Source organism: Niveispirillum fermenti, from assembly GCF_048066175.1.
Classification (GTDB): domain Bacteria; phylum Pseudomonadota; class Alphaproteobacteria; order Azospirillales; family Azospirillaceae; genus Niveispirillum; species Niveispirillum fermenti.
Genome location: NZ_JBLTXA010000004.1, coordinates 225573 through 282483 on the forward strand (window position 1 = coordinate 225573; position 56911 = coordinate 282483).

Here is a 56911-nt window from a genome sequence, read left to right on the forward strand (position 1 = left end):
TCTTTCAAATCGCCCAACTGGCCTGTCATCGCGTCAAAGAAGCCGCGCTCCTGCTCCCCGCTGGAGATATGGGCGAAATGTAACCCCCCGGACATGGGGGCGATGATAATCGCGTGGGCCAGAACGGCCCGGCATCCCGCAGCCCGAGGGGGGCGGCATCCGGCGATGACGGCGGCCAGGATGGCAGCGGCCATTGCCGTGATCATGAGCCATAGGGCAATGGGTGCAAGCAGGGTCAAGGCATCAGCGATCAGGCCCAGCAATGTGGCGAAGGCGGCCACTTGCTTCCATCGCTCCTGAAGCGCCTTGACTATAAGGGGAAACTCGCTGTTTGCCACCTTCCACATGTGCAGAATGCCCGCATCAGGTGATCATCTTTTAAAGAATGACTCTCCTGGGTTGACGATGGCAAGTGTGTGATTGGATGAAATTTATATTTCAGTATCCTCCTGCAATTCCGCTCCGAAACCGCTCCGCCTGCTGGCGGATGGCATCGCGCCGGGCCGGGGCCATGGCGTCCAGGCCCTTGTAGGCCAGGCCCATGCGCGGGTTGGCGCGCAGCAGGGCTGCGTTCTCCATCAGGAAATTCCAGTAGAGGAAATTGAACGGGCAGGCGCGTTCCCCCTCTGCGGTGGTGACATCGAAGTGGCAATGGCTGCAATAGTCGGACATGCGCTGGATGTAGCGGCCGCTGGCGGCATAGGGTTTCGACCCCAGCAGGCCGCCATCGGCATGCATCACCATGCCATGAACGTTGGGCAGTTCGACCCAATCATAGGCATCGGCATAGACCGCCAGATACCATTGCTCGATCTGTGCCGGCTCTACCCCCAGCAGCAGGGCGAAATTGCCGGTCACCATCAGGCGCTGGATATGGTGGGCATAGGCGTGGCGCCGGGTCTGGCCGATCACCTGTGCCATGCAATTCATGGATGTCCGCCCCGTCCAGTAGAAATCCGGCAGGGCCCGCTGCGCCCCGAGCGCGTTGGTGTCGGCATAGGCCGGCATTTTCAGCCAATAGATGCCGCGGACATATTCGCGCCAGCCCAGGATCTGCCGGATGAAGCCTTCCGCGGCGTTCAGGGGGGCGTGGCCGCGATGAAAGGCGTCGGCCGCCGCCGCCACGACCGCGCGCGGGTCCAGCAGGCCGGCATTGATGTAGGGTGACAGGACGGAATGGAACAGCGTTTCCTGCCCCGTCGCCATCGCGTCCTGATAGTCACCGAACCATGGCAGGGCATGAAGGATGAAATGGTTCAGCGCCTGCCGGGCCCCTTCCGCCGTGACGGCATAGGCGAAGCTCTCCAGCGTGCCGAAATGCCCGCCGAACCGGTCGGCCACCAGGGCCAGAACGTCGCGCGTGATGGTGTCGGGCGGTTCGCGGAATGGTTCGGGGATGCGCAGGCCCTTAGGCAGCGGCTTGCGGTTCTGCGCGTCGAAATTCCATTGCCCGCCCAAAGGCTTTCCGTCCGGGTCCATCAGGATGGCATGGGTGCGCCGCATCTCCCGATAAAAGAACTCCATCCGCAATTGCCGGCGACCCTCGGCCCAGGCACGGAACCGGGCGATGGGGCAGAAGAACCTGTCATCTTCCCGCACCTCCACGGGCACGGGCAGTTCGCGCTGCCATTGCCGCATCTGCTTCCAGACCCGCCACTCGCCCGGAAAGGTGACGATCACCCGCTCCGGTTGCCAGCGGTCCACAGCGCGGGCCAATTCACCGCCCAGCGTGCCGGTATTGTCCGGATCGTCCAGGCGGACATAATCGACGGCGATGCCGCGGGCGGCCAGATCGGCCGCGAAATGGCGCATGGCGCTGAACAGAAAGGCGATCTTCTGCGGGTGGTGCGGAACATAGGTGGCTTCCGCCATCACTTCCGCCATCAGCACGCGGTCGCAGGCGGGGTCCAGCCCGCGCAGGCCGGCCAGCGAGGCGGAAAGCTGATCTCCCAGCGCCAGGCGCAGGCAACCTGTCATGACCGGTCGGCGGCGGGGGTGCCGCCATCGGCGCTGTCCAGAATATAATGGATATTCTGGCCCTTCGCCTCGAACCCCAGTGCCACCCAGCGGTCATTGATATCATACCAAAGGTCGATCCGGTCCGTGCTTCCGGGCGGATTGGACAGGATGTTGATACTGTGGTGGCGTGCCATCAGGGAGCCATCCGCCGTTTCCACATCCGTCTTTCCATGATTGTCGATGCGGACATCCATGACCAGCCCGCGCTGTGTATCCAGCAGCCGTGTCGCGCCTATTGTGGCGATGTTCCAATAGCTGGTGGGGATGATGTCGGCGGGGGCCGTGAAGCGGCCACGGCTGCCTTCCACCTGGAACCCCTCGGGGTTGGCCCGGCCATACACCTGATATTCCTCGCCATCATCGTCGGTCCGGGTATCGATCTCCACCAGCCGGCCCTGTTGCCAGACCTCCCGGTTCACATGCCGGTAGCGGTAGGCGGTGATGAAGGCGAGGCGGACTTCCAGGCGGATTTCCTTTTCCATGATCAGCCGGTCGCCATCCCGCGTGAAGCGCAGGCGATGGCTGCCCATCGGGCTGGCCTTTTTCCGGAATACGGAAAAATCCAGCCGGTCGCCGGCCGGTACAGCGGCCGCAGGCGCAGGCATGCGGAATGCCAGGGCCGCGGCGGCACCGGCAAGGACAAGACGGCGTGTCGGCATCGCGTGTTCCTCCCTGAACGCCTCGGGGGCTGGTCTCTGGCCTGGACGCCCGCTCCCGGCACCTCCCCTCTGGGAACTAGGGCGCGCGATGCCCATGTCGAGGGGGCTGACAGCAAACTGTCGATTTCCATTCCGCCGGGCCTTACACTCCGCCTGTTCCGCCGCCCTCTTCGTGAAATTATCCATGGCCCCCCACGCGCACGACCACGACGATATGTCCCGCCACGACCATGGTGCGACCCCGCGCCACGACCATGGTGCTTGTGTGAAGGATGCGCTGGCCCGGGCCGATGCGCTGTGCAACGACCGCGGCGTGCGGTTGACGCCGCAGCGCGCCCGCGTGCTGGAACTGGTCTGGTCCAGCCACAAGCCGCGCGGCGCCTATGCCATCCTGGAAGACATGTCGGCCGATGGGAAGCGGGTGGCGCCGCTGACCGTCTATCGCGCGCTGGATTTCCTGCTGGAGCAGGGGCTGATCCACCGGATCGAAAGCCAGAACGCCTTTGTCGGCTGTCCCGACCCCGGCACGGCCCATATGGGGCAGTTCCTGGTCTGCACCTGCTGCGGTGAGGCCACGGAACTGACCGATCCCCGCATCGCTGCCACCATCGCCGAAAGTGCTGCTGCCCAGGGCTTCGCCATCCAGCGCCAGACCGTGGAGGTATCGGGGATCTGCCCCGCCTGCCGCGACCATTGACGAAACCGCCCCCGGCGTCCCACATCTGTTGCATGAAAGGCCGGACGACCGGCCCGACCCCTTGCCCCTGTTGCCAGGAATAACGCCTTGTCCACGACCCAGACCCCGCCCAGCCCGCCGCCCCGCCTGCCCATTTCCGTCCTGACCGGGTTTCTGGGCAGCGGCAAGACGACGCTTCTGTCCCGCCTGATCCGCGATCCGGCCATGGTGCGCACCGCCGTGGTGATCAACGAGTTCGGGGAAGTGGGGCTGGACCATCTGCTGGTGGAACAGGCCGACGAGAATACGGTGCTGATGGATAGCGGCTGCCTGTGCTGCACCATCCGGTCGGATCTGGCCGAGACGCTGCGCGACCTTTACATGCGGCGCATGCGCGGCGACATCCCTGAATTCGACCGGGTGGTGATCGAGACGACGGGACTGGCGGACCCCGCCCCCATCCTGCACACGCTGATGACCGATCCGTTGATCGCCTCGCGCTTCCGGCTGGACGGGGTGGTGACCACCATCGACAGCGTCCACGGCATGAAGCAGTTGGACGAGCATGAGGAAAGCCTGAAGCAGGCGGCCGTGGCCGACCGCGTCGTGCTGACCAAGACCGACATCGCCGAGCCCGCCGCCGTGGACGCGCTGCGCCGTCGCCTGCACGACCTGAATTCCGGTGCCGTGCATGTCGATGCGCAAAAGGACCAGCACCTGCCCGTGCTGCTGTTCGATGCGGGCCTGTACAACCCGGCCACCAAGTCGATGGACGTGCAGCGCTGGCTGAAGGCGGAGGCTTATGAAGGCGGGCACGGCCACGACCATCAGCACGATCACCACCACAGTCATGACCATTGCGACCATGATCACGGCCATTGCCATCACGACCATGGTGACGCCGGCCACGAACACGGCCATGGCCACCATCATGACCATGGCCATCATGACCATGACCACGCGCATTGCGACCATGACCATGGTCATTGCACCCACGATCATGGCCATGGGCACCATCATCACGACGTCAACCGCCATAACGACAAGATCTCGTCCTTCGTGATCCGTGCCGAAAAGCCCCTGCCCTGGGACGCCCTGGTGACGTTCTTTGAAACGGTGGCCAAGGCGCAGGGCGACAATATCCTGCGCGTGAAGGGCCTGCTGAATGTCGAGGAGGCGGAGCGCCCCATCGTCATCCACGGGGTGCAGCACCTGTTCCATCCGCCCGTGCAACTGGATGCCTGGCCGACACAGGATCACAGCACCCGCATCGTGTTCATCGTGAAGGAACTGAGCCGCGAGACGGTGCAGGACCTGTTCGACAGCGTCGTGAACACCAAGGCGGCCTGACCGGACCCATGCCGCGGTAGGGCCGGATGGCTCCGGCCCCATTGGCGGTCCCTCACAGCAGCCAGCGCCCTTCTGCCCAGCGCAGGGCCCACAGTGCCATGCGCCCGAGGGTCCAATGCCGGCCCCGCCAGGCCAAGGCCTGTCCGCCCCCAAGGTCGATGAATTGCGGCGGCCGGCGGGTCGGGGCGGGGCGGGGTGACTGGCCCTGGGCCAGGGCTTCGATATTGCCGGCCAGGCTGGCCCAGCCGGGATGCCGGCCATCGGCCACCCGCACGGCCTCACCGCCGGCCAGCATCAGCGGCCGCCCCGCGACCTGCTGGAAATTGTCGGTCATCAGCAGGCCCGACGCATCAACCGTCAATCCGCTGCCCCGCAGCCAGTCGGGCCCGGCAGCACCTGTGGCATTGACGAACAGATCGAAGGCGATGCGGTCGCCGGTGGCCAGCACCGCCTCGTTTCCATCGACCCTGGCCACGGGGGCCATTTCCTGCAGGATGGCCCCGTGCGCGGCCAGCCTTTCCAGCACGCGCACCCCGGCCCGTTCGGGCAGGCCGGTCAGCAGCCGGCCGCGGGTCAGGATGGTGATGCCGACATGCCCGCCCAGCCGGTCGGCCAGGGCAATGACAGCCAGGGCCAGCGTGATGGCCGTGACGCCGCCCCCGGCAATGGTCAGTGCAATGACCCGGCCCGGATGCTGTTCGAACCGGGTCTCCAGCGCCGTGCGCAAGGCCAGGATTTGTGAAAGGGGGCGGGTGTCGTAACAGCGCGCATGGCCCTCCGTGCCGGGCAGGGGGCGCGTACCGGCCGGCGGGGCGATTGACACGATATCGAAATAAAGCGGGTCGCCCTCATGCCGGTGGACCATCCCGGCCTTCACGTCGATGCCCATGACATCGTCATCGATGCCGATCATGTCCGCGGCCCGGGCCATGTCCATGGCGTTCAGCAATGCCGCACCGGATGCGATGCGGCCCGACAGCATGGCGGGCACGGCCTCGGGCCAGACCATGCCGGCGGGAGAGAGCAGGGCGAGGTCGTGGCCACGCCGTTTCAGGTGAGACAGACGGGCCAGCAGCGGCGGCCTTGCATGGCCGCACCCCAGCAACAGGATACGGCTCACCCCGCGGCCTTCGCCGCGGCCGCCCCTTCCTGCGGGTCACGCAGCACATAGCCGCGGCCCCAGACCGTCTCGATGTAATTCTCGCCTTCGGTGGCGGTCGTCAGCTTCTTGCGCAGCTTGCAGACGAAGACGTCGATGATCTTCAGCTCCGGTTCGTCCATACCGCCATAGAGGTGGTTCAGGAACATCTCCTTGGTCAGCGTCGTGCCCTTGCGCAGGGACAGCAGCTCCAGAATGCCATATTCCTTGCCCGTCAGGTGCAGCGGCTGGCCTTCCACGGCCGCCGTCTTGGCATCCAGGTTGACGCTCAGCTTGCCTGTGCGGATGACGCTGTCGGAATGTCCCTTGGACCGGCGGATGATGGCCTGGACGCGCGCGATAAGCTCGCGCTTGTCGAAAGGCTTGGTCAGGTAATCGTCTGCCCCGAAACCCAGCCCCTTGATCTTGTTGTCCAGGTCCGACAGCCCCGACAGGATCAGAATGGGTGTGTTGACGCGCGCCTGACGAAGCCGGCGCAGCACCTCGTACCCGTCCATGTCAGGCAGCATCAGGTCCAGGATGATGATGTCATAATCGTAGAGCTTGCCAATCTCCAGCCCGTCCTCCCCCAGGCTGGTGGCGTCCACGATGTACCCGCCTTCGGCGGACAACATGAGCTGGATGCTTTTCTGCATCGCGGCATCGTCTTCGACCAGCAGGACACGCATGACAAGTTCCTCGGCATTCCGTGGGGCAGAAACCCATCTACGGCAGATAGGTTAACAGAGGCTCTACAGATATGCTATCGGACCAAAGGAATGGCCAGGGGGGTAGGTATATTCATTGGTATGTGCAACCCCCCGGCTTTGCGATTTTGTGGTAGGGTGCCTGTCGCCATGCTTGACCACGATCAGTTGCTGCAAGAGATCAACGCCCTGCCATCCTATGCCGTCTTCGGCCGGGTCACCTCCGTCCTGGGGATGATGGTGGAGGTGGGCGGGGTGGAACGCCGGCTTTCCATCGGCGGGCGCTGCCGCGTGATCACGCGCGGCGGCCGGCCGGTCCCGTGCGAGGTGGTGGGCTTCCGCAGCGGCCGCGCGTTGTTGATGCCGTTCGGCACGCTGGACGATATCGGCCTTGGCTGCCGGGCGGAGGTGGCGGAGGGGCAGGCATCGATCTATCCCACCCCGGCCTGGCTGGGCCGCGTCATCAATGCGCTGGGCCAGCCCATCGACGGCAAGGGTCCGCTGCCCCAGGGCGAGGTGCCCTTCCTGATCAAGGCCAGCCCGCCGCCGGCCCATGCCCGCAAGCGGGTGGGGGGAAAGATGGATCTGGGGGTGAAATCCATCAACACCTTCCTGTCCTGCTGCCGTGGCCAGCGTATGGGTATCTTCGCCGGGTCCGGCGTGGGCAAGTCCGTGCTGATGTCCATGCTGGCCAAATATACCGAGGCCAATATCAGCGTCATCGGCCTGATCGGTGAGCGCGGGCGCGAGGTGCAGGAGTTCCTGGAGCATGACCTGGGCGAGGAGGGACTGGCCCGCAGCGTCGTGATCGTCGCCACTTCCGACGAGCCGCCGCTGATGCGCCGGCAGGCGGCCTACATGACCTTCGCCGTGGCCGAATATTTCCGTGACCAGGAACAGGATGTGCTGTGCCTGATGGACAGCGTCACCCGTTTCGCCATGGCCCAGCGCGAGATCGGCCTGTCGGCGGGGGAGCCACCGACGACCAAGGGCTATCCGCCGACCGTGTTCGCCGAGCTGCCGCGCCTGCTGGAAAGGGCCGGTCCGGGCACGGGCAAAGGCACGATCAGCGGCCTGTTCACGGTGCTGGTCGAAGGGGGCGACATGGAGGAACCCATCGCCGACGCCGTGCGCGGCATCCTGGACGGCCATATCGTCATGGAACGCCGTATCGGGGAGCGCGGGCGCTATCCCGCCATCAACATCCTGCGCTCGGTCAGCCGTACCATGCCGGGGTGCAACACGCCGGAGCAGAACGCCCTGGTCGGCAAGGCGCGCCGCCTGATGTCTGCCTATTCCGACATGGAGGAGATGATCCGGCTGGGTGCCTATCGCCGGGGTTCCGACCCGCAGGTGGACGAGGCGATCCATTTCAACCCGGCGCTGGAGGCGTTCCTGCGCCAGGGCAAGGGGGAGCGCTGCACGCTGGACCAGGGGTATGAGGAACTGGCGGCCATCCTGGGCGGAGCCGGCTGATGAAGGACCTGAAACCCCTGATCCGCCTGAACCAGCGGGAGGTCGACGAACGCCGCCGCGTGCTGGTTCATTTGCAGGAGGCCGCACAGCGGCTGGCCGAGGAGCGGGAGGCGTTCGAGCGGCAGGTGGTGGAGGAACGGCAACTGGCCGCCACCGATCTTATGCTGGCCCGCGCCTATCCTCCCTTTGCCAAACAGGCCCTGATCCGGCGCGAAGCCTACGAGCATCGCGCCATCCTGCTGCTGCGGGAGATCGAAAAGGCCGAGGAGAGCGTGGCCGAGGCCTTTCGTGAATTGAAGAAGTTCGAGCAGGTGCAGGAGCAGCGCGACCTGGCCGCCAAGGAGGCCCGTCGCTATCGCGAAACCCAGATGTTCGACGAGGTCGCCTCCGTCCGCTTCGCCCGCCAGCAGGATGCGGCGGGGGAGGGGGAAGAGGCCTGACCCCTGACCCCTGACCCCCTGGGCCCGGTCTTTCAGTCGGGCGGCGGCGCGGCTGCTTCACAGGCCGGAACCGTGATCCGGCCGAAGGCGCGGGCAGTGTCGCGGGCCCGGATCTCCAGTCCCTGCCGATGGGCGACCAGATCACGGATATGCAGCAGCGGCACCATGGGCAGATCCGTTTCCAGAATGGCGGTGGCCTGCGCTGCCAGAGCCGGGATGCTGGCGGCCGTCGCCCCGCGGGACCGTAGCAGCAGGGTCTGCAATTCCTCGTTCCGGTACCCGCTGGGATTGATGGTGCTGTCCCTTTCCGGCGTGCCGGCAATGGCGGCATAGCCTTCCATGGCCGACCCCGCCGTCAGGCCCAGCCCGGCGAACATCATCTGGAAATCGCCGTCAATGATCCGCTGGCGCATCTCGCCCGCGGCAATGGATTGCACGGTCACCTGGATGCCCACGGCCCGCAGCAGACCTGCCAGGGCGTCGGCGACGCGCGGCCGGTCGGTGATCCGGGTCAGCGGCAACAGCAATTCCAGGGTCAGCCCGTCCGCATGTCCCGATCGCACCAGCAATTCGCGCGCGATGTCCGGTCGGGGCGGGCGGGTTAGTGGCCGGTCGGGCTGGTAACCTTCCATCCCGGGCTGTGCCAGTTGCCAGGCTGGCCCGGCCAATGTCTCCAGCCCGCGTTCCACCAGAAGGTGCCGGTCCACGGCCAGGGACACGGCGCGTCGGACATGCGGATCGGCCAGGGGATTGGCGCTGCCGTCCGGCAGGGCCGGGCGCAGATTGAAGGTCAGCAGCAATGTGCGGTCGGTGGGCAGTTCCGACAGGGCGAGATTGTGCAATCCCCGCAGATAGCGCTCATGGACCGGGGCGACATCCTCCATGATATCCACCTCGCCCGTCACCAGCAGCCGCAGCCGCTCGCGCGCGTCCGGTTCCTCCACCAGCACCAGACGCTGCCATGGCGGGCAGGCGGTCCAGCAAAGGGGTGACAGGGTCAGCAGGTGGCGGTCCTGCCGGCCGTCCGACCCCGCCGCCGGGATGAAGGGACCGCTGCCCGTCAGGTGACGGCCCAGTCCGGCCCGCACCCGATCCGGGTCGCAGCCCTGCGGCCCGCCTGCCGAGCCATCATCCGGGGCTTGCATGATGAAGGCCAGCGACAGGGCCGCCGGCAACAGACGGTAGGGTGCGGCAAGCACCAAGGTGATCTGCCCTGGCCTGCCGGCCGCCACGCTGACAAGGCCCAGCGGCTCGCGTCCGACATCGCGCGATACTTCCTGGAAACGGCAAAGGCTGTACGCCACGTCGCGCGGCGTCACGGGCTGGCCGTCGGCGAAGCGTGCGGCCGGGTCCAGCAGGAAGGTCCAGGTCAGATGGTCGTCACTGCGCCAGCTTGTGGCCAGACGGGGGGCCGTGGCGAACCCGTCGCGGGTGACCAGTGTATCGAAAACATGTTCATAATACTGGAAATCGGCGCCCGTGCGGGCCAGGTGGGGATCGGTGGCCGTCACCCCGCCGGACAGGGCGACGACCAGATCACGGCCGGCACCGGATGGTGGAGTTGCACCCGCCGGCCTGCCATCGGCCATCGCCACGGGAGGTGCGGGCACCGCCAGCAGCGCTGCAACAAACAGTCCGACCCTGGCAGCAGCGCACCCCAGCAAAACGGACCATCCGCGCCCATCTGGAAAACGCGAAATCATGCCCTTGCCGCCGGGGCGGGGCAAGCGCTGTTGTCCCGTCCCCGCGCGAAGGATTCAGTTCACTGTTACCGGCTTGTCCGCAGGCTTGCGCTTGGAGGGCACGGGCAGTTCGACATTCACTTCCAGCATGGAACAGCCGCTTTCGCGTTCCAGCTTCACGGCGACCTTGTCCTCGTCCACGCTGACATACTTCTTGATGACAGCCAGCAGTTCCTGCTGCAGTGCGGGCAGGAAATCGGGGCTGTCCCGGCCGGACCGTTCGTGCGCCAGCACGATCTGCAGCCGCTCCTTGGCCTGGGCCGCCACAGTCGGCGGCTTGGACCGGCGGAAAATATCCAGCAGGCTCATGCGCTCCTCCGCAACAGGCGATCCAGGAAGCCCTTCTTTTCGGGCTTGATGAAGCGGTGTTCCAGCGTCTCGCCCAGGAAACGGCCCACGGCATCGCCATAGGCAAGGCCGGCATTGGACTTGTCGTCCAGCACGACGGGCATGCCGACATTGGACGCCTTCAGCACCGCAGGGCTTTCCGGGATGATGCCCAGAAGCGGGATGGCCAGGATTTCCAGGACATCCTCTACCTTCAGCATCTCTCCCTTCTCCACCCGCTCCGGATCATAGCGGGTGACCAGCAGATGTTCCTGCACGGGTTCCAGCCCCTGTTCGGCCCGGCGCGACTTGGCCTGGATCACGCCCAGGATACGGTCGCTGTCGCGGACCGACGAGACTTCCGGGTTGGTCACGATGATGGCATGGTCGGCCCAATAGAGCGCCATGAGCGCGCCCTTCTCGATGCCGGCCGGGCTGTCGCAGAGGATATAGTCGAATTCCTTCTTCAACTCCTCCAGGATCTTGCCCACGCCTTCCAGCGTCAGCGCATCCTTGTCGCGGGTCTGGCTGGTCGGCAGGATGTACAGGTTCTCAACCCGCTTGTCCTTGATCAACGCCTGACTCAGCCGTGCCTCGCCATTGATCACGTTGATGAAGTCGAACACCACGCGGCGTTCGCACCCCATGATCAGGTCCAGATTGCGCAAGCCCACATCGAAATCGATGATGCAGGTCTTGAAACCGCGCAGGGCAAGGCCGGTGCCGAAAGCGGCGCTCGATGTGGTCTTGCCCACGCCGCCCTTGCCGGAGGTCATCGTAATGATCTTGGCCAAGAGGCGTCTCCCAAGGTCAAAGGTTGATCAACAGGTCCCTTACGCCGCGGCCGGCGAAAGCGGGTCGATGTGCAGATAGCCATTGTTCAGGTGAATTTGGACCTGACGACGGCGGATATCCGCACCGATATCTTCGGATACGCGGTAAAGCCCGGCGATGGATACCAGTTCGGCATCCAGGCTCTGGCAGAAGATGCGGGCCGTCTGGTCGCCGCTGACCCCGGCCAGGGCACGGCCGCGCAGCGCACCATACACATGGATGGAGCCGTCGGCCAGCAGTTCGGCGCCGGGGCTGACCGCCCCGATCACGACCAGGTCCCCGCCTGCGGCATAGACCTGCCGGCCGGAGCGGACCGGCTCGGCGATCACCATCGTGCTGCGTTGCGGCGGCGCCTCGGGCATCGCGACCACGGTGGCCGGGGCCGGAGCGGCCGGGGCGACCGGCGCCTGCGGCCGGCCCTGGACATTGCCCAGGCCCTGGGCCGGGCTGCGTCCCGTGCCGGCCAGCGGATCAAAGGTTTCCACCTTGCCGCGCGGGGCGGCCAGCAGGGCCATGCCCCGTGCCAGCGCCGCATCCTGCTGTTCCTTCGTGCCGCCCTGCAGCCCCACGGCCATCAGGCCCAGGTTCCGCAGCAGCCGGCAGAAAGCCTCCATATCGAAAGGTGTGCCGGCCGGCAGGTCATCCAGATCCAGCACGACGCCGGCATGGCGGAAGAAATTGGGGGCCTGCGCGATCTTGCCCGACAGGACGGGGAAGAAGTTGGGATTGTGCGGGTCGCTGACCTTCAGCACCATCATCGTGAAGGTGCTGCCGCGCAGTTGGAAAGGCGCGTCCCTGTAAGCGACCTGCGTGCTCATATCCTGTTCCGACCCCACGATTGATCCCCGGAATTCGTTCCCGGAACGCACGATATTATGGCCGCCGCCACCGACGCGCCATCAATTGCCCAACGATCTTGCACCATGACGCCGTTCAAGCCCGAATCGCTGGGCGGCGTCAAGGCTTTCCTTTGGCACATTTTGCGACAAGGGGGCTTTGTTCCACAATATCTATTCCGGCTATGCGACCATGATTTAAACGGGCGGGCGCCGGCGCGCCCGCTGGCGCCTTTGGCGGGTTCGCGGTTGATGACCGCGTCTTCGCAGGTGCGGCGACACGGCTGGGCGGGTCGAATCGGGCGTTCGACCCGAAAGGCGTACCCCGCCAGATGTTGTATGATGATTTGGTGTCGGCCGCAAAGTCTGGTGACGCCGCGGAATCATTGCGTTAGAATCCCCCCTGTTGGCCCAGACCAGGGGACTGATTTGATCGTGACACTGGCAAACCGCCCGGCACCATCATACCGCAGCGCAACGGCGACATGCCGTGCAGCACCCTGCGCCCCGCCCCGTCCGGGGCCGACCGTCGATGGCGACACTTCTTCCAACCGCACCACTCGGCCCGAGGGTGCGGTTTTTTGTTGTCCGCGTCGCCGCCAGCCGCGTTCCCGCTTCAACAGGACATCCGTCCTTCGCAGACAGTGAGGAGATGCACATATGGCCAAGCGCCAGCCCAAGCCCGCGTCCAGCAGCGAAACCAAGGTCCACGCCCTGTTTCCCCGCCCTTCCGGGGGCTGGGACCCGCTGGGCGGCGAGGAACGGCGGGAGCAATCCTATGTCCGCACCGTGAAGCCCATGAGCCCCGGCCAGGGGCTGCTGATGCAGGCCATCAAGGACCATAATCTGACCCTGGCCCTGGGTCCGGCCGGGACGGGCAAGACCTATCTGGCCATCTCCTCCGCCGTGGCGGCCCTGGAGAAGGGGGAGGTGGACCGTATCGTGCTGTCACGCCCCGCCATCGAGGCGGGGGAAAGCATCGGCTATCTGCCCGGTGACATGAACGAGAAGATGGCCCCTTTCCTGCGCCCGCTCTATGACGCGCTGTCGGACCGGCTGGGGGCCAAGCGGTTGAAGGCGCTGATGGCCGACGGGTCGATCGAGATCGCGCCCGTGGGCTATATGCGCGGCCGCACGCTGAACAATGCCTTTGTCGTCATTGATGAGGCGCAGAACTGCACCTATGCCCAGATCAAGATGCTGCTGACCCGCCTGGGCTGGCATTCCACGATGATCCTGACGGGCGATCCCGACCAGTCCGATCTGCTGAACGGCCTGTCGGGCCTGGCGGAAATCGCCCGCCGGCTGGAGGTGGTGGAAGGCATTGCCGTGGTACGGCTGGCCGATGCCGATATCGTCCGTCATCCGCTGGTGGCCAGCATGCTGACCGTACTTTGACAGCCGCTCCCCTTCCTTCCGCCGGTCCCCACGCCGGCGGAATGTCAGGCGGGAAGAATCCGGGCCAGGAAATCATCGATGGCGGCCAGGACGCGGTTGCGGATGGGGTCTGCCTCCATCAGCAGTTCATGGCGGCCTTCGGGAAAGCTGGCCAGGGTGCAGCGGGGCAGGCGCCGGGCGGCCAGATCATGGCGATCCGTGCGCACGATGCGGTCGGCCCGGCCCGACAGCAGCAGGATGGGCAGGTCCACCTGCTCCAGCCGGTCCTGGTCGAAATAGTGCCGGATGGAGGCAAGGGCTGCGTCCAGCCAGCCCCAGCTCGCGCCGCCGAGTGCCAGTGCCGGGTCTTCCAGGCAGAACCGGTGGTTGCGGGCGAACCGGTCCGGGTCGCTGGTCAGCCGGTTGCCGGCAAAGGCCGGCGGCGGGTCGGCCGCGAAGGGCAACTGGCCCAGCGCATAACGCTGCCCATGTCCCATCCGGACGGCCAGCCGCGCCAGTTGCCGGGCCGCCCCTTCCGGCAGGGGGGCGGTATTGATGCCGAGCATGGGGGCGCTGGCAATGATCCCATGGAACGGATGGGTGCGTTCGGCCACGAACCGCAACAGGATGTGCCCGCCCATCGAATGGCCAAGTGCCAGGGCGGGGCCGGCCGTGCCATCCAGCAGCCGGGGCAGGGCGGCGGCCATATCATCCAGGAAAATGTCGAACGATTCGACATGGCCCATGCTCTGGTCGGGCAGCAGGCGTGAGGCGCCGCCCTGGCCGCGCCAGTCCATCGCCACGACATGCAGGCCGCGCCGGGTGAAATCGCCTGCCAGCTCGGCATATTTCTCCACATATTCCGCACGGCCGGGCAGGATCAGCAGGGTGGCGGCATCCGGCGGCGGTGCGGGGCTGGCCGGGTTCCAGCGCGACAGCCGCAGGAAGGCACCATCGGGCCGTTCCATGCGATGGTGCGTCCAATGCCCATCCGATATCTGCGCCCCGTCCCGCATCCCCACCATATCCGTTGCCGTTGCATCCCGTTCCGACCATCGCCGGTTTGACCGCCCGTCCCCGCCAGGCCTATATGAGCGGTGCCAAGCAACATAGGTGCCGGTGGACCGGCCGCCAAGCGGGAGAGCACCATCCGATGGATCATGTCGCACGCCGTTCCGGTCTGGACCCGGCCGATCTGACCGGCTTCTATTTCGAGGATATGTTCATCGGGATGAAAGGCGTTTACGCCCGCACCATCACCGAGACGGACATCGTGATGTTCGCGGGCATCTCCGGCGACACGAACCCCATGCACCTGAACGAGGAATATGCCAGGGCGACCCCGTTCGGCGGGCGCATCGCGCATGGCATGCTGTCGGCCTGCTTCATCACCACGGTGCTGGGCACGCGCCTGCCGGGACCGGGTTGCATCTACATGTCCCAGAACCTGCGTTTCCGCTCACCCGTGCGGATCGGGGAGACGGTGACGACCACCGTGACGGTGACGGGCCTGGTGCCGGACAAGCGGCGGGTGCTGCTGTCCACCAACTGCACGGTCGGTGACAGGATTGTGATCGATGGTGATGCCATGGTGATGGTGCCGGCCAGGGCCATCGCCAGCGAGGCGGCGGAATAGGGGCCTATCCGACGCGGACCTCCCGCGCCAGGAAATCGATCACGGCCCGGATCCGGGGCGGCATGACGGGCCCGCCCAGGAAGACGGCATGCACCATCTCCGTGTCGCCCGTATTGTATTCCTCCAGCAGGGGGACCAGCCGGCCCGACCGTACATCGGGGCCGACATGGAACATCGCGTGCCGGGCCAGCCCGTGACCCGCCAGCGCCAGATGGCGCATGCTTTCCCCGTCCCCCAGGATGGCATTGCCGCGCACGGGCACCTCCACCCGCGTGCCATCCGGCAGGCGGAAGGGCCAGGGTCCGACACTGCGCGCAAAGCCGAAGGCCATCAGGTTGTGATGCGCCAGATCGGCCGGTGTGCGCGGCGTGCCCCGGTGGGCCAGATAGTCGGGGGAGGCGACCACCACCACGCGGCCTTCCCCCAGCTTGCGTGCCATCAGGTTGGCACCCTTCAACGGGCCGATGCGGATGGCGATGTCGGCCCGTTCCTGCATCAGGTCCACCACCATGTCGGTCAGGGTGATGTCCAACTGGATTTCCGGGTACAGCGCCGACAGCCGTGGCACCAGAGGCAGCAGATGAAGCATGCCGAACGGTACCGAACTGTTGATGCGGACCGGTCCGCGCGGCATGGCCCCCGCTGACACCGACTGCTCGGCTTCCGCCATGTCGGCCAGGATGCACCGGCAACGGTCGTGGAACAGCGCGCCTTCCGGCGTCAGCCCCAATTGTCGGGTGGTGCGGTTCAGCAGCCGGGCCCCCAGCCGCGTCTCCATGCGGGCCACCAGCTTGCTGACGGCCGACGGGGTCATGTCCAGCGCGCGGGCAGCCCCGGAGAAGGTGCCCGTTTCCACGACGCGGACGAAGACCTCCATCTCCCCGGCGCGGTTGATGTCCAGTCGGGACATGTGACCTGATCTCACAAATCATGTGCCTACAGGCAATCTAGTTCACGGATGGGGCCTCGTCCATCTTCGCGGCATGTCATGTTCATTCGGGAACGGATCATGCCTATCGGATTGTTCGCCCTGACGGCCGGTGCCTTTGGTATCGGCACGACGGAATTTGTCATCATGGGCCTGCTGCTGCAGGTTGCCGCCGACCTGGACGTTTCGGTTTCCATGGCGGGGCTGCTGATCAGCGGCTATGCGCTGGGGGTTTTCGTGGGCGCGCCCGTTCTGACGCTCTCCACGGGCCGGCTGCCGCGCAAGACGCTGCTGGTGGCGCTGATGGTGGTCTTCACCATCGGCAACATCGCCTGTGCGCTGGCACCGGACTATGGCTGGCTGATGGCGGCCCGTGTCGTCACCTCGCTGGCGCATGGCACCTTCTTCGGCGTCGGCTCCATCGTGGCCACCGGGCTCGTGGCGCCCGACCGCAAGGCATCGGCCATTGCCATCATGTTCACGGGACTGACCATGGCCACGCTGCTGGGCGTGCCCTTCGGGGCCTGGCTGGGCCTGACCCATGGCTGGCGCGCCACCTTCTGGGCCGTGGCCCTGATCGGCGTCATGGCGACCCTTGTGCTGGCCCTTTTCGTGCCGGCCGACAAGGTTGCGCCGCAGCCCCTGTCCCTTCGCCGGGAATTGTCGGTCCTGGCCCGGCCGCAGGTCTGGCTGGGTCTGGCCATCACGGCGCTGGGCTTCGCCGGGGTCTTCGCCGTCTTCACCTATATCCAGCCCTTGCTGACACAGGTCACGGGCTTTTCCGATGCGGCCGTGTCGCCGATCCTGCTGGTGTTCGGTGGCGGGCTGGCGGCCGGCAACCTGCTGGGCGGGCGGCTGGCCGACCGCCGGCTGATGCCGACCCTGCTGGGCACGCTGGCGGCCCTGATGGTTGTGCTGGGCCTGATGACATTCGCTCTGCATGACCGGATCGCCACGGTCTTCTTTGTCGCCCTGTTGGGTGTGGCCGCCTTCGCCACCGTGGCGCCCATGCAGATGCGGGTGCTGGAAAAGGCCGAAGGGGCGGGGCAGGGACTGGCCAGCAGCCTGAACATCGCCGCCTTCAACCTGGGCAATGCCCTGGGTGCCTGGGTCGGCGGGGCGACCATCGACCATGGGCCGGGCCTGCCGGCCGTGACCTGGGTGGCGGCGCTGGTCACGCTGACAGGACTGGCTGTGGCACTGTGGAGCCGGGCGCTGGACCGGGGCGTGCCATCCCGCCCCGTGGTGGCGGCGCCGCTGCATTGACCGGTTCGGGGGTGGCTGGCGGTCCGGTCGACAGGGTGGGTTGCGCCCCCAGGGACTGGACCGCTGCCGCGCTTCCCGACTATATGCATGGCGGAACCTGTAACGACCCGCGCGGCGCCATGCTGATCTTCCGCCACACTACCGATCTTCCGGCCGCCGTCCGCGGCTGCGCCGTGGCGCTGGGCAATTTTGACGGCGTGCATCTGGGCCACCGCGCCGTGATCCAGACCGCGCAGGATGCCGCCCGGCAATTGGGGGTGCCGTCGGCCGTGCTGACCTTCGAGCCGCACCCCAGAAGCCTGTTCCGCCCCGACGATCCCCCCTTCCGCCTGACCCCCTGGCGCATCAAGGCGCGCCTGATCGAGGCGCTGGGGGTCGATGCACTGTTCGATGTGCATTTCGACGAGGCCTTTTCCCGACTGACCGCGGATGATTTCGTGCAGAAGGTGCTGGTGGACGGGCTGGCGGCCCGCCATGTCGTCGCCGGCTATGATTTCGTCTTCGGCCACCGGCGCGGCGGCGATATGGGTTTCCTGCGCGATGCCGGTGCGCGGCACGGCTTCGCGGTGACGGAAGTGCGGCCTGTGGCGGCACCCGATGCCACCGTCTATTCCTCCACCCGCGTGCGCCGGCACCTGGAAGCGGGGGAGGTGGCGGCGGCGACCGCCATCCTTGGCCATGACTGGGAGATCGAGGGCAGGGTCGAGCATGGCGACAAGCGGGGCCGCACCATCGGTTTCCCCACGGCCAACGTCGAACTGGGCGCTTATCTGCGGCCGCGCCTGGGCGTCTATGCCATCCTGGCCGGTATCGACGAGGGGTCGGCCACCGTCTGGCACAAGGGTGTCGCCAATATCGGCCGGCGCCCCACGGTGGGCGGCATGACCGAACGGCTTGAGGCGCACCTGTTCGATTTCAATGGCGACCTTTACGGCCGCCATCTGCGGGTGCGCCTGCGCCATTTCATCCGGCCGGAAATGAAGTTCGACAGTTTCCAGGCCCTGAAGGACCAGATCACCGCCGACAGCGACAGGGCGCGGGCGCTGCTGGGCTGACCGGCGGCGATGACGGCCAGCCCGGCCCGGCCTTGATGCCGGATCACTCCGCCGCGGCCAGGAACCCGCCGGATTGCCGGTGCCAGAGCTGGGCATAGCGGCCGCCCATGGCCAGCAACTCGCTGTGGGACCCTTCCTCCACCACCTTGCCGCCTTCCAGATAGAGGATGCGGTCCATGCCTGTGATGGTGGACAGGCGATGGGCGATGGCCAGCACCGTGCGTCCCTCCATCAGGTTCCACAACGCCTCCTGGATCAGATGCTCGGACTCGCTGTCCAGCGCGCTGGTCGCCTCGTCCAGGATCAGGATGCGGCTGTCCTTCAAAAGGGCGCGGGCGATGGCGACGCGCTGGCGCTCCCCGCCCGACAGCTTCACTCCCTGTTCGCCCACGACCGTGTCATAGCCCGTGGGACGCTTCATGATGAACTCGTCGGCATGGGCCTGTCTGGCTGCCGCCCGGACCTCCTCCAGCCCCGCATCCGGCCGGCCATAGGCGATGTTCTCTCCCACGGTGCGGTGAAAGACGCCGGGCTGCTGCGGCACCTCCGCGATGGCCTGGTTCAGGCTTTCCAGCGTCACATGGGCGATATCCTGCCCATCGATCAGCACGCGGCCATATTGCGGGTCGTACTGCCGGCGCAGCAGCTTGACCAGCGTGCTTTTTCCGGCGCCCGACCGGCCCACCAGCCCGACCTTCTCGCCCGGCCGGATGGTCAGGTTCAGCCCGTTGAACACCCGCGTGCCGTCGGCGAAGCTGAAATGCACCTCCCGCAGTTCGATCCCGCCTGCCTGCACGCGCAGGGCCGGGGCGCCCGTCGTGTCCGTGATCTCGTGCGGGGCCGACACCAGGTCCAGCGCTTCCGACAGCGTTCCCAGTTCCTCGAAGAAGGAGAGCAGGCGATCGGACAGGTGCCAGACCGTGTTGGAAATCTGGAAGGCCAGCGTGAAGACCAGGGTGAACTCACCCACGCTCATGCCGCCGGCCAGGGTGCGGGCGATGGCCACCCATACCAGAACACCCAGCAGGGCGATGATCGACAGCATCTGGAATACCCGGACGGCCACCAGGAACCAGCGCAGCCGGCGCGAGTGGAACCGCTCGTCATTCAGGTAATGGCCAAGGAAACGGCGTTCGAACGCCGTCCGGGCGAACCCCCGGATCAGGTCGGCATTGGTGATGGCATCGATGATCCGGCCGGACGAGCTGGACACCGCATCGCTCATCTTCTCCGACAGGGTGAAACAATGGCGGGCCAGCCAGGCCGACATGGCCACATAGACCACCATCCAGACGGCCAGCACGGCCGAGAACAGCGGCGAGGCCGTCCACAGCAATACCAGCGCCACAGCCAGCAGCACCAGGACGCGCACCACGTCCCATGTCAGAATCTCGATCACGCCCAGCACCGCGTTGGCGCCCTGCTTGATCTTCTGCCCCAGCTTGCCGGCGAAATTGTCCTGGAAATAACGGGGGCTGTGCCCCAGAAGCCAGGAGAACATGCGTTTTTGCGCCAGCGCCCGGATGGACGGGGATGTATAGACATCGATGATCTGGTGGACACGGTACATGCCCATGCTGCCCAGCCAGATGGCCAGCAGCAGCACAAACCAGCCGAACACGCCCAGCCCGTGGATCTGGGTGTCCCCCCCGCCCGTTTCCCCCGTCAGCGCGTCCACGACGGCCTTCAGGGCATAGGGCTCGAACGCCTCGATCCCCTGGCCGATCACGACGGCCAGCAGCAGCAGCGTCATGCGGCCGGCGAATTTTTCCCGCACCAGACCCCAGATGAAGGGGAAAGGCCTGGCCGGCAGCGGCCTGGCCGGCTCCGCATCCTCCCAGGCGAAATCCCGGTTCTGACGGTTCAGGTCATCGATACGCACCGCGCGCATCCCCGCGCGCAACATGGCGGCAAACATCTTCCACCCCGATCTCCGGCGCCTGTTTCCAACCTGCGCCGCACAATACATCCGATGTCGGAAGTGATGTAGGATGGTTAGAATTCTGTCAACGGTGAAAAATCTTGTTCCATCCATCAAATCCGCTTGGGCATATGCCGGCCATGGCCTGGGCGGAAGAGGATGCAGCGGTCCTATGCCGCATCCGCGCAACAAGGATGCAGGTTTCTGTTGCATAGCGGTGCAGGCCGGGCCAAACATGACGAGATTGACTAAAGGGGTCCGCTACCCGGACCCGATAGGTGGTCTTGGTCGATGAATCGCAGGGATCTGATCCGTTTCGCCTTGGGTGTGCCCGTTCTTGCCCCGATGGCCTCGGTCACCCTTTTGCATGCCCCCGCCATGGCCCAGGCACAGGACGGGGGCAAGCCCAAGCCGCCGGGCCGCAAGCCGCGCCCGCCGCGCCTTGTCATGATCGATCCCGGCCATGGCGGCCGCGATCCCGGCGCCATCGGCGCCCGCGGCACCTATGAGAAGAACGTCGTCCTGGACATTGCCAAGGAAATGGCCCGCATCGCCTCGCGGACCACGGGGTGGCAGGTGGAACTGACGCGCGACGGCGACAGTTTCATCGACCTGAAGGAACGGGTGCGCATCGCGCAGAAGGCCCGCGCCGACCTTTTCATCTCCGTCCACGCCGACAGTGCCCCGAACAAGGGCGCGCGTGGCCTGTCCGCCTATACGTTGTCGGAAAAGGCGAGCGATGATTTCGCAGCCGCCATCGCCCGGCAGGAGAATATCGCCGGCGGCGGGCTGGGCGTGGATGTCTCCGGTCTGGACGAGAATGTGGCCGCCATCCTGGTTGATCTGGCGGCCCGCCATACGGTGACGGCGGCGCTGCACGCCAAACAATCGATCATCCAGGGGGCGGGGAAGGATGTCCGGCTGCTGGAAAACCCGATGCGATCGGCGAATTTCGCCGTGCTGAAGGCGCCCGATATCCCCTCGCTGCTGATCGAGACCGGCTTCCTCTCCAATCCGCAGGACGAGGCGCTGCTGCGCGACGCGGCGGCCCGACGGCGCATCGCCGGCATCCTGGCCCGTGAACTTTCAGCGGTAATGGGTGCCGCTCCCTTCGCCTGAGGCGCGCAAGACGGACCCCGCCGGGACAGAACAGCATTCCCCGGCCCGGTTCTTACCACATTTCGTCTTTAAATTCGGGCCTTCCGATAGAGCAGGAACGGCCGCGGGAGGCATGAGCGATGGGGAACATGCGCCTTATGGCGCCCAAGGGCGTGGGGATTCTGATGGCCGCGGCGCTGGCGCTGACCGCGGGATGCGCCACAACCGGCGGCAGCGCCGGTGCCGGCGACGCGCCGCCGGCCGCCGATGCGGCTCCCCGCAAGGTGAGTGACCGGGATCTGAAGGCCGCCATCGAGAAGCTGTGGGATTCGGCCGACGATCTGGATTCGCGCGTCCGGGTGGAGGTGCGCGACGGCCGGGCGCTACTGACCGGCCGCGCGGCCAATGCCGACGAGCGTTTGCTGGCCGTGCGTCTTGCCTGGCAGGTGGATGGCGTGGCCGAAGTGATCAATGAGATCGGCATCGGCGATGAAAGCAGCCTGTCCGACAAGGCCACCGACGCCTGGATCACGGCACAGTTGCGCACCAGGCTGATGACCGACGCGGAGATCAGTTCGCGCAACTATACGATTGAAACCGTGAACCAGACGATCTACCTGATGGGTCGGGGACGATCCTCGGTGGAATTGGAGCGGGTACGCAACCATGCGCGGAACATCGCGCGGGTCCGGCAGGTGGTCAGTCATGTCCAAGTCCCATACTGAAACCGGTTTGAGTTGGGCCGGTTTCTGCCTGACGGCGGCATTGTCCGTCATGCTGTTACTGGTGCCGGCCACCGCCTGGGCGCAATCGGTCGATCAGAATGCGCAGGCCAACCGCCAGTTCGTGGAGGCGATGCAGGCCATCCGCCAGGCCGACCAGGCCTATGACGAGGCGGAGCAGGCCCGTCTTCTCCAGCAGGCCGACACGCTGCTGTCCGATATCATCGCGCGCCTGCCGGAAAGCACGCTCGCCGTGCAACTGATGACCAACCAGTTCATCGGCGATTTCGATTATGTAGAGTTCAAGAACAGGTTGCGGGGGCTGGCCTGCGTCGACCCGAAATCCAATGCCTGCCTGCTGCATCGGATCGAGGCGCTGGTGACGCCGCTTGAACAGCCGATCGTGGCCCCGCGCTGGGACTGGCTGTCACTCGCCGTCGCCCATTACCATATCGGCAGCAAGGAACGGGTGCGCCCCATCGTGGCGCCCTTTCTGCAGGCGGTCCGCACGGGCAGTGCCAAGAGCGATATCAGCCAGGATCTTTTCGTCAGCCGCACCCTGGCCCTGACGGGCGAGGTGGATCGGGCGCTGGCCGTCACACGCCAGTTCAATGATTGTTCGACCCGTGTCTATAACCTGGCGGACATTGTGGAGGCGCTGGTCTGGCAGGGGGACATGCCGCGGGCGGTCCAGATTGCCGAGGAAGTGACGGAATTCGCCCGTACCCAGGGCTGCGCGTGGGAACTGGGCCTGGTGGCGCAATCGCTGCTGCATGTCGGGCTGGAAGCGCGGGCCCGGACCCTGTTCCTGAACACCGTGGAGGAGCAGTTCAGCCGCTTCAAGGAACAGCGCGGCAATTGCTGTCCGCCGGAACTGGCTGTGGCTGCGGGCGACCTGGGCGACACCAATCTGGCGCTGGGACTGCTGCGCACCGTGCAGGATGAAAGCCCCTGGACCATCCCCGTCGTGCTGGGCAAGCTGGAACAACGGGGCGAGAAGGTGCTGACCCTGACCTATGCAGACCAGCTTCAGGACACCGATCTACGGGCGGAAACCTATGTGCAACTGATCGGCGGCGCGCTGCGGGCCAGGGACCGGTCGCAGGCCGACCTGTTATCCGCGCGGCTGGACAAGACCGTCACCGACACGCGCACGCCCATGGCCCTGGTCCAGCGCGCGCGTGCCGACAAGCTGCTGTTTCAGGACAATCGCTGGCGCGGCACGTTTCAGTCGGCCCTGTCGGAGGCGGAACGGGGAACGGGCCAGCGGCGCGACATGGCGGTGCCCCTGCTGGCGGCCCTGGTTCAGATCGAGACCGGGCTGCCCATGCTGGAATAGGCGCGCCTCACCAGCCCAGGCCCGGATCCTCCACCCTGTGCAGGCGGGCCATCGCGACCTGGGCGACGCGCAATGTCAGGGCCTTGCGCCGCGCACCGGCCAGCCGGGCCAGGGGCGCCGGGCGCAGCACCTCCGCCCCGAAGGCATCGGCCACGATCAGGCCGCAGCCGGCCGGAATCAGCTCCTGCGGGAAGTGCGGATCGACCGCGAAATAGAAGCGGTCGCAGAATTCAAGGTATTCCGGCCATTTCTGGTCGGTCCTGAAATCCACGACGCTGCTTTTCACTTCCACGATGGACACCTCGCCGTCATCGGCCAGGGCCAGGATGTCGGCGCGTCGGCCATTGGCCAGGGGGAATTCGACAAGCCCGCGGATGCCGCGCTCGGCCAGCATGCGCCGCACGCCGCGCGTGATGGCGGCGGCAGGGTCGGACGCGGGACGCGGCAAGGCCACGCCGGGCAGGAGGGCAGGCCCACCCATGCCATCTGGTGCCGCGCCGTCCGGCACTGGCGCAGGTGGCCGTGCTATCACGGCTTGGCCGGCGGGAACATCCGCAGGTTCATCGGCAGGGCCATCCCCGATACAGCATGGGGCGAATGTGTTGTTCATGGGTACGTATCATGAACAAATCCATCCGCGCCGGCAAGCCCTGTCGGGGCCGGTCACTGGTTTCGCGGCGGCTGGTCCGGTTGCCGATCAGCAGCGCAGGCTGAGCACCGACTGCCCGCCCACCGAAGAGGCGCGGACAACAGGCGCCAAACCGGCCATCAGAAGCCGGTTGCGCACACCTTCCACCGTCTCTGTCGGACGGGTGAGGGTGATGCGCGTGCCACGATGTCCCAGCTTTTGGCTGCGGGCCACGGCGGTCAGTATCTGGTCGGTCAATACCTCCACACTGTCGAACGCGGCATCATTGGCCGGGGGCAGTGTGGCGATGCTGGACGGGTCATACGTTGTGGTGGGCATCACGGCAGCCACCATGCCGTCGGCCGGATTAAGGGCTCCGGTCGCCACTGCGGGATACATGCAAGGTCCCTGGGTTCGATGCGGCCGACGACTTCGCCGTCAGCAGGCCCTTTATTACGCCTGAAATTGTTAAAAATCAGGCAATGGATTGCTGCTGATTTGCGCAGCCGGCCCGCAAATTATGCATGCATGTGCCGCCACCGCAGGCTGTGGAGCGCAACCGGCACAGGCTTGGGATGTATCACAGGACGGGTCCAGGGTTTCTGCGGTTTCCAGTCCCGGGGCTGTGACCTTATTCCATCCTTTTGCGACGGTGGTGGTATTGATTCGGCGTGCTATTGAATAGTGCGGCTGTTGATGATTACCTTTGTCCCGTGACCGGGCATGGAAGGATGGCGGCGTGGTAGCTTGGTGGATGCGGTCGCGTCAGGCGGCCCTGAATGGTGTGTTGCTGGCCCTGGCCCTTGCCGCCTCGCCAGCGTTGGCTCAATCACAGAATGATGGTTCCCCGGCCGGCAGCGCCGTTGCCCGATACCTGGCAGGCCGCATCGCGCAGAATGCGGGCGACTGGGACGTCGCGTCGGCCAACCTTGCCGTGGCACTGCGGCAGGACCCGGAAAATGTGTCGCTGCTGCGCCGCACCTTCCTGCTTTCCCTGGGCGAGGGCAAACAGACGGAATCCGTGGCGTTGGGCCGGCGGTTGGCCGAAACGGGCCAGGGCAGCTTCGTCGCCCATGCGCTGCTGGTGGCCGACGCCCTGCGCAACGGCCGCACGGACGAGGCGCAGGCGCACATGGACCGGTTGCCGGCCGATGGCATGGCGCCCTATATCAGCCCGCTCCTGTCGGCCTGGATCGCCGTGGAGGGAAAGCGCTTCGACGATGCCGTCAAGGCGCTGGAGCCATTGGCCAGCCACCAGGGCTTCGATGGCATCCGTGCCCTTCAGCTTGCCCTGATAGAGGATCTCCGTGGCGACAATGAGGCAGCGTTCCGCCATTACGCGGAGGCGGCCAAGCATGGCGGTGCGCTGCGCGTCACCCTGCTGATCGGCAATTTCCAGGAACGGGCGGGCGCCATCCAGGCTGCCCGGACCCTTTACCAATCCTATCTGGCTGCCAATCCCGGCTCCATGATGGTGGAGGATGCGCTGGCCCGGCTGGAGGAAAAGCCGGGGCGTGAGATCAAGGCGCCGGCACGGCTGGTCGGCGATGCCCGGCAGGGGCTGAGCGAGGCGCTGTTCGGTCTGGCCGCCGCATTGCAGCAGGAGGGCGCGCTGGAGATGGCGCTGCTTTATGGCCGTGTCGCCCTGCACCTGGATGGCGGGCAACCGTTGGCGCGCCTGCTGGTCGGCGATCTGCTGAACAGCCGCAACCGGGAGGAAACGGCGCTTGAGGAATATCAGGCCGTCAAGGCCGGGCAGGGGGCCGCCGCCCACTGGATGGCCCGCATGCGCCAGGCGGAGGTCCTGACCAGACTGGACCGGCCGGCGGATGCGGTGGCTTTGCTGGAACGGCTGGCGGCGGAGCGGCCGGACCGTACCGACGCCCTGCTGCGGCAGGGCGACATCCACCGTATCGCCAAGCGTGGCGATGCCGCGCTGGCCGCCTATGACAGGGCGCTGGCGCGCGTGAAGACGCCGGGTCCTGCGGATTGGCCGCTGGTCTATGCCCGCGCCATGGTGCTGGATGCGCAGGGCGACTGGCCCGCGGCGGAAAAGGGCCTGCGCCATGCGCTGGAACTGCGCCCGGACCAGCCCAGCGTGCTGAACTATCTCGGCTATTCCTACATAGACCGGGAAGAACGGCTGGAGGAAGGCAAGGCCCTGATCGAGAAGGCGTTGAGCCTTCGCCCACAGGACGGCTTCATCACCGACAGCCTGGGCTGGGCCTTGTTCCGGATGGGCCGTGTGGAGGAGGCGGTCGAACTGCTGGAAAAGGCGGTCGAACTGGAGCCGGGCGATCCGGAGATCAACGACCATCTGGGCGATGCCTATTGGGCCGTCGGCCGTCTGGACGAGGCCCGGTTCCAATGGACCCGCGCTGCACATCAGGCGGATAGCGATGGTTTGCGCCGATCCGCCCAGTCCAAGCTGCGCAACGGGCTGGTCAATACCGTGAAGGCCGACAATACCGGCCCCTAGAGCGGTTTTCCTTTGACTGGAAAACCGTTTCGGCGGTCGCCGCCGGACCAGCTTGCGATGAGTTCTAATCATCGCAAGCTGGTACAAGTCACATCGGGGGAATCCGTGACACGGGTCCCGCTTGTGGCGGGCCCGCGCCGGAAAGGAAGAGGCGCTGTGCTGGCAACGCGGGAGGGGGCTCCCCCTCTCCCTCCCCGGCACGGGGGCCACCCGGTCCCGCCTTTCCAGCCATGGGGCGGGGGAGGGACCGGATCAGGAGCCCGCCATTGCGGCGGCTCCGGATCAGCGGAACAGCAGCGGCAGGAACTTTCCGAGATAGTCGCGCCAGTTGGTCCAGGTATGGCCGCCGTCCGTCTCCTCATAGGTGTATTTGATCCCGCTATCGTCCATGACCCGGCGCAGCGGCGGGACCATGTTGATGACGAAATCCTCCTTGCCGACGGCTAGATAGACGGGGCCCCCGGCCTTGGCCCGTGCCTTCAGGGCGTCGGCATTAGTATCCCGGTATTTCTGTTCCTGCTCGCCGAACAGGCCGATGCTGAAGATGCCGATGGCGCCGAACAGGTCGGGGCGGGGCAGGCCGAACTGGATCGTATGCGCGCCGCCCATCGACAGGCCGGCCATGGCCCGTTTTCCGGGACCGGCCTGGGTGCGGAAATGCTTGTCGATATAGGGGATCAGGTCCTTGTGCAGGTCGGTCCCGAAATCGGTATTCTCCATTCCCGCCACGCCGTCGCGTTCCGGCGTGTGGCCGTGCGGCATGACCACGATCATCGGCTTGATCCTGCCGGCCGCGATCAGATTGTCCAGAATGGCGTTGGCATTGCCCTTCTGCACCCAGGCATCGTCGGCATCGCTGTACCCATGGACCAGGTACAGCACGGGGTACCGTTCCTTGCCCCCCGCCTCGTAGCCTGGTGGGGTATAGACATGGGCGCGGCGCGTGATGCCCAGGCTGGCCGACGGGTATTCCAGAATCGAAACAAGGCCGTGCGGCACCTGGGCATTGTAGAACTGGTCGGCGATGGCCGGGCCCCGGATTTCGAAGATGGATTGCGGCCCCCCGAACCCTTCGGAGAAGCGTTTGGCCTGCGGATCGGGGATGCGCAGGCCGTCCGCTCGGAAGGCATAGGTGTAGATGCCGGGGTCGACGGCGGCCGTCGTCGTCGCCTGCCAGTAGCCCTTGTCGTCCAGGCTCATGGGCAGGCCGGGCGGTGTCCCGTCCAGCCCGTTGGGCACGCCGTTCACCTCGCCGGCCATGACCCGCGCCTCGCGCACGGTCTTGGCACACAGCCGGAAGGTCACGCGGCCATCGGGCTGCGGCTCAACGGACGGATAGAACAAGGGGGGCTGCATAAAGCTCCGCTCCTCGCAGGCAGGCAGGTCCGCGGCAGCGGCGGCCTGCACACCCAGCAGCAGAGGCAGGGTGGCAAGAAGGGGAAGGAAAAGCTGGCGCATGGTCGCTCCTGATTGGCGTTGGCGCTGTCCTGGGGGCTGCGCCACCGGCGGGGCAAGGGCCGGGCGGCACCATGCCCATGGGGACAAGGCTGTCCCCATGGGCATGGTTTCACGGTCAGAACTTGTACTTGGCCTGGATGCCCAGGGTGCGGCCGTCGCGCAGGCCGACATTCACCGTGGAATAGGTGAAGGACGGTGCCGGCGTGAACAGGATGTTGTTATTGACGGTCGTATAGCGGCGGCTGTCGAACAGGTTGTTGGCGAACACATCGAACGACACTGCCCCGATGGTGGCACCGGCACGGGCGTTGAAGATGTGTGTCTCACGGGTCTTCAGCACATTGGCCACGTCCGCCCAGACGCCGGACTTGTAGTTATAGTCGATGCGGGCAAACCAGCTTGCATCCTGCCGGAAGGCGAAATCGCCATTGAACATCACGCCGCCGGCGGCCGAGTATTTGGAGGTGGCCGGCAGCTCATTGCCCGAGAAATCCGTGCTGCCGACCAGGAAAGTGACCAGCGGGGCGCTGTAATCCTTGATCTTGCTGTCATTCAGCGCACCGGCCGCCGTCAGCGTGATCATGCTGGTCAGGCGGAAGCTGCTGTCGAATTCCAGGCCCTTCATGTCCGTATTGCCGCTATTGACGGTGCCGAACAGGCTGCCGAAACCGCCGGTTTCCGTGACATAGGTCTGCAGCAACTGGTTCAACTGGTCGCGCCACTGCGAATAGTAGGCGGCAACGCTGTAGCGCAGGCGATTGTCGACCGCGGTACCTTTCAGGCCCAGTTCATAGGTCGTGACCTTCTCCGGCTTCACGAACAGTTCGATACCCAGGCTCTTGGCGATGGTTGCCGCCTGTCCGGTATAGGTGACGACGCCGGAATTCAGCGACGCCGGGTTCACGCCCCTGGCCACCGACGCATAGGTCATCACGTCGTCGGTCCATTCGTACTGGGCGATCAGGCGGGGCAGGAAATTCTTGTATGTCTGTTCGGCCAGCTTCGATCCGGCGGCATAGGTGCCGGCCGGCACGAAGGTGCTGTCGGTCACCACCACATCGGCCAGCGGCGAGATGTAGGCATACAGCTTGTCGATCTGATAGCGGCCCTCGACGCTGGCGGTCAGCTTGTCGGTGATGTCGTAGGTGACGCCGAAGAAGCCGCCATAGGTCTTGGATTCCGTCTTGCCCGACGGTGTGACCTGCTGGGTCTGGATCATGTTGTCCAGCGTGTCCACCGTGCGGCGGCCATTCGCACTCAGGTAGGACAGGCCGGCCACGAAGCGCAGCGCTTCGCCATCATCATAACTGGTGCGGATTTCCTGGGAGAAATCCTTGGAAATATTCTCCACCAGATAGGCGGAACTGAAATAGCTGCGCAGGCCGCTGCCCGGTGTGTAGTTGGGATTGGGGATGCCGGTGCTGTCGTAATTGCCGATATCGGACAGCGAGGCCCATTCCTCGTGATTATAGCCGGTCAGCGAACTGATCATGAAATTGCTGTCGGGGATTTCATAGTCGATGACCAGATGGGCATGCCGGTAGTCACGCACCAGACCATAAGTGTCAACGCTGTCATCGGGGTCGATCAGACGGTTCGTCGTCGTGGCCAGCGCATTGGTCACGAAGCTGTCGACATCGTAATTGCCGGCGGGCGTGGTGGCGGGCAATGACGGCACCTTGCCGCACATGAACGGGTTGAAGCCCCCCAGGACACAATTCGCCTGACCCGGTACGACGACGCGACCGGTGCTGTCGGTCACGGCGGTGGCACTGATCAGGCCCAGGGCGGCAGGGCCATCCTTGTCACGGGACAGCAGGCCGAAGGCCTTGATGGTCAGGTTGTCGCTGGGCGTGGCGACCAGCAACAGGTTGGCGTTGCGCGATGACTGATCTCCCAGCGTCTGGGACCGGTCAGCATAATTCTTGTACGTGCCGTCCTTGGTGTTGTAGTCGCCGGCAATGCGGAAGGCCAGCTTGTCCTCCACCAGCGGGCCTTCCAGCTCGCCCTGGATGCGGCGGTTCGCGTGGGTGCCGATCATGCCCGTCACGCTGCCGCTGAAATCATTGCCCGGCTGCTTGTTCACCACATTCAGCGCGCCGGCGAAGGTATTCCGGCCGAAATAGGCTGATTGCGGGCCGCGCAGCAGCTCGATCCGCTCGGGGCTGGACACGCTCATCACCGCGGTGGGCGAGGAAACGGGAACGCCGTCGATGAAGGTCGCCACCGGCGTGCTGTCGGTGGTGGCGGGCGTGAAGCCACGCAGGATCAACTGTTGGAAAGACCGGTCGCCACGGCCGGAGAAGTTGTTATTGATGTTGAAGCCGGGTGTCTGTTCGGAAAGGTTCTGGACCGACGCGATACCCCGCTGTTCAATCTCCTCTGCCGTCACGGCGGTGACGGAAACCGGCGTCTTCATGATGTTTTCGGCTCGTTTACGGGCCGTGACGATGATTTCCGTCAGTTCGTAGGTCTGCTCGGTTTGATCCGGCACTGTATTCGTTTGGGCCATGGTCGGCCCCGTCATGCCCAGCGCCAAAGTCGAGGCGCCGATCAGCATGTGGAATCTGCTCTTTCTCATCTGTCCCCCAGATTTTATGTGGAAATGCGTCCCGAGATTTTTGTTCTTTATTGTCCATGCGCAGAACCGCACCGCGGACACCTGTTGAGGCACCCACGCCTGTCGCATGCGATCTGCCTTGGTCGGCCTATGGCAATGTTGTCATAGGCCTTATCGATTGATGTGTTTTGGGGGGAAACAGTTCAAGCCGAACGCGGCCGGTATCCGCCACGCGGTCAGGGGGCGGGCCGTCGGGAGTATGGTGATGGCGTCAGCGGCGGGCTTCGGGCTGCCGCTCATCCTGTGCCGCGGCCCGCTGGGCATCGGCGGGAAGCCGGGCCGTATAGTAATAGCCCGACTGCATCCTCTCCCGTTCGGCATGGGCCTGGATACGGTCCAGCACGGGAAGCGACCAGGCGGCGGCCAGCAGGCCGGCCCACAGGATGACCGTCAGCAAGCGGTCCTTGACCGCATATGCCTTGTCCATGATCCGGGACATTGCCACCTCCCCCGCTTGCCCTGTTCAGGATAGGAAGATTGTAGCGTGCAATGATTGTCGCCCTCTTAACGGCGATGTGCCGGTCGGGGGGCGAGTTTGTGACGGGATCGGGGCATTGGGATAGAAAGGCCCCCGGTGACCGACCCGGTCACCGGGAATATTGTCACTCCTTGCGGGCCAGCTTGGCTTTCAAGGCCAGCTTGGCGGCGCGGAAACGGGGGGCCCAGCCGGGCTTTTCCTGCTGGGGCGCGCGGCTGATGGCCAGGGCACCGGCCGGCACTTCCCGTGTGATGACGCTGCCGGCCGCGGTGAAGGCCCCGTCACCGATGCTGACGGGGGCAACCAGCGTGGAATGGGTGCCGATGAAAGCCCCGTCCCCGATGCGGGTCCGGTGCTTCAGCACCCCGTCATAATTGCAGGTGATGGTGCCGGCACCGATGTTGGAACCACCGCCCACGTCGCTGTCACCCAGATAGGTCAGGTGGTTGGCCTTGGCGCCTGGCCCCAGGTTGGTATTCTTCAGTTCCACGAAATTGCCGACATGGGCCCCTTCGCCCACGTCGCTGCCGGGCCGCAGCCGGGCATAGGGGCCGATGATGGCGCCCTTTCGCACCACCACGCCTTCCAGATGGCTGAAGGGCTTGATCTCCACCCCGTCGGCCACGGTCACGCCGGGGCCGAACACGACATGCTGGCCAATGGTCACATCACGGCCCAGCACCGTGTCGGCTGCGAAATAGACTGTGTCGGGATCCAGCAGCGTGGCTCCATTGTCCATGGCGGCCCGGCGCAGGCGGGCCTGGAAGATTTTCTCGATCCCCGCGAGTTCGGCCCGGCTGTTGACGCCGGCCGTATCCTCCACAGGGCCTTCCACGACGGCGCAGGCATGGCCGCGGGCGCGGGCCACGGCGACGGCATCGGTCAGGTAATATTCCCCCTTGGCATTGTCATTGCCGATACCGGCCAGCAGGCCGGCCATGCGGGCACCGTCAAAGGCCATGAAGCCGGCATTGCACAGGGTTACGGCGCGTTCGTCGGCCGTGGCGTCCAGGAATTCCACGATCCGTTCCAGCCCGCCACCGGCGCCCAGGATCAGGCGGCCATAGGCGCCGGGATCGGCTGGCCGCATGCCCAGGACGACCACGGCCGGGTCCGCCGGTCCGCGCCGCGCCGCGACCATGGCGGAAAGGGTGGCCGGGGTGATCAGCGGCGAATCGCCGTACAGCACCAGCACATCGCCCGTGAAGCCGGCCAGTTCGCCCATGGCGGCCATGACGGCATCGCCCGTGCCCTGCTGCCGTTCCTGCACGACGGTCGGGTGCGGGGCGACGGCTGCCGCCACATCATCCATGCCCGGCCCGACGACGATGACCATGCGCTCCGGCGACAGGCTTTGCGCGGCGGCCATCACATGGGCGACCATCGGTCGACCGCCCAGCGGGTGCAGCACCTTGGGCAGGGCTGATTTCATGCGTGTACCCTTGCCGGCGGCAAGGATGATGCAGGCAAGCGGACGTGCGGTCATGGGTGGCGGGCCGGTCGGCTGGTTGGCTATTCTGGCCGGTGTAGCACATGGCCCCCCGGCCAGGCCAAGCGGAACGGCAAGAAAGATGAACGTGACCATGCGGTTTCCCGCCCTGATCTTCGATTTCGACGGCACCCTGATCGACAGCGCCCCCGATATCGCCCTGGCCCTTAACCGGCTGCTGGCCGGGCAGGGCCGCCCGGAATTGCCGCTGGCCGCGGTCAAGGCCATGATCGGCGATGGCGCCGCCCGCCTGGTCGACCAGGCGTTCACGGCGACGGGCCCGTCCCTGCCGGCTGAGGCGTTGCCTTCCATGACGGAACGGTACCTGGCCCTTTATGGTGCCCTGCCGGCTGATCCCGCCTGCCTTTACCCGGGGGTGACGGAGACCCTGGCGGCATTGCGGCATGCCGGCCACCGGCTGGGCCTGTGTACCAACAAGCCGGCCGGCATCAGCCGGGACCTGCTGGCCGAACTGGGGCTGGCCGCCTTGTTCGATGCCGTGGCCGGTGGCGACACGGTCGCCCAGCGCAAGCCGCACCCGGCCCCGCTCCGCTGGGTCATGGACCGGCTGGGTGTCGGGCCGGACGGGGCCGTCATGGTGGGGGACAATGCCAATGATGTGGCCGCGGCGCGCGGCGCGGGCGTTCCGGTGGTAGCCGTGTCCTACGGCTATCCGCGCATGTCCGTGGCCGATCTGGGTGCCGATGCCGTCATCGACCGTTTCGCGGACCTGCCGGCCGCTCTGGCCCGTCTGGCCTGATGGGGGAAGCGGTTCAGCCCGGCTGGCGTACCGATGACAGGTGCAGCTTCACGGCCCCCAGATTGCTGTCGGCCTCCAGCCGGACGGGTACGGGAGGGCCCCCTTCCACGGCGGGGGCGATGAAAAGCGTCACGGGCGTGTCACGCCGGTTGTCCCCGCCGCGCTCCCGGCGGGGCCGGTTCTCCTTCCAGCGGCCGGCCAGCGGTTCGTAACGGGCGGTGCATTCCGTGGCCGGCCCGGCATAGACGGACAGGCTGCTGGCTTCCAGCACCGTCTGCCCGCGTGTGGCGAAGATCAGGTTGTAGCGCTGACGCCCGTCATAGACGGGGACGGTCAAATCACAGTCGCCCGTCCGTGCCACCCGGTCCAGCACGGCCACGATGGCGCTGACGGGGTCCACCGTCCCTTGCCGCAAGGCGGCGGGCACCGGCTCCCGGTCCTTCTCCGGCGCCGGATCGGCCAATGTCAGGGTGGGGGTGCCGTCCGGGGTATAGTCCATCGTGGTCAGCCTCGGCTCGTCCCGCCAGCTGCCATGTGCCGTGAACTGGTGGGGGCGGGGCAGGGGGGCCGCCAGGTCGCCGCGGGCCCGAACATCGGTCTTCCATCTGGCGATGCGCCCCAGGATACCCTCCGTCTGCATCGACAGGCCGGCATGGTAGCCGTCATCATCCATGTCCATGTGTGCGCTGGCATCCAGCACATGCAATCCCCCGACATGCACGGAATAGACGAGCATCAGGCCGCCGGGTTCGGCCACCTCCTGCGCGGTCGCGCCGCTGGTCAGCATCAACAGGGCGGCGGCGGCCAGTGCGGGGCGGGCGGCGGCGGGGGTCGGCATATCGGTTCGGCCTTCCAATGATGGGGGCGGCGATGGTTTCAAGATGGATCACGGCAGGGCCGGCTGCAAGGTGCCGCGGCCGGGTTCCCGCGGGCGGGCGGTGAAGAAAATCGGCACCGGCCCGAATTTTCCCTTTGACAGGTCCGGTACACCCCCTTTATAAGCCCGCTCCACCGACGACGGATGGGCGCGTAGCTCAGCGGGAGAGCATCGCCTTCACACGGCGGGGGTCGCAGGTTCAATCCCTGCCGCGCCCACCATCCTCTCGGTTCCTGAAAAGCCGCTGGCCCCCGTGCCCGCGGCTTTTTCGCTTTTCGGGCTTTCCCGTCTTCATGGCTGGGGGGCGGGCCGGCGCATCTGCTGCAACTGTTCGGCGGTTTGCCGCGACCGCCACAGCCAGGGCGGCTCCACCCGTCCGGCCCACAGGCCCCGCCGGTAGGAGATGGCCCGCGCCTCCACCGAGATATAGGCTGGTGACAGGGCGCGATAAGCCAGGGCATAGCCGCGCTGGACCATGGCGAAGGCCAGGTCGTCCCCGTTCTCTGCCCGGCAGATGGCGAATTTGGGTCCCGTATGCGGTGACTTGCCATGGGGCGTGCATTCGATCTCCCGGTCGTTGATCAGGCGGCGCAGCACCTCCTTCGACAGGGAGAAGCAATCATATTCCCGGCCCTTCACATTGACGCAGGTCTGGCCCTTGTCCGGTGCGTCGATGCCGTACAGCCTGAATTCCTGGCCCTTGACACTGACCAGATCGCCTTCCAGCGCCGTGCCGATGCCCCGCGTCGGGGCATCGGCCTTGTCCTGTGCCGCTGCGGGCAGCATGGCCAGCAGCAGGGCGGCCAGCAGGGTTCCTGCGGCCGCCCTCACAGCAGGACCCCGCCCGCAGCGGCCGGGCGTTGCACCGGTTCCAGCAGTTCCGGACCGTCATTGCGCACGGCATTGACCAGCGGTGTGGCGGGCCGCAGCAGCAGGCTGCCATTGGCCGGGGTCCGCATCAGGCCGTGGCGGGATATCTCCGGCGTGGCCGGGTCCAGCCAGCGGTGAATGGCCTGCTCGTCGGCCAGCACCACCGGCGTGCGTTCATGCACGCGCGCCATTTCATCGTTGGCGGCGGTCGTCAGGATGCAGCAGGTGAAAAGCGGTGCCTCCCCGCCGCGCCAGATGTCCCACAATGCCGCGAAGGCCATGGGTCGGCCATCGGCACGGGATACGAACCAGGGCTGTTTGCGATCGCCCTGCTGGGGCCATTCATAGAAGCCGTCGGCGGGGATCACGGCGCGGCGGTGCCGCCAGGCCTCGCGGAAGGACGGCTTCTCGGCCGCCGTCTCGCTGCGCGCATTGATCATGCGGGCGGCCCCCGTGGCATCATCGGCCCAGCCTGGCACTAGGCCCCAGCGCATCGCGGTGGCCGATCGCACCCCCGCCCGGTCCAGTCCGATCACCCCGATTTCCGCCGTGGGAGCGATGTTATAGCGGGGAGCCAGCAGTCGGGCCGGCAGGTCGGCACGCAGCCGCGCATCGAATGCCTGGGCCAGATCCTTCAGGTTCTTCTGCACGAAACGCCCGCACATGCCACCGCTCCCAACCTCGCTTCAGAGGCAGTTTACAGCAAGCGGCCGGACGCGGCAGGCGTTTCCATGCAAAAACGTGTGAGAAATGTCACAGGCAGGGAAATGGAACCGGCTGTAGACTCCATCGTTGAAGGGAAGGGGCATCATGCGAACAGGGCCGGGAAACCGATGCCGGCGGGAGGTAGCATTGTCTTTTCCATCGGGAGTTCTGCTGACGGCGGCCGAGAGGGCCGCCCTTCTGGGCCTTGACGAACCACGCGACCGGGAACGTCGCCTGTGGGGCGATGCCGGTACGTCCCTGCGCCCCGTGCGGCGGGAAAAGACCAATGTCACGGTGCGGCTGGACGCCGACCTGATCGAATGGTTCAAGCGCAATGGCGGGGATGCCAGGAGCTGGCAGGCCCGGATGAATGCTGTGCTGCGCGACCATGTCGACAGTCAGGATGACGGCGAGTAGCCGGCCCCGCTTAAAACAACCTGTTGCCCCGCACGTTCCATGGCCTATGATCGCGCTCCCTTTGCGTCGCGTCAGTCCCAGGAGAACGCGCCCATGACCAGGTTCGGTATCGGACAGCCTGTTTCCCGTACCGAGGATGCGCGTCTGCTGCGTGGGGCCGGGCGCTATACCGATGACGTGCGGGTGGAAGGGCAGCTTGCCGCTTATGTGCTGCGCAGCCCGCATGCCCACGCCGCACTGCATGGAATCGACGCTGCCGACGCGCTGGCAATGCCGGGCGTGCGGGCCATCATCACGGCCACGGATCTGGCACAGGCCGGCATCCGGCCCATCCCCTGCGTCGCATCGCTGAAGGTACGTCCCGGTACAAGGCTGGCCATGCAGCACCGGCCCGTGCTGGCGGATGGCTTCGTCCGCCATGTGGGGGAGCCGGTGGCCTTCATCGTGGCCGACGACCTGAACGCCGCCATGGATGCGGCGGAAGCCGTGATGGTTGATTACGAACCGTTGGACGCCGTGGCCGATGCGGCCGCCGCCCTGGGCAGTGCCGCACAGGTGCATGGTGGCGTGGCCGGCAATCTCTGCTTTGACTGGGAGAAGGGCGATGCGGCAGCGGCCGATGCGGCCTTTGCCGCGGCTGCCCGCATCGTGCGGCTGGATCTGATCAACAACCGGCTGTCCGCCAACCCGATGGAAGGGCGGGCCTGTCTGGCCCGGCATGACGGGACGACGGGTCGCACACGCCTGACATTGGGCAGCCAGGGCGTGCATGACATGCGCGGCCTGCTGGCCGCCGCCTTTGCCGAGCCGAAGGAGAATTTCCACGTCGTGACCCCCGATGTGGGCGGCGGCTTCGGCATGAAGCTGTTCTGCTATCCCGAATATGTGCTGGCCTGTTTCGCATCGCGGCGGCTGGGCCTGCCCGTGGCCTGGACCAGCAGCCGGTCCGAAGCGTTCCTGTCCGACGACCATGGCCGCGACAATATCACCCGTGCCGAACTGGCCCTGGACGCGGAAGGGCGCATCCTGGGCCTGCGGGCCGACATCATCGCCAACATGGGCGCCTACCTTTCCAACTTCGCCACTTATATCCAGACCGAGGGGCAGACCCGGATGCTGTCCGGCGTCTATCGCATACCGGCCATATACGCCCGTGTCAGGGGGGTGTTCACCCACACCCAGCCCGTGGACGCCTATCGCGGGGCCGGCCGGCCGGAGGCGGCCTATCTGGTCGAGCGGCTGATCGACAAGGCGGCGCGGGAGATCGGCGACGATCCCGCGGAATTCCGCCGCCGCAACATGATCCCGGCATCGGCCATGCCCTATGCCACCGGTCTGGACCATGTCTATGACAGCGGGGATTTCGCCGGCACGCTGGATGCCGCCCTGCTGCGCGCCGACCGCGACGGCTTCCCGGTCCGGCGGGCCCAGGCCCTGGCCGGGGGACGCCTGCTGGGCCTGGGCATCGCCACCTATATCGAAGCCTGTTCCGGCGGTGCGCCGGAACAGGCCGAATTGCTGATCGGCCCGGACGGGTCGGTCCGGCTGCTGATCGGCACGCAGTCGAACGGCCAGGGGCATGAGACAGCCTATAGCCAGGTCATCGCCGAAATGCTGGGTATCGCGCCCGAACAGGTCACCGTGGTGCAGGGTGACAGCGACGTGATCAGCTTCGGCTATGGCACGGGCGGGTCGCGCAGCGTGCCGGTGGGTGGGGTGGCCGTGCGGGACGGCGCGCTTTGCGTCATCAAGCTGGCCACGCCCATCGCGGCCCGCCTGCTGGAAGCGCCGGAGGAGGAGGTGCGGTTCGAGGTGACGGGGGAGGGGGGCGGCTTTGCCGTCGCCGGAACCAACCGCTTCGCCTCCTTCCGCGAGGTGGCCGCCGCCGCCCCGGCCGATGCCGACGGCCTGGCCTTCCGGGCCAAGGCCCGCTGGGCACCGCCGGCCCAAACCTTTCCCAACGGCACCCATGTCGTGGAAATCTCGGTGGAGATCGAAACGGGCGTGCCGCGCATCGAGCGTTACACCGTCGTCGATGATTTCGGTACGGTCATGAACCCGCTGCTGCTGGAGGGTCAGGTGCATGGCGGCATCGCCCAGGGGGCGGGCCAAGCGCTGCTGGAACTGATCCGGTTCGATCCCGACAGCGGCCAGTTGCTGACGGGGTCCTTCATGGATTACGCCATGCCGCGGGCCGATCTTCTGCCCATGATCGATTTCGCGCTGCGGCCTGTTCCCTGCGCCACCAACGCGCTGGGCATGAAGGGCGCCGGCGAGGCGGGGGCCATCGGTGCCTGCCCGGCCATCATCAACGCCCTGGTCGACGCGCTGTCCGGCCATGGTGTCACCCATATCGACATGCCGGCCACGGCGGAGACGCTGTGGCGGTTGATCAACCAATCCGGGGCCGCCCGCGCGGCGTGAAGAACCCATGACGACGACAGAAGAACGGGCTGGCCTGCTGCCGGCCGTGCGTGCGGCCGCTGAACAGGCTTCCCGCGCCATCCTGCGCCATTACGCCGCCGGAGCCGCCGCCACGGCCAAGGCTGACGGCAGCCCCGTGACCGCGGCCGACAACGAGGCCGACGCCATCATCCTGGCCGCCCTGCGCGCCCTGACCCCTGATATCCCCGTCGTGACGGAGGAGGAGGTGGCGGCCGGCCGCATTCCCGACATCAGCGGCGGCACCTTCTGGCTGGTTGATCCGCTGGACGGAACCAAGGAGTTCATCAAGCGCAATGGCGAGTTCACGGTGAACATCGCCCTGATCGAGGGCGGGGAGCCCGTACTGGGCGTTGTCATGCTGCCTGTGGACGGGACGGTCTATGCCGCAGCCGGCCCCGGCACGGCGGTGCGCGGCCAGCCCGGGCAGCCGGACGCGCCCATCGCCGTGCGCGCCGTGCCAGCCCGGGGCCTGACGGTTCTGACATCGCGCAGCCATGCCGACAATGCGGCGGTGGAGGCGTTCCTGACCGGCCGGCGCGTGGCGGAAAGGGTGGCGGCCGGCAGCTCGCTGAAATTCTGCCGCGTGGCGGAAGGCGTGGGCGATGTCTATCCCCGCCTGGGCCCCACCTGCGAATGGGACATCGCGGCCGGTCATGCCGTGCTGCTGGGCGCGGGCGGCAGCCTGACGCTGCTGGACGGCGAAGCCTTCCCCTATGGCAAGGCACCCACCTTCCTGAACCCCCATTTCGTGGCCTGGGGCGGGGCGTGAAATCCGGGGTCATGGACAGATGACCCTTGTTGGTGGCCCGCGCCCGCGTCGGCGCACCAGCCACCCGGCACGGGACGGATTGGCAGGTCCCCACCCGTCCTGCCGGCCCCGCAACCCGGCCCCGCCCTTGCGGCCATCCCTGATCCGATCCCATATGCACGGCGACAGCCACCAACCTTGAGGAACATTTCCGCCATGGCCCAGTATGATTTCGACCTGTTCACCATTGGGGCCGGTTCAGGCGGGGTGCGAGCATCGCGCATCGCGGCGGGTCACGGTGCGCGGGTGGCGGTGGCGGAGGAGCGGTATTTCGGCGGGACCTGCGTCAATGTCGGCTGCGTGCCGAAGAAACTGCTGGTGTATGGCGCGGAATATGGCCAGGCGCTGGAAGATGCGGCCGGATTCGGCTGGCGGGTCGGCAAGCCCATCCATGACTGGCAAGCCCTGATCGCCGCCAAGGATAAGGAGATCGCCCGGCTGAACGGCATCTATCGCCACCTGTTGCAGGGGGCCGGTGTGACGATCTTCGAAGGACGGGCCACCATTGTCGGCCCCCACACGGTGGAGGTGGACGGCCGGCGCGTGACGGCGGAACGCATCCTGATTGCCACGGGTGGCTGGCCGGAGCTGCCGGACCAGCCGGGGGCGAAGGAATATGGCATCACCTCCAACGAGGTGTTCTATCTGAAGGAGTTTCCGCGCCGCGTCGTCGTGGCCGGCGGCGGTTATATCGCCCTGGAATTCGCCAGCCTGTTCAATGGCCTGGGTGCCAAGGTCACGCAGCTTTACCGCGGCAGCCAGATCCTGCGCGGTTTCGACAAGGATGTGCGCGACTTCACGGCGGACGAAATGCGCAAGGCCGGCATCGACCTGCGCACCCACGCCATCATCGACCGGATCGAGAAGGTGGAAGGCGGGCTGATCGCGCATCTGTCCGATGGCACGCCGCTGGAATGCGATGCCGTGGTCTATGCCATCGGCCGCAAGCCGATGAGCCAGGGGCTGGGGCTGGAGGCGCTGGGCGTGGAGATGGACGGTGGCGGGGCCATCAAGGTCGATGACCAGTACCAGACCTCCGTTCCCGGCATCTATGCCCTGGGTGACGTCACCAACCGCGTGAACCTGACCCCCGTGGCCCTGGCCGAAGGGCATGTGCTGGCCGACCGCCTCTATGGCGACCGGCAGCGCGATGTGAATTATGACAATATCCCCACGGCCGTCTTCTCCCTGCCCCCCGTTGCCAGCGTCGGCATCACGGAGGAAAAGGCCCGCGACAGCCTGCCCGGCGGGGTCGATGTCTACCGGTCCAATTTCAAGCCCATGCGCCATCAGCTTTCGGGCCGTGACCAGCGTACCTTCATGAAGCTGGTGGTCGACCGTGCCTCGCAGAAGGTCGTGGGCTGCCACATGGTCGGGGCCGATACGCCGGAGATGATCCAGGGTGTGGCAGTGGCCATGAATGCCGGCGCCACCAAGCAGGATTTCGACAATACAATCGGCCTGCACCCCACGGCGGCGGAGGAGTTCGTCACCATGCGCACGAAGTCGCCCGACCCGACCTGAGCGCGCGTGCCGGCTATTTCCCCAGGCCCACGTCGCGATGCAGGTGCGGCGGGATGCCGGTGCGGTAGCTTTCACCGGCCAGCAGCTCCGTCAGCACCAGGTGCAACTGACCGGCCAGCCCGGCCAGGGCCGTTGCCCGCCGGGAAGGCGGCACGGTGCAGGCAAGGGAGGGGGTCTGGAGCGGCGATGCCGCCCCATGGGCCAAATCCAGCTTTTGCATTATCGCTATTCCTTATCCGGACCGCGGCGGATGCACGGGTCGCTGTCACACCCCGAATTTCGCTGAAACCAGCCTGGACGACAAACGAGTAATCCGGATAGGATGCAAAAGCTGTTTTTGTGCATGGGGGGATGATGGACAAGCGGCTGCCACCCTTGAACGCGCTGCGGGCCTTTGAAGCGGCCGCGCGGCACCTGTCCTTCACCCGTGCCGCCGATGAACTGGCCGTGACCCAGGCCGCCGTCAGCTATCAGATACGGCAGTTGGAGGAGCATATCGGCCGGGATCTGTTCCGGCGCCTGACCCGCCGGCTGGAGCTGACCGCCGCCGGGGTGGAGCTGCAGGGGGCGGTGCAGGATGCCTTCGACCGCATCCGCTCCACGATGTACAAGCTGACCGACGCGGCGGAGGACAAGGTGCTGACCGTCACCACCCTGTCCACCTTCGCCTCGCACTGGCTGGTGCCGCGGCTGGGTCATTTCCAGTTGCGTCACCCGGATCTGGCCGTGCGGCTGGACAGTTCGGTGGCGCTGGGTGATCTGGACGGGCGGTTCGACATCGCCATCCGTGCCGGCAAGGGGCAATGGCCCGGTACGCGGGCCGAACGGTTGATCGACTATACACTGACACCGGTGCTGAGCCCCGTCCTGGCCGAGCGGGCGGGCGGCATCCGCCATCCGTCCGATCTGGCCGGCCTGCCGTTGCTGGATTACGATCAGGTGGACGATGTCCGCTATTGGCACGGCTGGTTCGCCCTGGCCGGCGTGGCGGTCGACAGGCTGCGCGGCGGCCCGCAATATGATGTGCAGTCCATCACGGGCCAGGCCGCTGTCATGGGCCAGGGCGTGGCGCTGGTCTGCCCGGCCTTCTTCGCAGCGGATATCGTGTCCGGCCGGCTGGTCCAGCCTTTCCCCGACCTGATCTTGTCGACCGAACGGTCCTACTGGCTGGTCAGCAGCCAGCGGCGGGCGGAAGAACCGAAGATCAAGGCCTTCCGCGACTGGATATTGTCGGAGGTGGCGGCCTGCACGGGCCAGTGCGGGGCGCTGGGCGGTGTTCTCAATATCGGCCTGACGGGTCCACGCCTCTCGGCCTGATGCCGGTCCCGCGCCGGTTCCCATGGGGCCGGTGAAAAGGAAAGGGCCGGGACGTTGCCGCCCCGGCCCCCTTATACTATTTTGCGGTGACCAGAACCTATAGGTTCTGGTCACCACCCTCAATTGCCCGCGCCAACATTCGTTGGCGCGGGCGACGCCGCACGAGCGGTGCTGTGGCAGTCGCCGCCGGACCAACTTGCGATGAGTTCTACTCATCGCAAGTTGGTATACCGGTCCTGCTGACCGGATGCCTCCGGCGATCAGATATGGATCGGGCGGCCATCGACCGCCAGGGCCGCTTCCTTGATGGCTTCCGTCAGGGTGGGGTGGGCGTGGCTGGTGCGGGCCACATCCTCGGCAGAGGCGCCGAACTCGATGGCCAGGCCCAGTTCCTCGATCATTTCCCCGGCCGAGGCGCCGATGATATGGGCACCCAGGATGCGGTCGGTCTTGGCGTCGGCCAGGATCTTCACGAAACCATCGGTGGCGTTCATGGAACGGGCACGGCCATTGGCCATGAACGGGAACTTGCCGGCCTTGTAGGCCACACCCTCGGCCTTCAACTGCTCCTCCGTCTTGCCGACGGCGGCGACTTCGGGCCATGTGTAGACGACGCCGGGGATGGCGTCATAGTTGATATGGCCCGACTGGCCGGCCATCACCTCGGCGGCGACGACACCTTCCTCCTCGGCCTTGTGGGCCAGCATGGCACCGGCAACCACGTCGCCGATGGCCCAGATGCCGGGCACGTTGGTGCGGAAATGATGGTCGGTCTTGATGCGGCGGCGATCATCCAGTTCGACGCCGACGGCTTCCAGGCCAAGACCCTGGGTATAGGGGCGGCGGCCGATGGCGACCAGCACGATATCGGCTTCCACTGTTTCGGCCTCGCCGCCCTTGGCGGGCTCCAGCGTCAGCTTCACGGTCTCTCCCCCGGTCACGGCGCCGGTGACCTTGGTGGAGGTCTTGAAGGACATGCCCTGCTTGGCCAGGATGCGCTGCATCTGCTTGGACACCTCGCCGTCCATGGTCGGCAGGATGCGGTCCAGGAACTCCACGACCGTCACGTTCGCGCCCAGCCGCTGCCAGACCGACCCCAGCTCCAGGCCGATGACGCCGCCGCCGATGACCACCATGCGCGCCGGCACGGCGTCCAGCGCGATGGCGCCGTCGGAAGAGACGATGCGCTTCTCATCGATGGTGACGCCCGGCAGGGGGGCAACGTCGGAACCCGTGGCGATCAGGATGTTCCGGGCCGTCACGTCCTCGGTCGATCCATCATCCTTGGTGACGGTGACCATTCCGGGGGCCTTGATGGAGCCCAGGCCCGTGTAACGGGTGATCTTGTTCTTCTTGAACAGGAAATCCACGCCCGTGACGTTCGACTTCACCACATCGTCCTTGTGCTTCATGACGCCGGGCAGGTCCAGTTCCACGCCCGACACCTTCACGCCGAAGGCCCCCAGATGGTGCCTGGCCTCGCTGTACTTTTCCGACGCGACCAGCAGGGCCTTGGACGGAATGCAGCCGACATTCAGGCAGGTGCCGCCCAGCGTCTTGCGCTTTTCCACGCAGGCCACGCGCATGCCCAACTGGGCGGCGCGAATGGCGGCGACGTAACCGCCGGGACCGGCACCGATGACGACGAGGTCGAACTGCGTATCAGCCATGGGAATGACCATCCGTTTCTTGTGACGACCCCGTCCAGGGTCCTGGTTCATATCGCTGGAATTTATGGCAATCCCTTCGCCCCCTGTCCAACGCCCGACCCTGGGACCAGATGCCGCCCCCGCACATGGCTGGATCGGAAAGGCTGTTGCAAAGGCAATTTACCGCAATTTTAAGACAGTTTTCGGGTAACAACCGACCAAAGGATAGCTACCTTTGTACGAGAAAGGGTGACACCATACCGACATAAACCAGAATGCCTGGTTCCACCGTCGCGGGGACCGAAAACATGGCGCAAGGGTTGGGAGGAAACATGGATCACCTTTCCGGGTGGCGGGAAACCGCCACGACGACGACGCGTACCCGCAACGCCATTGCCGAACTGGCGCAGGAGGTGGGGACGCTGGGGGTTTCCATCGCCGATGTCGCGGGCCATGTCGGTGATGTGTCGGGCCGCATCGCCCGCCAGGCCGCCATTTTCGAGGAATTGCGCCGTCAGGCCGGCGACATGGCGGCCGGCAATGCGCGGGTGACGGAGGCCGCGTCCGCCGCCCGTTCCGTCGCCGGCCGGGCCCGCCAGGAAGTCGCCGACAGCCGGGCGCAGGTGGATCATGCCCTGGCCGATATCCGCGCGCTGGCAGAGGATGTCAGCGGCATCGAACGGCAACTGGCGGGTTTGACCGATGCGCTGGCGCGGGTCGGCCGCGTGGCGGCGGAGATCAATACCATCGCCAAGCAAACCAACCTGCTGGCACTGAACGCCACGATCGAGGCGGCCCGGGCCGGTGATGCCGGTCGTGGCTTCGCCGTTGTCGCGACGGAAGTGAAGGCGCTGGCCAACAAGACGGCGGAGGCGACGCAGGAGATCGACGCCACCATGCGCGACCTGGGCGAGCAGGTGAAGGCCCTGTCGGCGCGCGGTGCCGCCGGTGCCGCCAAGGCCACGGCCGTGCGCAACGATACGACCCGTATCGGCGAGGTGATGCAGCGTCTGGCCCAGGCCATGACGGAGGTGGATGACCAGCAGGCCCATATCGATGGGGCCGCGCGCGCCATCAGCACATCCATCACGGCGGTGGATGGCCGCATCGGCGGGCTGGCCGGGGACGTGAAGGACAGTTCGGGCAGCCTGAAGGTGGCCGGCGACCGGCTGAACAGCCTGCTGGAACTGAGCGAGCGGCTGATCGGCCATTCCGCTGAACTGGATGTGGAAACGGTCGACACCCCCTATATCCGCACGGTGCGGGAGGTGGCGACGCGGATCGCGGCTGCATTCGAGCGGGCCGTGGCGGACGGAACGCTCAGCATCGGCGATCTTTTCGACACCGATTACCGGTCGGTGCCGGGTACCGACCCGGAGCAGCATGTCACCCGCTTCACCAGTCTGACGGACCGGCTGCTGCCCGACATCCAGGAACCGGCGCTGTTGCTGTCGGACAAGGTCGTGTTCTGCGCGGCCGTGGACCGCAACGGTTATCTGCCCACCCATAACCGGAAATTCAGCCAGCCGCAGCGGCCGGGTGATGTGGCCTGGAACACGGCCAATTGCCGCAATCGCCGCATCTTCGACGACCGGGTGGGGCTGGCCGCCGGGCGCAACACCAAGCCCTTCCTGCTCCAGGCCTACCGGCGCGACATGGGGAACGGCACCTACGCCCTGATGAAGGACTGTTCGGCCCCCATTCTGGTCGCGGGCCGGCATTGGGGGGCGGTGCGGCTGGCCTACAAGGTGTGAGGCATGGGGCCGTCCCGCCCTGCGTGCGACGGACCCCGGCCGCTACCGGCGGCCACTGCCGCCGCGCGGCACGTGCCGCGTGAAGCACAGGCGGCGGATGTCGCGCCGACGCTTGAGGAACACGAAAAGCAAGAGGATGTTCCGGTCACCGGAAACACGCTCTAAGCAGGTTCCTCCAGATCGGGCCACACATGGCCCGGCCTGGAGGAACCCGCCGACTCCATGGTTTGCAGATTTTCCGAGCCCGCCCATCTGTGGGCGGCGTTCGGAAAATCTGCTTAGTAAACGCCGCCGGTGCCGGTGCCGATGGCCGGTTGTGGTGCCGTGGCGGCCGGCTGTCCGGGACCGCCCTGGACAAAGCCGGCCCCGGTATCGCCGCCATCCAGCACGCCTTCGGTGCCCCGGGGCTCCGTCCCCGGGATGAAGCCTTCCCAGATGGCGTTTCGGGTGCCGGGTGCTGCACGCCGCCCCGTTTCCGGATCGACCCGCACAAGCTGCAGCCCCGGCGGCACGCGGAAGGGCGTGGCCGGGGCATCCTTCAGGGCCGCTGTCATGAAATCCTTCACGATGGGCACGGCGATGCTTGATCCGGTTTCATGGCTGCCCATGGAACGCGGCTGGTCGTAGCCGACGAAGACGCCCACGGCCAGGTCCGGGGAAAAGCCGACGAACCATGCGTCCATGGAGTCGTTGGTGGTGCCGGTCTTGCCGGCCAGCGGTTTTCCGATCTCGCGCAGGCGCACACCGGTGCCGCGCTGCACCACACCTTCCAGCATGGACACGACCTGATAAACCGTGCGCGGATCGGCGATCTGCTCGCGTGTATCGGCGATCTTCGGCACGATGCCGGGGTCGGCCGGCGGGGCCATGCCGTCCGGCGCCGTCTGGCACCCGGGGCAGTCGCGCATGTCGTGGCGATAGACGGTCTTGCCGGCCTTGTCCTGCACGCGGTCGATGAAGCTGGGTTCGATCCTGCGGCCGCCATTGACCAGCATGGAATAGGCCGCCGTCAGGCGCAGCACGGTGGTTTCACCCGCGCCCAGCGCCATGGAGAGGGTGGGTTGCAGATTGTCGTTGATGCCGAACCGGCGGGCGACATCGACGACCGGTTCCATCCCGATATACTGGGCCAGCCGCACGGTCATGACATTGCGCGACTTCTCGATGCCGACGCGCAGCGGCGTCGGGCCGTAATAGCGGTCGGAGAAGTTGGACGGCTTCCATTTGCCCAGGCCCGCGCCCTGGTCGAGCGCGAACGGTGCGTCCAGCACCAGCGTGCTGGGCGTGAAACCCTCGTCCAGCGCCGCCAGATAGACGAAGGGCTTGAAGGCGGAGCCGGGCTGGCGATAAGCCTGCGTGGCGCGGTTGAACACGCTGATGCGTGAACTGAAGCCGCCCGACATGGCCAGCACCCGGCCCGTATGCGGGTCCATGGCGACCAGCGCGCCCTGAACCTCCGGGATCTGGCGCAGGGCCAGCGTATGCGCCTTCTCGTCCAGCGGCTCCACCAGCACGACCTCGCCCACGGCCAGGGCATCGGCCGCCTTCTGGATGGTGGGGCCTACGAACTTGCCGTCCTGGACCTTGCGTGCCCATTTCAGTTCGGCCAGCGGGATCCTGCCGCGGCTGCCATCGGCCAGCCCGACCTCCACCTGGTCGGCATCGGCGGCCAGGACGATTGCGAGATCCCATTCCTCGCCGCCGGGCGGGGTGCGCAGGTCTTCCAGCTTCTCCGGCCAGTTCTCCAGATTGTCGAGGCGGGTGACGGGACCGCGCCAGCCGTCACGCCGGTCATAGGCCATCAGCCCGTCGCGCAGGGCCGTGGACGCGGCGGCCTGGATGTCCGGGTCCAGTGTGGTGCGCACCGACAGGCCGCCGGCATAGAGCGTCTGTTCCCCGTAGAGCTTGGCCAGCTCGCGGCGGACCTCTTCCACGAAATAATCGGCGCGGATGTTGCTGTCGCCCGACCGGTCGGCGAAGACAAGCGGTTCGGCCCGGGCGGCCTCCGCCTCCTCCCGCGTGATGTAGCGGTCATCCTCCATGCGGCCGATGACATAGTTGCGCCGGGCGATGGCGGCATCGCGGTGGCGCTCCCGGTAATAGCGGTCGGGCGCCTTGGGCAGGCTGGCCAGGAAGGCGGCCTCCGCGATGGTCAGCTCACCCAGCGACTTGTTGAAATAGTTCAGCGCCGCGGCGCCCACACCATAGGCGCGGTTCCCCAGGAAAATCTCGTTCATGTAGATTTCGAGGATCTTGTCCTTGCCCATCGCCTTTTCGATCCGGCCGGCCAGGATGGCTTCCTTGATCTTGCGGACATAGGAGACCTCGTTCGACAGCAGGAAGATGCGGGTCACCTGCTGGGTGATGGTGCTGGCGCCGATAGGGCGGCGGCCCTGGCCGATATTCCTGATATTCTGCAACTGGGCGCGGACGACGGCCAGCCAGTCGACACCGCCATGGCTGTAGAAATTCTGATCCTCGGCAGAGATGAAGGCGTTGCTGACCCGCTTGGGGATGGCCTCGATCGGCACGAAGGCGCGGCGCTCGCTGGCGAATTCCGCCACCAGGCGCCCGTCGCCGGCATGCACGCGCGTGGCGACCGAGGGGTTGTAGTTGGCCAGGGTCGTATGGTCGGGAAGGTCCTTGCCATAATAGATCCAGCCGCCCCCCGCGGTTGCCGCCCCCAGCACCGCAAGCGATACGCCGGCGATCAACAACCCCTTCACAACACGATTCATGGTCCAACCCACCCGAAGCCGGCCGCGCAGCCGGATAAAACAAGGGTGCCGCCCGAGAAGGAGCGGCACCGGCCCCAAGACAATAACAGCAAGCGCAGGATTATGTCGCCCTGATGACCATCAAGGGGCCGCGTTGGCGGAAAGCGAGCCATCCGCCCCGCGCGGGACCATCCCCTTTTACCGCTGGCTGCTGAAATAGCCGTCCACAGCCCGCACCAGCGATCCGGCCAGCCGGCGTCGATGCGCGTCGGTGGCCAGCAGCCGGGCATCCTGCGGATGGCTGAGATAGCCCAGTTCGACCAGAACAGAGGGCACATCGGGTGCTGTCAGGACCGCCAGCCCGGCGGACCGCAGGGGTGACGGCAGGACCGGCACCTGCTTGTCCACATGGCGCACCACCAGACTGGCGAAGTGGCGGGACTGGTTCATCGTGTCGCGTTGGGACAGGCTGATCAGGATATTGGCGATGTCCGACGACTGGACGGACAGATCCATCCCGACGATGGCATCGGCCTGATTCTCCCGCTGGGCCAGCATTTCGGCTTCCCGGTCCGATGCCTTGTCGGACAGGGTATAGACCGACAGCCCGCGAATGTTGCGCGATGCGATGCTGTCGGCATGCAGCGAGATGAACAGGTCGGCCCCCTTGGTCCGGGCGATCGCCACGCGCTGGCGCAGGGGGATGAACAGGTCCTTGTCGCGTGTCAGGGCCACGCGGTAGCGGCCTGTTGCCAGCAACTGCCGGCGCAGCTCCAGCGTCACGGCAAGCACGATGTCCTTCTCATAGGCGCCACCGACCCCGATCGTGCCGGGGTCCTGGCCGCCATGGCCGGCATCCAGGACGATCATGGGCAGTTCCGGCCTGGGCTTTGCCTTGGGTGGCGGGGGTGGCGCCAGGGTGCTGACGCTGGCCGGCGTCAGGGCTGCGGCGCCGGTGCCCGCTGGCGCCGGACCCAGGTCCAGGATGAAGCGCGGCGGCATGCCGTCCCGTGGCGGGATGATCTCCGCCAGTTGTATATGCACGGGGGCCGTGGTCGACAGGACCAGACGCAGCCGGCTGGCAGAGGCGCCCGGTTCCAGGCGCACGTTGCGGACCAGTCCTTTGCCCGGCGGCAGACCGCTGTCGATCGACGCCTCCAGGTCCACGACCACCATCTGGGGCCGGGATGCATCCAGAATGAAATGCGTGTCGCGCGTCAGTTCCAGAACGAAGCGCGTCTTGTCACCGTGATCGCCCATGCGTGCGGCCAGGATGCGCGCAGGGCCGGGGAGGGTGGCCGGCATCGTCGCCGCGACGGCAGCGGTTTGCACAGGCGCCTGGGCCATCGCGACGTTCGCGGCCACCAGCCAGACAAGGCAAAAAAAGGTCATTGCCAGCACCCAGCGGGTCGCTGACGCCAGAAAAGCGGCGATGCCTGTCGGTCCCCCCCGGTTTGGCAAGCGGTCCTGTCCCCATCGTCAGACCGGCATGTTCCGGGCCGGTCAGCATGAAGCTCAATTGATGGGACCAATATAGGGCCGGTAAATCAGGGACTTCAACGGATTTCATCAGAGATCGCTTGAAATGGTGCCCGCCTGCATGCCGGCCGGCCCGGACCGGGGCACGGGAATCGACACGCGACCACCCGAAAGGATCGATTCTTTCGTTGTGGAAAAGGGGGGGGAGTGTTTATGGTGTGAAGCGCGACAAACCGCATCTTGCCAGGGCCCTGAAACGGGCTTCGGCGTCGCGCCTGGGGATTGCTGCCGGTTGTCACGCCGTCTTAGCAGCACCCCGCGCAGGTGACGCCCAAAGGGATCGACCCCAGCTTGGTGCGGTTGCAGTGGAAACCTTGGGGCTGGCCCGTCCGGTTTATTCGGCGCGGGTCCGGCATTGGTGCCGGTCCATCCTGGCTGCTTCCCCTCAATGGGGCAGGCGCTGTTCGATTGTGACCATCCGTGCCCATGCTGTACGCCTCGCACCGTAATGGTGGCAGGGCCCGACCTCCGTCCCGTCGCGCGGAGGGGTGGGGAACCCTTGCCACGGGGATGACATATGGCCAAGCGTATGCTTGTGGACGCCACGCACCCGGAAGAGACCCGGGTCGTCGTGGTCAATGGTAACCGCCTGGAAGAGCTTGATTTCGAGATCGCCTCCAGGAAACAGCTCAAGGGCAATATCTATCTCGCCCGGGTGATCCGGGTCGAACCGTCGCTTCAGGCGGCGTTCGTCGAATATGGCGGGAACCGGCATGGTTTCCTGGCTTTCTCCGAAATCCACCCCGACTATTACCGCATTCCGGTCGCCGACCGGGAGGCACTGCTGCGCGAACAGCAGGAACTGGCGGAGGAGCGGGAGGCCCGCGCCGATCGGGGCGATGATGGCGACGCCGTGGGCGGTGACAGCGCCATCGACGGCGATCTGGCCGACCATGGCGAGGATGCCGGTGCCGTCCCGGCGCCGGAGGAAATCGGTGGTGCCGCGCCTGCGGCCATTGTGACCGATGATATCGGCGGGCCGGTCGTCGTCGACGCGGTGTCGGACGTGGTGGAAGCCGGGGACGCGGAAGGCGTGCCGGCCGGCGAGGAGCCTGACGGCGGCGAAGGCGATGGCGAAACCGCCGGCACGGGCGAGGCCTCGCCCTTCACGCACAGCAACGGTCGGGAAAGCCGTGGTCGTGCGCGCCGCTATCGCCCGGTGGCGGCCCAGGCCGAGGATAATGGCGACAGCGTCGAGGAGGAGGTGGAGGAAAGCCGTCCGCCCCAGCCCCGCCGCCGGCCGATGAAGTCCTACAAGATCCAGGAAGTCATCAAGCGCCGCCAGATCCTGCTGGTGCAGGTGACGAAGGAGGAGCGCGGCAACAAGGGTGCCGCCCTGACTACCTATCTGTCGCTGCCCGGCCGCTATGCCGTGCTGATGCCCAACACGCCGCGTGGCGGCGGCATCAGCCGCAAGATCACCAACCCGGCCGACCGTAAGCGCCTGAAGGAGATGCTGGAGGATTTCGACATTCCGTCAGGCATGTCGGTCATCCTGCGCACCGCCGGCATCGAGCGGTCGAAGCCGGAAATCCGTCGCGATCTTGAATATCTGATGCGCCTGTGGGACAGCATCCGCGAGACGACGCTGCAATCCGTCGCACCGGCGCTGATCTATGAGGAGGCGAACCTCATCAAGCGCACCATCCGCGACCTCTATTCCAGCGACATCGACGAGGTCCATGTCGAGGGCGAGGCCGGATATGGCGTGGCCAAGGACTTCATGCGCATGCTGATGCCCAGCCACGCCAAGAAGATCCAGCTTTATAACGATCCCGGCATTCCGCTGTTCCACCGGTTCCAGGTGGAAGGTGCCATCGAGACGATGTTCAATCCCATCGTCCAGTTGCGGTCGGGCGGCTATATCGTCATCAACCAGACCGAGGCGCTGGTCGCCATCGACGTGAATTCCGGCCGGTCGACCAAGGAACGGAATATCGAAGAAACGGCGCTGCGCACCAATCTGGAGGCCGCCGAGGAGGTGGCCCGCCAGTTGCGCCTGCGCGACCTGGCCGGTCTGGTTGTGGTCGACTTCATCGATATGGAGGACCCGCGCAACAACGCCGCGGTGGAAAAGCGCATCAAGGACGCCATGAAGGCCGACCGTGCGCGCATCCAGTTGGGCCGCATCTCCGCCTTCGGTCTTCTGGAACTGTCGCGCCAGCGCCTGCGCCCCTCCTTGCAGGAGATCAATTTCGAGCGCTGCCCGCACTGCCAGGGCACCGGCATGGTGCGCAGCCAGGAAAGTGCGGCCCTGGCCGTTCTGCGCGCCGTGGAGGAAGAGGGTATCCGCAAGCGTTCGGCGGAGATCACCGTGACCTGCGCGTCGCGCGTGACGCTTTACATCCTGAACCATAAGCGTGAAGCGCTGGCGGATATCGAGCGGCGCCACGGTCTGCGGGTCTATCTGCTGGCCGATGACCATCTGAATGGTCCCGACCACCGCCTGGAACGGCTGCGGGCCCGCACGCCGGCTGATGATGTTGCCGCGGCCGCGCCGGTCAGCGCCGAGCGCGTCATGGCCCAGACCGAACGCGCCATCGAGATGGAGGAGGTAGAGACCGAGGTCGAGCCCGCCGAGATCGAGGCCGAGGAGACCGAGGAAGTCGCGGAGAAGCCGCAGCCCCGTGCCGAGCGGGAGGACCGTGATGGTCGCCGCAACCGCCGCCGCCGTCGTCGTCGGCGGGGTGAGCGTGGCGAGGGTGCGGCATCTGATGGCGCGGATGCCGACAGCGCGAATGGCGATGGCGAGCCGGAGGGCGAGGACGAGACCGGTGTCGATGACACGCAGGCTCCTCCGGTTGCCGCCGACGGCGACAATGTCGAGGCACCGGTCGCCGAGACGGCCGGCGACGTGCCCGCCGCCACTGACGCCGCCGATGATGAGGATGAGGAGGCCCGCAAGAAGCGCCGCCGTGGCAAGCGTGGCGGTCGCCGTCGTGGCCGCCGCGACGAGACGGGGGCAGAGCAGCAGGATGGCGAGGAGGAAGCGGTCGACGCCGAGTCTGCTTCGACACCGGAAGCCGCCGCCGAGCCGGAAGCGGTGCCTGCCGCCGCGGCAACGGTGGAGCCGGTCCCTGTGGTGAGCGAGCCGGTTGTCGAAGCCGCTCCGGTGGAGGCCGCCCCGGTGGCGGAGGCCCCGCCCGAGGAGGCGCCGAAGAAGAAGCGCGCGACGCGCAGCCGCAAGAAGGTTGCCGAGGAAGCGGCGCCGGTGGCCGAGGCTGCTGTGCCGGTAGAGGCGGCAGCGGCTGTCGAACCGGCCCCGGTGGCAGAGGCCCCGCCCGAGGAGGCGCCGAAGAAGAAGCGTGCGACGCGCAGCCGCAAGAAGGTTGCCGAGGAAGCGGCAACCGAAGTCGTCCAGGTCGAGGCCGCGCCGGCCCCGGAGCCGGTCCCGGTTGAGCCGGCGGCCGCTGACGCCCCTGCCGAGGAGGCGCCGAAGAAGAAGCGCGCGACGCGCAGCCGCAAGAAGGTTGCCGAGGACGTGGCGCCGTTGGCCGAGGTCGCTGCGCCGGTGGAAGCCACACCGTTGGCCGAACCGGCCCCGGTGGAAGCCGCCCCCGAAGCGGTGGAACCCGTTGTGGAGGTGCCGGCCGAGCCCGAAGCCAAGCCGCGGCGCGGCTGGTGGAGCCGCAAGTCCTGAGGCTTGTTGCGATAACGGAACGAACGGGGGAGGTGGTTTTCCACCTCCCCCGTTTTCGTTGTGGTGCCGGAATGACGGGTCCGTTGGGGCCGGGGCGGCGATCCGTCGCTTTCCCTGCCGTCGCGAATGCGCTAAGCAACCGCGCGAGTTCCTGCCGAGAGATATTGTCATGACCGGTTCGACCCTTTCCCCCACAGCCCGCCTGACGGGCCGCGTCGCCCTGGTGACGGGTGCGTCGCGCGGCATTGGCGCCGCCGTGGCCGAGCAACTGGCGTGCGAAGGTGCCCATGTCGTACTGATCGCCCGCACGCTTGGCGCGCTGGAGGAACTGGACGATCGGATCAAGGCGCTGGGCGGTGCCGCGACCCTGATCCCGCAGGACCTGATGGAAGGGGCCAAGCTGGACAGTCTGGGGCCGGCCCTTTACGAGCGGTTCGGCCGGCTGGACATTTTCGTGCATGCCGCCGCCCAGTTGGGCACCCTGGGACCCATCGCCCATTCCGATCCCCGTGACTGGGACCGGGTGATGGGGGTTGGTGTGGCGGCCGGCATGCGGCTGATTCGCACCACCGATCCGCTGTTGCGCCGGTCCGATGCCGGTCGCGCGCTTCTGCTGACCGACCGCGTCGGGCGCGAGGCGACGGCCTACTGGTCGGCCTATGCCGCCGCCAAGGCCGCCATCGACATGATGGGCCGCACCTGGGCCGCCGAAACGCTGAACACCAGCTTGCGTGTCAACCTGATCGATCCCGGTCCCGTCGCCACGTCGTTGCGGGCGAAGGCGTTTCCCGGCGAACAGCCGGAAAGCCTGCGCACCCCGGCGGACGTGGCGCGCGCCATCGTTGAATTCACGGTGCCCGCCTGCGCCCTGCATGGGGAACTGATCGATCTTTCGCCGGCGTGACCCGCGTCACAGCGATGGCCGGGGCGGGGATATAGGCTCTTCCCATGCTGATCATTCCCCGTTCGGCATGCCCGTCGGGTTCCATCCCTTCCCCTCGGGCTGACGCCCCCGCCTTCAACCCGCCGCCCCGCCCGGGCTGGCGGGTTTCTTTTTTGTCTCGGGGCGCCGGGCCGGTCTTTGCCGGCACCGGTCCCTATCGCCGGGCACGGGGGTGTGCATCCTCGTACACGGCCAGGAGCTTCTCGGTATCGATATCCGTGTAGCGCTGGGTGGTCGACAGGCTGGCATGGCCCAGCAGGTCCTGGATGGCCCGCAGGTCGGCGCCGCTGCCCAGCAGATGGGTGGCAAAGCTGTGGCGCAGCGCGTGCGGTGTGGCGCTGTCGGGCAGGCCCATCTGGGCGCGCAGCATCTGCATCTGCCGGCGGGCGACGGATGGGTTCAGCCGGTCGCCACGACTGCCGCGGAACAGGGGGGCATCGCTGCCCGTGACCGGCCAGGGGCAGGCCTGGCGATAGGCTTCCAGCGCGGCATGGACGGCCGGAAGCACAGGGACCTGCCGTTCCTTGGACCCCTTGCCCAGCACGCGCACCGTGGTGGCACCCGATGGCAGGTCGCCCTGGTTCAGGGCCAGCGCCTCGCCGATGCGCAGGCCGCAGCCGTAAAGCAGTGTGAACAGCGCCTGGTCGCGCAGGCCGATCCAGGGCGCATCAGGCAGGCTGGCCGCTTCTTCCAGCAGGGCGGCGGCATCGGGAGCCGTCAGCGGGCGGGGCAGGGGGCGCTTCACCCGTGGGCTGTTCAGCGCGCCGATGGCCGGGTTGTGCAGAACCCCGCCACGGTCAAGCCAGCGATAGAGGTTGCGCACGCCCGCGATGCTGCGGGCCCTGGTCGCCGCGCCGGCCCCGTCCCCGGCGCGGGCCGACAACCAGGCGCGGAAATCGGACAAGGTCAGGGCCGCCAGTTCGTTCAACCCCGGCGCGCGGCCGCGATGACCGGCGATGAAGGACAGGAACCCGGAGAGGTCGTTATTGTAGGCCCGGATGGTGGCCCGGCTGACCCCCTTTTCCGCAACCAGCCAGCGCTGCCAGCGTTCAATGGCGTCGGCCAGGTCCGGCTGTGCCGCGAAACCCAGGCTGGCCGTCACCATGCCGGATCCAGATAGGCGGCGATGACCCGTTCCACCACACCCGACAGGAACAGCAGCAGGTCGGTCGCCTGACCCGGCTGGAACAGATCTGGATCGGCGGAACCGAAGGCCAGCAGGGCCGGCGTCCCGTCCACCCCTTCCGGTGCGCCCTCCACGGCCAGGCGCAGGCGGACCAGCGCCTGGCTGCGGATCAGCCCCGCCTGATGGCCCCAGACCTCAACCGATCCCAGGATGTCGGATTGCAGCGCCACATCGGCGCGGCCCAGGATGCGGTCGATGGTGCCGTGCGGTGCCATGCCCAGACCGACCGGCCCGATGCTGGCCACCGGTCCGGCCGGCTGTTCAACGACGAGGCTGGCCCCGTCCAGGTCCAGCAGGACCACCAGGTCGCCGGTGACGGCCTGCACCATCGCCTCCAGTCCGCGGCAGGACAGGAGATGCAGCACGGCGGCATGGACGCGCCGCAGGTTCATCATGTTGGCGCGGGTTGTGTCGACCAGTAATTGCTGCTGATCGGACAGGCGCCCGACCTCTCCCCGCAGCCGTTCCAGCATGCGTTCGCGGATATCGACCACGCCGGCCCCCCGTTCCGGCCCGGCCGGCGGCAGCAACTGGTGCAGCAGTTCCGGCCGGCGGGCCAGGAAATCGGGGTGGTCCCGCAGAAAGGCCGCCACGTCATCGGCCGTCAGTTCATCCATCGCGCTGGTGGTGATCTGTCCGGGTCCGCTGCTCATGGGGCCTTGTCCTTGGTCGGTTGCGCCATGTCCGTCTGTTGTCCGGCGGGGGATCAGCCGCGCTTGGGCAGGGGCTGGTCCAGGATCGACTGCCCCGTCTTGGCCCAGTCGGCCACGAACTGGGACAGGCCCTTGTCGGTCAGCGGATGGCCGGCCAACTGGCGGATGACGTTGGGCGGCATGGTGGCGACATGGGCGCCCATGCGGGCCGATTCCACGACATGGATCGGGTTACGCACCGAAGCCACCAGCACTTCTGTCGTGAAACCGGGATAATTGGCGTAAATCTCGACGATTTCCTGGATCAGGGTCAGGCCGTTCTGGCCGATATCGTCCAGGCGGCCGACGAAGGGAGAGATGAAGGCGGCGCCGGCCTTGGCGGCCAGAATGGCCTGGGCGGCGGAGAAGC

Annotated in this window: 49 protein-coding genes and 1 tRNA gene (2 of these 50 only partly in view); 22 read left to right on the plus strand and 28 right to left on the minus strand. The window is 66.6% G+C overall.

Going from position 1 to position 56911, the window contains the following annotated elements; all coding sequences use genetic code 11:
• The 3 genes from ACM9LZ_RS06145 to ACM9LZ_RS06155 form a co-directional block, all read right to left on the minus strand.
• On the minus strand, window positions 1–347 hold the 5' end (the start) of the coding sequence (locus ACM9LZ_RS06145; protein ID WP_416618469.1) for a tetratricopeptide repeat protein. 1255 nt of this gene lie to the left of the window's left edge; 347 of the gene's 1602 nt are visible here — the first part of the coding sequence; it begins with the start codon at window positions 345–347; the stop codon falls past the left edge of the window.
• Window positions 348–438: 91 nt separating this feature from the next.
• The gene (locus ACM9LZ_RS06150) at window positions 439–1977 is read right to left on the minus strand and encodes a cryptochrome/photolyase family protein (protein WP_416618470.1); all 1539 of its coding nucleotides are present in this window, start codon (window positions 1975–1977) and stop codon (window positions 439–441) included.
• Window positions 1974–2678 carry a DUF6134 family protein gene (locus ACM9LZ_RS06155; RefSeq protein ID WP_416618471.1) on the minus strand — a complete coding sequence of 235 codons (705 nt, stop codon included), beginning with the start codon at window positions 2676–2678 and terminating at the stop codon, window positions 1974–1976. Before ACM9LZ_RS06155 ends, ACM9LZ_RS06150 begins: the two co-directional genes overlap by 4 nt.
• 184 nt (window positions 2679–2862) lie before the next feature.
• On the opposite strand from ACM9LZ_RS06155, the gene ACM9LZ_RS06160 reads away from it, so the two are divergent.
• Window positions 2863–3375, plus strand: a complete 513-nt coding sequence (locus ACM9LZ_RS06160; RefSeq protein WP_445376462.1) for a Fur family transcriptional regulator — start codon at window positions 2863–2865, stop codon at window positions 3373–3375.
• Between the two features lie 87 nt (window positions 3376–3462).
• Complete coding sequence (locus ACM9LZ_RS06165) at window positions 3463–4704, plus strand: CobW family GTP-binding protein (RefSeq protein ID WP_416618472.1); 1242 nt, start codon at window positions 3463–3465, stop codon at window positions 4702–4704.
• A 52-nt stretch (window positions 4705–4756) separates the two neighbouring features.
• On the opposite strand, the gene ACM9LZ_RS06170 is transcribed toward ACM9LZ_RS06165, so the two are convergent.
• Window positions 4757–5824 carry an NAD(P)/FAD-dependent oxidoreductase gene (locus tag ACM9LZ_RS06170; protein WP_416618473.1) on the minus strand — a complete coding sequence of 356 codons (1068 nt, stop codon included), beginning with the start codon at window positions 5822–5824 and terminating at the stop codon, window positions 4757–4759.
• Window positions 5821–6531, minus strand: a complete 711-nt coding sequence (gene ctrA / locus ACM9LZ_RS06175; RefSeq protein WP_416618474.1) for a response regulator transcription factor CtrA — start codon at window positions 6529–6531, stop codon at window positions 5821–5823. Before ctrA ends, ACM9LZ_RS06170 begins: the two co-directional genes overlap by 4 nt.
• 168 nt (window positions 6532–6699) lie before the next feature.
• Here ctrA and fliI point away from each other — a divergent pair, with 168 nt between their 5' ends.
• The gene (gene fliI / locus ACM9LZ_RS06180; RefSeq protein WP_416618475.1) at window positions 6700–8025 is read left to right on the plus strand and encodes a flagellar protein export ATPase FliI; all 1326 of its coding nucleotides are present in this window, start codon (window positions 6700–6702) and stop codon (window positions 8023–8025) included.
• Window positions 8025–8465 carry a flagellar export protein FliJ gene (locus ACM9LZ_RS06185; protein WP_416618476.1) on the plus strand — a complete coding sequence of 147 codons (441 nt, stop codon included), beginning with the start codon at window positions 8025–8027 and terminating at the stop codon, window positions 8463–8465. The genes fliI and ACM9LZ_RS06185 overlap by 1 nt, the downstream gene beginning before the upstream one ends.
• Window positions 8466–8497: 32 nt before the next feature.
• Here ACM9LZ_RS06185 and ACM9LZ_RS06190 read toward each other — a convergent pair whose 3' ends face one another.
• From ACM9LZ_RS06190 to minC, 4 genes are all read right to left on the minus strand, one after another.
• The gene (locus ACM9LZ_RS06190; RefSeq protein WP_416618477.1) at window positions 8498–10075 is read right to left on the minus strand and encodes an ABC transporter substrate-binding protein; all 1578 of its coding nucleotides are present in this window, start codon (window positions 10073–10075) and stop codon (window positions 8498–8500) included.
• Window positions 10076–10222: 147 nt separating this feature from the next.
• On the minus strand, window positions 10223–10516 hold the full coding sequence (gene minE, locus ACM9LZ_RS06195; RefSeq protein WP_416618478.1) for a cell division topological specificity factor MinE: 294 nt from the start codon (window positions 10514–10516) through the stop codon (window positions 10223–10225).
• Window positions 10513–11328, minus strand: a complete 816-nt coding sequence (gene minD, locus ACM9LZ_RS06200) for a septum site-determining protein MinD (protein WP_416618479.1) — start codon at window positions 11326–11328, stop codon at window positions 10513–10515. Before minD ends, minE begins: the two co-directional genes overlap by 4 nt.
• A 39-nt stretch (window positions 11329–11367) precedes the next feature.
• Window positions 11368–12186 carry a septum site-determining protein MinC gene (gene minC / locus ACM9LZ_RS06205; RefSeq protein ID WP_416618480.1) on the minus strand — a complete coding sequence of 273 codons (819 nt, stop codon included), beginning with the start codon at window positions 12184–12186 and terminating at the stop codon, window positions 11368–11370.
• 678 nt (window positions 12187–12864) lie between these two features.
• On the opposite strand from minC, the gene ACM9LZ_RS06210 reads away from it, so the two are divergent.
• Entirely contained in the window at window positions 12865–13602 is a 738-nt protein-coding gene (locus ACM9LZ_RS06210; RefSeq protein WP_416618481.1) for a PhoH family protein, read from the plus strand.
• 44 nt (window positions 13603–13646) lie between these two features.
• On the opposite strand, the gene ACM9LZ_RS06215 is transcribed toward ACM9LZ_RS06210, so the two are convergent.
• Complete coding sequence (locus ACM9LZ_RS06215) at window positions 13647–14549, minus strand: alpha/beta fold hydrolase (RefSeq protein WP_416618482.1); 903 nt, start codon at window positions 14547–14549, stop codon at window positions 13647–13649.
• A gap of 185 nt (window positions 14550–14734) precedes the next feature.
• On the opposite strand from ACM9LZ_RS06215, the gene ACM9LZ_RS06220 reads away from it, so the two are divergent.
• Window positions 14735–15217 carry a MaoC family dehydratase gene (locus tag ACM9LZ_RS06220; protein ID WP_416618483.1) on the plus strand — a complete coding sequence of 161 codons (483 nt, stop codon included), beginning with the start codon at window positions 14735–14737 and terminating at the stop codon, window positions 15215–15217.
• A 4-nt stretch (window positions 15218–15221) separates the two neighbouring features.
• Here the strand turns inward: ACM9LZ_RS06220 and ACM9LZ_RS06225 are convergent, their stop codons facing one another.
• A complete protein-coding gene (locus ACM9LZ_RS06225; protein WP_416618484.1) occupies window positions 15222–16127 on the minus strand; it encodes a LysR family transcriptional regulator in 906 nt (301 codons plus the stop codon).
• A gap of 99 nt (window positions 16128–16226) precedes the next feature.
• Here ACM9LZ_RS06225 and ACM9LZ_RS06230 point away from each other — a divergent pair, with 99 nt between their 5' ends.
• Together ACM9LZ_RS06230 and ACM9LZ_RS06235 are read left to right on the plus strand one after the other, a co-directional pair.
• Window positions 16227–17411 (plus strand): MFS transporter, encoded by a 1185-nt coding sequence (locus tag ACM9LZ_RS06230; protein ID WP_416618485.1) that lies wholly within the window; start codon window positions 16227–16229, stop codon window positions 17409–17411.
• A gap of 119 nt (window positions 17412–17530) precedes the next feature.
• Window positions 17531–18466, plus strand: a complete 936-nt coding sequence (locus ACM9LZ_RS06235) for a bifunctional riboflavin kinase/FAD synthetase (protein WP_416618552.1) — start codon at window positions 17531–17533, stop codon at window positions 18464–18466.
• Between the two features lie 43 nt (window positions 18467–18509).
• On the opposite strand, the gene ACM9LZ_RS06240 is transcribed toward ACM9LZ_RS06235, so the two are convergent.
• Window positions 18510–20348: an ABC transporter ATP-binding protein gene (locus ACM9LZ_RS06240; protein ID WP_416618486.1), complete on the minus strand. Its 1839-nt coding sequence runs from the start codon at window positions 20346–20348 to the stop codon at window positions 18510–18512.
• A gap of 330 nt (window positions 20349–20678) precedes the next feature.
• Here ACM9LZ_RS06240 and ACM9LZ_RS06245 point away from each other — a divergent pair, with 330 nt between their 5' ends.
• The 3 genes from ACM9LZ_RS06245 to ACM9LZ_RS06255 all read left to right on the plus strand — a co-directional run bounded on the left by ACM9LZ_RS06245 (window position 20679) and on the right by ACM9LZ_RS06255 (window position 23546).
• A complete protein-coding gene (locus ACM9LZ_RS06245; RefSeq protein ID WP_416618487.1) occupies window positions 20679–21506 on the plus strand; it encodes an N-acetylmuramoyl-L-alanine amidase family protein in 828 nt (275 codons plus the stop codon).
• Window positions 21507–21625: 119 nt separating this feature from the next.
• Window positions 21626–22210, plus strand: coding sequence for a BON domain-containing protein (locus ACM9LZ_RS06250; RefSeq protein ID WP_416618488.1), 585 nt, complete (start codon window positions 21626–21628; stop codon window positions 22208–22210).
• On the plus strand, window positions 22191–23546 hold the full coding sequence (locus ACM9LZ_RS06255; RefSeq protein WP_416618489.1) for a hypothetical protein: 1356 nt from the start codon (window positions 22191–22193) through the stop codon (window positions 23544–23546). The genes ACM9LZ_RS06250 and ACM9LZ_RS06255 overlap by 20 nt, the downstream gene beginning before the upstream one ends.
• A 7-nt stretch (window positions 23547–23553) precedes the next feature.
• Here the strand turns inward: ACM9LZ_RS06255 and ACM9LZ_RS06260 are convergent, their stop codons facing one another.
• Both ACM9LZ_RS06260 and ACM9LZ_RS06265 read right to left on the minus strand, forming a co-directional pair.
• On the minus strand, window positions 23554–24027 hold the full coding sequence (locus ACM9LZ_RS06260; RefSeq protein WP_416618490.1) for an MmcB family DNA repair protein: 474 nt from the start codon (window positions 24025–24027) through the stop codon (window positions 23554–23556).
• A gap of 216 nt (window positions 24028–24243) precedes the next feature.
• Window positions 24244–24513, minus strand: coding sequence for a hypothetical protein (locus tag ACM9LZ_RS06265; RefSeq protein ID WP_416618491.1), 270 nt, complete (start codon window positions 24511–24513; stop codon window positions 24244–24246).
• 400 nt (window positions 24514–24913) lie between these two features.
• On the opposite strand from ACM9LZ_RS06265, the gene ACM9LZ_RS06270 reads away from it, so the two are divergent.
• Entirely contained in the window at window positions 24914–26653 is a 1740-nt protein-coding gene (locus tag ACM9LZ_RS06270) for a tetratricopeptide repeat protein (protein WP_416618492.1), read from the plus strand.
• Window positions 26654–26935: 282 nt separating this feature from the next.
• On the opposite strand, the gene ACM9LZ_RS06275 is transcribed toward ACM9LZ_RS06270, so the two are convergent.
• The 4 genes from ACM9LZ_RS06275 to glmU form a co-directional block, all read right to left on the minus strand.
• Window positions 26936–28111 (minus strand): alpha/beta hydrolase-fold protein, encoded by a 1176-nt coding sequence (locus ACM9LZ_RS06275; RefSeq protein WP_416618493.1) that lies wholly within the window; start codon window positions 28109–28111, stop codon window positions 26936–26938.
• 115 nt (window positions 28112–28226) lie between these two features.
• Window positions 28227–30692 (minus strand): TonB-dependent receptor, encoded by a 2466-nt coding sequence (locus tag ACM9LZ_RS06280; RefSeq protein WP_416618494.1) that lies wholly within the window; start codon window positions 30690–30692, stop codon window positions 28227–28229.
• Window positions 30693–30942: 250 nt separating this feature from the next.
• Window positions 30943–31170: a hypothetical protein gene (locus ACM9LZ_RS06285; RefSeq protein WP_416618495.1), complete on the minus strand. Its 228-nt coding sequence runs from the start codon at window positions 31168–31170 to the stop codon at window positions 30943–30945.
• Window positions 31171–31333: 163 nt separating this feature from the next.
• Window positions 31334–32695, minus strand: a complete 1362-nt coding sequence (gene glmU, locus ACM9LZ_RS06290) for a bifunctional UDP-N-acetylglucosamine diphosphorylase/glucosamine-1-phosphate N-acetyltransferase GlmU (RefSeq protein WP_416618496.1) — start codon at window positions 32693–32695, stop codon at window positions 31334–31336.
• Between the two features lie 85 nt (window positions 32696–32780).
• Between glmU and gph the strand changes: the two genes are divergently transcribed.
• Entirely contained in the window at window positions 32781–33458 is a 678-nt protein-coding gene (gene gph / locus ACM9LZ_RS06295) for a phosphoglycolate phosphatase (protein ID WP_416618497.1), read from the plus strand.
• Between the two features lie 13 nt (window positions 33459–33471).
• Here the strand turns inward: gph and ACM9LZ_RS06300 are convergent, their stop codons facing one another.
• Window positions 33472–34296, minus strand: coding sequence for a DUF3108 domain-containing protein (locus ACM9LZ_RS06300; protein WP_416618498.1), 825 nt, complete (start codon window positions 34294–34296; stop codon window positions 33472–33474).
• A gap of 185 nt (window positions 34297–34481) precedes the next feature.
• Between ACM9LZ_RS06300 and ACM9LZ_RS06305 the strand changes: the two genes are divergently transcribed.
• Window positions 34482–34556, plus strand: a tRNA-Val gene (locus ACM9LZ_RS06305).
• 70 nt (window positions 34557–34626) lie between these two features.
• Here the strand turns inward: ACM9LZ_RS06305 and ACM9LZ_RS06310 are convergent.
• Window positions 34627–35166, minus strand: coding sequence for a thermonuclease family protein (locus ACM9LZ_RS06310; RefSeq protein ID WP_416618499.1), 540 nt, complete (start codon window positions 35164–35166; stop codon window positions 34627–34629).
• Window positions 35163–35870 (minus strand): SOS response-associated peptidase, encoded by a 708-nt coding sequence (locus ACM9LZ_RS06315; protein WP_416618500.1) that lies wholly within the window; start codon window positions 35868–35870, stop codon window positions 35163–35165. Before ACM9LZ_RS06315 ends, ACM9LZ_RS06310 begins: the two co-directional genes overlap by 4 nt.
• Window positions 35871–36057: 187 nt before the next feature.
• Here ACM9LZ_RS06315 and ACM9LZ_RS06320 point away from each other — a divergent pair, with 187 nt between their 5' ends.
• The 4 genes from ACM9LZ_RS06320 to gor all read left to right on the plus strand — a co-directional run bounded on the left by ACM9LZ_RS06320 (window position 36058) and on the right by gor (window position 41104).
• On the plus strand, window positions 36058–36327 hold the full coding sequence (locus ACM9LZ_RS06320) for a BrnA antitoxin family protein (RefSeq protein ID WP_416618501.1): 270 nt from the start codon (window positions 36058–36060) through the stop codon (window positions 36325–36327).
• A gap of 93 nt (window positions 36328–36420) precedes the next feature.
• Entirely contained in the window at window positions 36421–38751 is a 2331-nt protein-coding gene (locus tag ACM9LZ_RS06325; RefSeq protein WP_416618502.1) for a xanthine dehydrogenase family protein molybdopterin-binding subunit, read from the plus strand.
• Between the two features lie 7 nt (window positions 38752–38758).
• Complete coding sequence (gene cysQ, locus ACM9LZ_RS06330) at window positions 38759–39541, plus strand: 3'(2'),5'-bisphosphate nucleotidase CysQ (RefSeq protein WP_416618503.1); 783 nt, start codon at window positions 38759–38761, stop codon at window positions 39539–39541.
• A gap of 195 nt (window positions 39542–39736) precedes the next feature.
• Complete coding sequence (gor, locus tag ACM9LZ_RS06335; protein ID WP_416618504.1) at window positions 39737–41104, plus strand: glutathione-disulfide reductase; 1368 nt, start codon at window positions 39737–39739, stop codon at window positions 41102–41104.
• Window positions 41105–41117: 13 nt separating this feature from the next.
• Here the strand turns inward: gor and ACM9LZ_RS06340 are convergent, their stop codons facing one another.
• Window positions 41118–41324: a hypothetical protein gene (locus tag ACM9LZ_RS06340; protein ID WP_416618505.1), complete on the minus strand. Its 207-nt coding sequence runs from the start codon at window positions 41322–41324 to the stop codon at window positions 41118–41120.
• 131 nt (window positions 41325–41455) lie between these two features.
• On the opposite strand from ACM9LZ_RS06340, the gene gcvA reads away from it, so the two are divergent.
• Window positions 41456–42421, plus strand: a complete 966-nt coding sequence (gene gcvA, locus ACM9LZ_RS06345; RefSeq protein ID WP_416618506.1) for a transcriptional regulator GcvA — start codon at window positions 41456–41458, stop codon at window positions 42419–42421.
• Window positions 42422–42681: 260 nt separating this feature from the next.
• Here the strand turns inward: gcvA and lpdA are convergent, their stop codons facing one another.
• Window positions 42682–44091 carry a dihydrolipoyl dehydrogenase gene (gene lpdA, locus ACM9LZ_RS06350; RefSeq protein ID WP_416618507.1) on the minus strand — a complete coding sequence of 470 codons (1410 nt, stop codon included), beginning with the start codon at window positions 44089–44091 and terminating at the stop codon, window positions 42682–42684.
• A 311-nt stretch (window positions 44092–44402) separates the two neighbouring features.
• On the opposite strand from lpdA, the gene ACM9LZ_RS06355 reads away from it, so the two are divergent.
• Window positions 44403–45824 carry a methyl-accepting chemotaxis protein gene (locus ACM9LZ_RS06355; protein ID WP_416618508.1) on the plus strand — a complete coding sequence of 474 codons (1422 nt, stop codon included), beginning with the start codon at window positions 44403–44405 and terminating at the stop codon, window positions 45822–45824.
• A gap of 278 nt (window positions 45825–46102) precedes the next feature.
• On the opposite strand, the gene ACM9LZ_RS06360 is transcribed toward ACM9LZ_RS06355, so the two are convergent.
• The gene (locus tag ACM9LZ_RS06360) at window positions 46103–48562 is read right to left on the minus strand and encodes a penicillin-binding protein 1A (RefSeq protein ID WP_416618509.1); all 2460 of its coding nucleotides are present in this window, start codon (window positions 48560–48562) and stop codon (window positions 46103–46105) included.
• Window positions 48563–48739: 177 nt separating this feature from the next.
• Window positions 48740–49933, minus strand: coding sequence for an N-acetylmuramoyl-L-alanine amidase family protein (locus tag ACM9LZ_RS06365; protein ID WP_416618510.1), 1194 nt, complete (start codon window positions 49931–49933; stop codon window positions 48740–48742).
• A gap of 664 nt (window positions 49934–50597) precedes the next feature.
• On the opposite strand from ACM9LZ_RS06365, the gene ACM9LZ_RS06370 reads away from it, so the two are divergent.
• Entirely contained in the window at window positions 50598–53720 is a 3123-nt protein-coding gene (locus ACM9LZ_RS06370) for an Rne/Rng family ribonuclease (protein WP_416618511.1), read from the plus strand.
• Window positions 53721–53889: 169 nt separating this feature from the next.
• A complete protein-coding gene (locus ACM9LZ_RS06375) occupies window positions 53890–54624 on the plus strand; it encodes an SDR family NAD(P)-dependent oxidoreductase (RefSeq protein ID WP_416618512.1) in 735 nt (244 codons plus the stop codon).
• Between the two features lie 193 nt (window positions 54625–54817).
• Here ACM9LZ_RS06375 and ACM9LZ_RS06380 read toward each other — a convergent pair whose 3' ends face one another.
• The 3 genes in view from ACM9LZ_RS06380 to fsa are tightly spaced (at most 53 nt apart) and all read right to left on the minus strand, a layout consistent with a single transcriptional unit that may run on beyond the window.
• A complete protein-coding gene (locus ACM9LZ_RS06380) occupies window positions 54818–55768 on the minus strand; it encodes a tyrosine recombinase XerC (RefSeq protein WP_416618513.1) in 951 nt (316 codons plus the stop codon).
• Window positions 55762–56502: a DUF484 family protein gene (locus ACM9LZ_RS06385; protein ID WP_416618514.1), complete on the minus strand. Its 741-nt coding sequence runs from the start codon at window positions 56500–56502 to the stop codon at window positions 55762–55764. The genes ACM9LZ_RS06380 and ACM9LZ_RS06385 overlap by 7 nt, the downstream gene beginning before the upstream one ends.
• A gap of 53 nt (window positions 56503–56555) precedes the next feature.
• Window positions 56556–56911, minus strand: the 3' portion of a protein-coding gene (fsa, locus tag ACM9LZ_RS06390; protein WP_416618515.1) for a fructose-6-phosphate aldolase. It continues 325 nt past the right edge of the window; only the last 356 of its 681 coding nucleotides appear in the window; the start codon falls outside the window, past its right edge; it ends in the stop codon at window positions 56556–56558.

Bases quoted from the DNA above. Each gene is read 5' to 3' on its own strand.
- ACM9LZ_RS06150 (WP_416618470.1), bottom strand. From the start codon at position 1,977: ATGACAGGTTGCCTGCGCCTGGCGCTGGGAGATCAGCTTTCCGCCTCG.
- ACM9LZ_RS06155 (WP_416618471.1), bottom strand. From the start codon at position 2,678: ATGCCGACACGCCGTCTTGTCCTTGCCGGTGCCGCCGCGGCCCTGGCA.
- ACM9LZ_RS06160 (WP_445376462.1), top strand. From the start codon at position 2,863: ATGGCCCCCCACGCGCACGACCACGACGATATGTCCCGCCACGACCAT.
- ctrA (WP_416618474.1), bottom strand. From the start codon at position 6,531: ATGCGTGTCCTGCTGGTCGAAGACGATGCCGCGATGCAGAAAAGCATC.
- fliI (WP_416618475.1), top strand. From the start codon at position 6,700: ATGCTTGACCACGATCAGTTGCTGCAAGAGATCAACGCCCTGCCATCC.
- ACM9LZ_RS06185 (WP_416618476.1), top strand. From the start codon at position 8,025: ATGAAGGACCTGAAACCCCTGATCCGCCTGAACCAGCGGGAGGTCGAC.
- minE (WP_416618478.1), bottom strand. From the start codon at position 10,516: ATGAGCCTGCTGGATATTTTCCGCCGGTCCAAGCCGCCGACTGTGGCG.
- minC (WP_416618480.1), bottom strand. From the start codon at position 12,186: ATGAGCACGCAGGTCGCTTACAGGGACGCGCCTTTCCAACTGCGCGGC.
- ACM9LZ_RS06210 (WP_416618481.1), top strand. From the start codon at position 12,865: ATGGCCAAGCGCCAGCCCAAGCCCGCGTCCAGCAGCGAAACCAAGGTC.
- ACM9LZ_RS06215 (WP_416618482.1), bottom strand. From the start codon at position 14,549: ATGGAACGGCCCGATGGTGCCTTCCTGCGGCTGTCGCGCTGGAACCCG.
- ACM9LZ_RS06220 (WP_416618483.1), top strand. From the start codon at position 14,735: ATGGATCATGTCGCACGCCGTTCCGGTCTGGACCCGGCCGATCTGACC.
- ACM9LZ_RS06225 (WP_416618484.1), bottom strand. From the start codon at position 16,127: ATGTCCCGACTGGACATCAACCGCGCCGGGGAGATGGAGGTCTTCGTC.
- ACM9LZ_RS06230 (WP_416618485.1), top strand. From the start codon at position 16,227: ATGCCTATCGGATTGTTCGCCCTGACGGCCGGTGCCTTTGGTATCGGC.
- ACM9LZ_RS06235 (WP_416618552.1), top strand. From the start codon at position 17,531: ATGCTGATCTTCCGCCACACTACCGATCTTCCGGCCGCCGTCCGCGGC.
- ACM9LZ_RS06245 (WP_416618487.1), top strand. From the start codon at position 20,679: ATGAATCGCAGGGATCTGATCCGTTTCGCCTTGGGTGTGCCCGTTCTT.
- ACM9LZ_RS06250 (WP_416618488.1), top strand. From the start codon at position 21,626: ATGGGGAACATGCGCCTTATGGCGCCCAAGGGCGTGGGGATTCTGATG.
- ACM9LZ_RS06255 (WP_416618489.1), top strand. From the start codon at position 22,191: ATGTCCAAGTCCCATACTGAAACCGGTTTGAGTTGGGCCGGTTTCTGC.
- ACM9LZ_RS06260 (WP_416618490.1), bottom strand. From the start codon at position 24,027: ATGGGTGGGCCTGCCCTCCTGCCCGGCGTGGCCTTGCCGCGTCCCGCG.
- ACM9LZ_RS06265 (WP_416618491.1), bottom strand. From the start codon at position 24,513: ATGCCCACCACAACGTATGACCCGTCCAGCATCGCCACACTGCCCCCG.
- ACM9LZ_RS06275 (WP_416618493.1), bottom strand. From the start codon at position 28,111: ATGCGCCAGCTTTTCCTTCCCCTTCTTGCCACCCTGCCTCTGCTGCTG.
- ACM9LZ_RS06280 (WP_416618494.1), bottom strand. From the start codon at position 30,692: ATGAGAAAGAGCAGATTCCACATGCTGATCGGCGCCTCGACTTTGGCG.
- ACM9LZ_RS06285 (WP_416618495.1), bottom strand. From the start codon at position 31,170: ATGTCCCGGATCATGGACAAGGCATATGCGGTCAAGGACCGCTTGCTG.
- glmU (WP_416618496.1), bottom strand. From the start codon at position 32,695: ATGACCGCACGTCCGCTTGCCTGCATCATCCTTGCCGCCGGCAAGGGT.
- gph (WP_416618497.1), top strand. From the start codon at position 32,781: ATGAACGTGACCATGCGGTTTCCCGCCCTGATCTTCGATTTCGACGGC.
- ACM9LZ_RS06300 (WP_416618498.1), bottom strand. From the start codon at position 34,296: ATGCCGACCCCCGCCGCCGCCCGCCCCGCACTGGCCGCCGCCGCCCTG.
- ACM9LZ_RS06315 (WP_416618500.1), bottom strand. From the start codon at position 35,870: ATGTGCGGGCGTTTCGTGCAGAAGAACCTGAAGGATCTGGCCCAGGCA.
- ACM9LZ_RS06325 (WP_416618502.1), top strand. From the start codon at position 36,421: ATGACCAGGTTCGGTATCGGACAGCCTGTTTCCCGTACCGAGGATGCG.
- cysQ (WP_416618503.1), top strand. From the start codon at position 38,759: ATGACGACGACAGAAGAACGGGCTGGCCTGCTGCCGGCCGTGCGTGCG.
- gor (WP_416618504.1), top strand. From the start codon at position 39,737: ATGGCCCAGTATGATTTCGACCTGTTCACCATTGGGGCCGGTTCAGGC.
- ACM9LZ_RS06340 (WP_416618505.1), bottom strand. From the start codon at position 41,324: ATGCAAAAGCTGGATTTGGCCCATGGGGCGGCATCGCCGCTCCAGACC.
- gcvA (WP_416618506.1), top strand. From the start codon at position 41,456: ATGATGGACAAGCGGCTGCCACCCTTGAACGCGCTGCGGGCCTTTGAA.
- lpdA (WP_416618507.1), bottom strand. From the start codon at position 44,091: ATGGCTGATACGCAGTTCGACCTCGTCGTCATCGGTGCCGGTCCCGGC.
- ACM9LZ_RS06355 (WP_416618508.1), top strand. From the start codon at position 44,403: ATGGATCACCTTTCCGGGTGGCGGGAAACCGCCACGACGACGACGCGT.
- ACM9LZ_RS06360 (WP_416618509.1), bottom strand. From the start codon at position 48,562: ATGAATCGTGTTGTGAAGGGGTTGTTGATCGCCGGCGTATCGCTTGCG.
- ACM9LZ_RS06365 (WP_416618510.1), bottom strand. From the start codon at position 49,933: ATGACCTTTTTTTGCCTTGTCTGGCTGGTGGCCGCGAACGTCGCGATG.
- ACM9LZ_RS06370 (WP_416618511.1), top strand. From the start codon at position 50,598: ATGGCCAAGCGTATGCTTGTGGACGCCACGCACCCGGAAGAGACCCGG.
- ACM9LZ_RS06375 (WP_416618512.1), top strand. From the start codon at position 53,890: ATGACCGGTTCGACCCTTTCCCCCACAGCCCGCCTGACGGGCCGCGTC.
- ACM9LZ_RS06380 (WP_416618513.1), bottom strand. From the start codon at position 55,768: ATGGTGACGGCCAGCCTGGGTTTCGCGGCACAGCCGGACCTGGCCGAC.
- ACM9LZ_RS06385 (WP_416618514.1), bottom strand. From the start codon at position 56,502: ATGAGCAGCGGACCCGGACAGATCACCACCAGCGCGATGGATGAACTG.